This is a genomic window from Micromonospora sp. NPDC049274 (assembly GCF_040678875.1).
Classification (GTDB): domain Bacteria; phylum Actinomycetota; class Actinomycetes; order Mycobacteriales; family Micromonosporaceae; genus Micromonospora.
In genome coordinates this window covers 1-57671 of the sequence record NZ_JBFAQS010000023.1, presented here as the reverse complement: position 1 = coordinate 57671, position 57671 = coordinate 1, and the positions used below count along the sequence as shown (strand labels likewise).

The following is a 57671-nucleotide window of genomic DNA, read 5'->3' as shown; positions in this document are numbered from 1 at the left end:
GTCGACGGTCGGCGCACGCACGAGCGGCTTGTCGTGCACGAGCTGGCCCACCAGTGGTTCGGCAACAGCCTCACGGTGGCCGACTGGCGCCACATCTGGCTCAACGAGGGCTTCGCCACGTACGCCGAGTGGTTGTGGTCCGGCGTCTGCGGCGACCTGCCGACGGACGCCCTGGCCGCGCGGTGGTACGCGTGGGTCGCGGCTCGCCCGCGCGACGTCGTCGTCGCGGATCCCGGTGTCGACCGGATGTTCGACCCGCTCGTCTACAAGCGGGGCGCGCTCGCGGTGCACGCCCTGCGCAAGGGGGTCGGCGACGAGTCGTTCTTCGCGCTGCTGCGAGCCTGGGTCGCCGAGCACCCGCACGCGACGGTGACGACCGAGCAGTTCCGGCTGCACGCCCAGCGCTTCGCCCGCGAGCCCCTGGACGATCTGTTCGGTGCCTGGCTCGACAGCCCGACGCTGCCCCCGCTGCCTCGTTGACCCAGCCGAACGCGAATCGCCTCCCGATCGCGAATGCCGGTCCCGGAAGACCGACTCAGCCGTCTGCGGCTGGCCGGCAGTGCCGGGACCGGCACCTCGAAGGTCAGGGCCGGAGCCACCAGGGGCTGGTGTAGGCCACGGCGAAGTCGTTACACGGGTGACCGGCTGGGCCGGGGGTGCCGTTGGGCAGGGACGGGTCGGAGATCCGGAGCACCACCCAGTCGCCGTCGTCGATGTCGAGCGGCACGGTGAAGTCGCTGACCTGACCGTTGACGGTGTCGATGACGTCGACGACTGTCGGTGCCGAGGTGCCCGGGCGGAGGACCTGGATGCGCAGGGGCTTGCCGTCCCAGGTCGAGCCGCGGTCCAGGTCCAGCAGGAACCGGACGTCGCCGGAGGTCACGTTCAGCACCCCACCCATGCGTACGCCATTGGCAGTGGCGTCGACCCGCAGCCCCGAGACGCGTGTGGCGAAGGAACGGCGGGCGGCCATCGCCTCGAACACCGCGGCGCGGGTGTTCTCGGCGACCCACAGACCGCTGCGTCCCTTTCCCTCGTGGAAGCCCCAGGTGGTGCCGTGCTCGTCGGTGACGCCGGTCAGCGCCGGCCGCCAACCGGCGTTCAGGCAGGCCACCAGCGGTGACGTCACGCCGGACGACCAGCCCTCGAAGAGGAAGTCGTCGGTCCGGTTGAACATCTCCAGCCCCACGAGCTGATCGCGGGCGGCAGCGTTGAAGGAGAAGTTGTTGAACCGGCCCGCCTCCCGACCGGGGTGATTGAAGCTCGCCAGGCCGCCGGGCCGACCGGTGAGCCAGTTGTACAGGCTGCCGGGGCTGCCGGCCCGCAACAGGTCGGCGAAGTCGGACGTGTTCCAGACGTTTATGTGCCCCTGCAACGGGTGCGACCACTCGAACCCGCGGATCGCGGTGAACTGACCCGGGTCGTTGGCCGCGTTGGCCAGGTCACCGGTGGTCCGCCACTCGGACGAGCTGAGCCCGTCGATCGCGAAGAGCGTCGCGTGATCGGTGAGCGCGGCGACGTCCAGACCGGCCTCACGCATCGAGGCGAACGCTGCCTCGGCGCTGCCGTCGCCGTCCGACATGACCGTGTGGTTGTGCATGTCCGCATGGACCAACGTCGTGCCCTGGGTGATCCGTGATGACCGGCCGGCGCCGACCGTCGCGGTCGGGGCGCCGGCCATCGTCGTGTTGGCCGCCCGGGCCGCGCTTGGCAGCGCGGCCAGCATCAGCGTCCCGCCGGCACCGGCCAGAAGCGCCCGTCGGCCGAAGCCTGCGGGGACCTCAACCTGGCCGTACGGCAGGCCGTCGTCGGGTCCCTGGTCGTGATGGCAGTGGTGCGGGTGATGTCCAGTCATAGCCATATCCATGTTGGTGGATCTGGCCGAGACGTCACGACTATTCGTCGGTCAGGCAAACACTGCGGTACGCGTCATACCGCATCGGTCTGGCCCGGACAGGAATCCGGTCCCCGTTCGGTGGCGGCGAAACTGGTGCCGGCCGGTCGGGGCGACGGGCAGGGTTCACTCACCATCGCGCGGTGCCGGCGCGATCAGCCGCAACGGCGCGACATCGGCGAGTGGTTCAGCGTCGGGGCTGGGCGCGGTGCGGGGCAGCAGCGCGGCCAGACCGGCGCGTGTGGCCAGCACGATCAGCCGGTCGGTGCGGACCAGTGTCCGACGTTCCGGCAACGACCAGATGGTCTGTCCCGTCCGACCGGTCCGCACCGCGATCACCAACGCTGCGCCCGGCTGGTTGACGTCGTGGCAGTACCGTCCCTCGAGTTCGGACCCGGCGCCGACGGGCAACTCAGCCACCAGCAGTACCCGGCGGCCGACCGAGATGGTGTCGATGACCTGCTGGCCCATCATGGCGGCTGCGAACGCGGGCGCTGCCAAGGATGAGACGCTACGTGATTCGTCAATTCTCAGGATGCGCTGTGTGCGCTGCGCGAAGCCGTCGTCGAACAGCCGTAACACCACCCGCAATGGGGGCCTGGTTGCTGCCGACCGTGCTCGGCCCGCCTCGTGCGAGGACCGCCCGGACAGGGCGGTCTCCAGGTTTGTGACATCGTCGTCGGTCAACACGGCGAGCGCTCGGCAGGTGTGTACGGATGCGGCTCGCAGTGTCTCGGGGCGGGTCGCGTCGCCGACGATCACCGGCAGACCCAGCTCACGGGCGACACCGATGCCTCGGGCCGACTCGGAGCGGTCGACGGCGACCACGGAGATGCCGACGGAGTGCAGTTCTTCCAGGACCCTGGTGCCGATGTTGCCGAGTCCCACCAGTACGACGTGGTTGTCGATCGGCTCGATCATGCCGCCGGCGGCGACCGTCAGCCGGGCGCGCACCAGCGAGTCCACCACCAGGGCCGTGACTGTGGGAAGGAGCGCCACCCCGGTGGTCACCAGTACCAGTGCGGTCACCTTCTCGCTGAGCGGTGCGGCGGGGTCGACCTCGGCGGCTCCCATCGCCGTCAGCAGCGTCAGGTAGGCGGCCTGGGCGAGGTTCACGCCGCGGATGTACGCCAGCAGGACGCTGGCCGCCGCGAGTATCACGGCCGTGCCGACCAACGCCAGTCGCAGATTGCGGCTGAACACCAAGCCGAGGGCCCGAAGCAGGCGCGGCCTTCGACGCGGCGGGTCCATTCGAGGCCGCCCGTATGCGCGGACAAGTACCAGGTCTGCCGAATCCTGGTCCGCTGGAAGGACGACCGGCTCCGCGCCGGTCGTGTCGGCCAGGCCGCAAACCACGTCCGCCCCGGCCGGGTCGACGGCGCTGCGCATCGCGGTCCGCAGAAGCTCACCGTCGGGCAGCCGCAGGTACGTCGGCGTGGCGTCCCCGAGCGTGGCGGCAACGAACGCCGGTGCGGCAATCTCGGATCCGGAGAGTACGGCGCAGTCCCCGAGCATCGTGGCCACGCCCTCGCCGAGCACCGGGTTGAACAGTCTGACCACGAGCCGAACGTCGGGAGCCAGTTCCCTGGTGATCATGGCGGCATCCACGTTGGTCACGTCGTCGACACCGACGAAGGCCACGGCCGCAGCCTCCCGGACCCCAGCCTGATCGAGCACTTCCCCGGTCAGGCGACGGGCGAGGATAACCTCCGGTTGCCACTCCGCCACGCTGGAATCCGAAGCGAGGTCGGCGAAGTCGGGTACGTCGTGGTCACTCGACGACGGTAGGATCACGGTGACCGCGACACCGTAGCGGTCTGCCAGTTCAGTGACCAGACGGCGAGCGACCGCACCATCCCCACAGACAACAAACCGCTGTCGTGCCGGCTCTCGGGCGGAGCTCCGTCTAGTGTCTCCGGACACAGTCGCATGGTAATCGACGTGGCTCAGGGTGGCGTCGACACAACCGCCGGCAGACCGCACCGAGTTGCCACCGCGTCGCCTAACCTCAGCCCGGCATGCGACGCTCAAGCTCCGCGACCAACGGGCCACGCCGCGTGGCCCCGGCCACCACCGCCATAGCCGCAGAATCCCTGGCATGACAGGACGGCATCCCCCAACCCCACACCCCTTGCCCGGAGGAACGCAGACCATGGACCACGCATCTCAGCTCATCCAGGAGCGGAGTGCCCCGGCGGCCACGCTGGTGATCTTCGGTGCCTCCGGTGACCTGACCCGGCGTAAGCTGCTGCCCGCAGTCGAGAGCCTGGCTCGGCACGAGCGGCTCCCGGACCAGTTCGCGCTGGTCGGCGTCGCCCGCACGTCGATGACCGACGAGCAGTTCGCCGAGAGCGCCCTCGGCGAACGCACCCTCGCGAGCAAGCGCCAGCTCCAGGGCGGCGTGCGGTACGTAGCCGGCGGCTACGACGACCCGGAAACCTACAAGCGGCTCGTGGAGACCCTCGACGAGCTGGACGCACAGCGGGGCACGTCCGGCAACCGCCTCTTCTACCTGTCCACGCCGGCCGGGGCCTTCGAGCCGGTGATCAACGGGCTGGCCGCTGTCGGGCTCAACCGGCCGCGCGAAGGTTCCTTCTCCCGCCTGGTCATCGAGAAGCCGTACGGGCGCGACCTGGTGACGGCCCGCGAGCTCGACGGCGTCGTGCACAACGCGTTCGACGAGCACCAGGTCTTTCGGATCGATCACTATCTGGGCAAGGACACCGTTCAGAACGTGCTGGCGCTGCGCTTCGCGAACTCGATCTTCCAGCCCATCTGGGATCGCTCCTGGGTCGACCACGTGCAGATCACCGTCGCCGAGACCCTCGGCGTCGGCAGCCGCGGCGGCTTCTACGAGGACGCTGGCGCGATGCGGGACATCGTGCAGAACCACGTGCTCCAGGTCCTCGCACTGGCACTGATGGAGCCACCGGCCACATTCGAGGCTGAGGGCCTGCGCAACGAGAAGGTGAAGTTGCTGCAGGCGATCCGACTCCCCACCGACCGAGACATCGCCGAGGCCGCGGTCCGGGGGCAGTACACCCGGGGCGGCACCCGCGAGGAGCTGATGGCCGGCTACCGCGAGGAGGCCGGCGTCGACCCCCTGTCGCGGACCGAGACCTACGCCGCTATGCGGCTCAACGTGGACAACTGGCGCTGGGCCGGCGTGCCGTTCTACGTACGCACCGGCAAGCGTCTGCCGGCCCGGCTCACCGAGGTGGCACTGCAGTTCCAGCGGCCGCCGCACCTGCCGATCCCGACCGACCAGCTCACCGGCCTCGATGCTGACGCGCTGATCCTGCGGATCCAGCCGAACGAGGGCATCTCGCTGCGCTTCGGTGCCAAAGTGCCGGGCCACTCCTTCCGGGTCCGCACCGCCACCATGGAGTTCTCCTACGACCAGACGTTCGTCGAGGAGTCCCCCGAGGCGTACGAGCGTCTGCTCCTGGACGCGCTGATCGGCGACGCGTCGCTTTTCATCCGCAGTGACGAGGTGCAGCAGTGCTGGCGGATCGTCGACCCGATCATCGACAACTGGGAGAAGGACAAATCGCCGATCCCCACCTACGAGGCCGCCTCCTGGGGCCCGACCGACGCCGACCGGCTCATCGGTCGGCACGGCCGCAAGTGGCGAAATTCCGCGTGACCCTGCCACCACCATCTGGCGCATCCCGCGTCTCCCGGCATTTCCTTGAGCCCTTCGAAGACGGCCCTTCACCCGAGGTCGGCGGACGGTGGTGGCACCACGGCGGTCGCGGCGATCCTCGCCGCCGTCCTGGTCTCGGTGGGGATGGTCGCGACGTCCGCCCGGGCCGCGGACGCGTACACGCAGGTGTATGAGTTCAGCTATTCCGCGAACGAGGAACCCCTGATCGAGGAGGGGTTTAACGAGAGCTACGACGCCCAGTACCACGACAGCGTCCAGGGCTTCCTGTTGAGCACGACGACGACCTGTTCAAGCGGGGCGTTCTGTGCGAGGGCGACGTCAAGCAGCTCAGCGCGGAGGAACTGAGCGAGTGCCTGGTGCGCAAGGTGTACGACGTGTCGACGTCGAACGGCGCGCCGGACGACTTCAGGATCGAGCTGCGGCCAGGCGAGAACCGGGTCGCGGTGACGATCCACGACGACAAGCCCTCGTCGGCCAACGGGGAGGCGTGGGCGCAGTTCGGCTTGACGGCCGGCATCACCGTGGCGACGCTCCTGATCCGCAGCGTGTGCCTGAGCGGCGCCCTCAACCGGGCGGCACGCCCTTCCCGGTCCGCGCCGTCCACGCTGGGGCGTTGCCGGTACGGCCTCCATACCTGCTCGCGGATCGCCTCAGCGGTGACGTCGCCGCGCGGGATGCGGTTCTTGCCGTCGTCACGGATGGTCAACTGAATCCAGTCGTACCGTTCCACCTCACGCGGGCCAACCAGCTTGACCACCAGCAGCCCCGTGTCCGGCGTTCCCCTCGCGCCGGCGTCACTTCCAGCATGGACCGTATCTCCCGGTGCCTGCGCCGTTCCTCGGCGGCGGCCTGGTCGCAGCGTGCACCGGCAGCCGCCCTCCACCCCAGCCACGCCAGAACACCCGCACCGAACGCGATCACAGCAGAGGCAACAGACGCCCCGTCGCCCAATTCTTCGATCTTCACCGAGGCATGGCGCCGCCCTCACGACGCCCCACCTGCCGGCCGTCGGGTAGACGACAAGGCTGCGCAGCGCGACGGCGGCTGGCGCACAAGTCAGCTGCGACGTGATGTCCGCGCAGTCACCGATGGCAGCCCTCCGAACGCGAAAGACGGAGCGCCGGTCGCCGGGCGGCTGCGAATGACGCCGAGTTGGCCGCAGCTCCGACCGGCCGGCCGGGCTACTCCGTATACCTCGGCGTCCACCATCCACCACCGAAGAGGGGCTTCGATGGTGGACGTGGACGCGGCGTGGCGTCAGACGACGATGACTGTTTTGCCGAGCAGCTTGCCGTTGCTTGCATCCTGGTGGACGGTCGGCAGTTCCTCCAGCGGCCGGCGGTCGGCGATGTGCAGCTTGAGTACGCCGTTGTCGATGCGGGAGACGAGGTCGGCCAGGTGGGAGGCGTCGGGGCCGACCCACACGCCGGCCGTGCGTACCGAGCGTGCGTCGTCGGCCGGCACCGGGCCGGCGGAGCTGACGACGACGCCGCCGTCGGCCACGTAGGGGGTCAGCTTCGCGAGGTCCTCGGGAGCCAGGCGTACGTGGTTCACCACCACGTCGAAGGGACCACCGACAGGGGCCGGGCCTGCGTCGAGGTCCAGCGGGCCGACGACCTTCTCCGCACCGTAGCCGTTCAGGCGGTCGGCATGCTGGGGGCCGTCGACGGCGGTCACCTTAGCGCCGGCTTCGACGGCGAGCTGGACCACGATGCTTCCCACCGCTCCGCCTGCCCCGTTGACGAGAACGGTCTGGCCGGTCTTGATCCCGGCGAGCTCGACGGCTGCTTGGCGAGCGGCCAGCCCGGTCAGGGGTAGTGAGGCGGCGTCGGTCAGGGGGATGCTGCGGGGCGCGGCGGTCACCAGGTCGGCCGCCACGACCGCGTACTCGGCGGCTCCGCCGTGCTCATGCAGCGGGAACATGGCGATGATCGGGTCGCCGACCTGCAGTCCGCTGACTCCGTCGCCGAGCTCGGCAACGGTGCCCGCGACGTCGAGGCCGGGGGTGATCGGCAGCGCGGTGGGGATCATCTCAGCGAGGACACCCAGCCGGATGTGGTCGTCGACGGGGTTGAACGAGGTGGCCACCACCTTCACCAGCACTTGGCCGGCGCCGGGGACCGGACGCTCCACCTCCTCCTGGCGCAGGACTTCGGTGCTGCCGAACTCGTGGTAGCGAATAGCCTTCACTGCACTCTCCTCATGGTTTCGGGGTGTCGATCCGTGGCGAACGGGGGAATCTCCGGACGCCGCGACGCCGCCGCACTTGCCTGGGCAACTGTGCACGAGTGTGCTTGACTTGCCTAGGCAAGTCAAGGTGCGTGGCATCACAGAGACCGACCGGGTCAGTGCCTGCCTCTGAGCAGCGAAAGGCATCTGGGTGCCAGGGTTGCCCAGTCAAGTAAGCTGCGCTTATGACCGGCACCCCCCGATGGCTCGACGACGAGCAGCAGAAGCTGTGGCAGGACTTGCGCACCGTGGTCATCGCGCTGCCCACGCTGCTGGACCGCCAGTTGCAGCGGGACGAGGGCATCTCGAACTTCGAGTACAGCGTGATGGCTCGGCTGTCCATGACCGAGACGCACACGATGCGGCTCAGCGACCTGGCCGCGCAGTGCGACAGCACGCAACCACGGCTGTCCAAGCTGATGGTCCGTTTCGAGCAGCAGGGGTGGGTCACCCGATACCCTGACCCAGACAACGGCCGGTACACCCTCGCGACCCTGACTGACGCCGGACTGCATAAAGTCGAGGACAGCGCCCCAGCTCACGTCGAGCGGGTCAGGCAACTGGTGTTCGACCCACTCAGCGCTGCACAGCAACGCCACCTCGGCGCCGCGCTCTCCCGCATCGCCGCTCTGGCACGCGAGCAACTCGACGGCCGGTGAACGACGCCCACCGAACTGAGCTCGACACCTCAGCCCGGGTCCCAGGGCTCCGTGTTGGCAACGGCGATATGAGCGGTCGGCATGGCGGAACGGTATGCCGTGTTCGAAGCGGGCGCCCGCGCGGACCAGCGCGACGAGATGCGCGCGTTGACCGCGCGCCAGCGAGTCTGGGCGGCCTCGATCAGTTTGAACGCCATGGCCAGGCCGGCGGCCTTCGAGCCGTGCCCTTTGGTGACTTTGGTGCGGTGCAGGACACTCAAAGCCCTCGTCCCTGACCTTCGTCGGTGAGCACTTCGGGCGCGGAGACCACTTCGCCAACCGGCAGCCAGTTGCAAGGCTCGGGCAACAGACGGTTCCATACCGCCTTGACCTGTGCACACTCCCCTGCCAGGACACATAGAGCGTTGTCGGCTAACAGGCAGAACCGCGGAGCACTCCGCTGAAACAGGAGGCTGCACCGCATCTGACCTGTGGAAACGTGGAGCCGCAGGCAGGGGTGGGTGCTGTTGAGCGTCGCTCGTTGCCGTTGGACGCAGTTCCAGGCCCTTTACGGCACCCGGTGCTCCCCATCCGCTCCCCCGATCCGCAGTACGCACCGGCTTGCCGAATCCTTAGGGCTTCCGCACTCAGCGGGAGCCGGGATCGGTGGAGGAAGGCGTGCGGCGGGCCCTGACCGGTTTCGTAACCCAGTCGGTCCTGCTGACGCCCTAACCGGCAGCGGCGATGTACCGCCGCCGCCCGATCGGGGTCACCTTAGGCCGGGTGCGCCTCGGCCCACTCGCGCATGCTCCGGGGCGCGCGGCCCGTGATTCGCTCGATCGCGTCCGTGACCGGTGCCTCCTTGTTGACGTGCGCCTCCCAGGTGGCGAAGAGCAAATCCGCTGGCGCATGTGGGGCGATCTCCGCGCGGGCGGCGGCGGGATCGATCTCCTTGTAGCGCAGCTCCCGGCCGTGGGTTTTGCCGATCAGCTCAATCTGCTCTCGGTGCGTCAACGACTGTGGTCCAGTGACGTGGTACCGCTGCCCGCTGTGCCCGTCCTGCGTCAGCGCCACCACGGCAATCGCGGCGAGGTCTGCGGGGTGAATGGGCGAGCCGGCAGCGTCCGCGAAGGGACCGCGAACGACATCTCCGCCAGCGAGCTGGCCGGGGACGTCGAAGGCCCAATGCAGCGCGTCGGCAGAGTTGAGGTCCAGCCGCAGGAAGGTCCATTGCATGCCAGAGTCGATGATCGCCTGCTCGATCCCGTGGTGTAACACCGCGATGTCGTTAGGCTGCTGCTCGGCGTTGTCGTCGATCTCCGCCGTTGACTGGAACACAACCCGCTTGACGCCGGCGTTCTTCGCCGCCTCGATAAGTTCTGGCACCCCAGGCCCCATGGCAAGGACGAAAACCCCATCCACGTCCTTTACCGCAACCGCCAGACTTGCGGGATCATTCATGTCTCCCGCTACGACCTCGGCGCCTGCGGGGAGGTCGACCTGCTGGGGATGACGGGTCAGCGCCCGCACCGGCACGCCGATCAGTACCAACCGCTCGACAATGGACCGGCCCACCGGCGCAGTTGCCGCAGTTACTAAAATCATTGGTTGCTCCAGAAACAGTGTGGCGTGATGAAAGATCGAAAGTCGGCTGTCACATGGTTGGGCATCAAGCAGATTCATGACCCTCGCCGCGAGGACAGCAAATAGTCCGGTTCGGCGCCCCGGTGCTGCCTTCGTGTTGCCCATGCCACTGACTCTGGCAGCCCACTAGGAACATTAGGTTCCTACTGGCGTGGGAAACTTCCGGCATGTTGGAGACGTCGGCGCGGTTGCTCCGCCTGCTGTCCTTGCTGCAGACCCCGCGCAGGTGGAGCGGCACGGAACTGGCCGAGCGGCTGAGTGTGACAACGAGAACCGTTCGTAACGACGTGGAGCGCCTCCGTGCTCTCGGCTACCCAGTGCACGCCACCTTCGGCACTGACGGTGGCTACCGCCTCGCCGCCGGGGCCAATCTGCCGCCGCTGCTGCTCGAGGATGACGAAGCTGTCGCGATCGCCATCAGACTGCGCACCGCCACACCTTCCGTGGCCGGAATCGAGGAATCCTCCTCCCGCGCCCTGGCCAAACTCGAACAGGTACTGCCCACACGACTGCGTAACCGGATCAACGCTCTACAGAACTACAGCGTCGCTGTCTCTTCCGGCGCCGATGACAGCCAGGTGGCGGCCTCTACGCTCAGTGAGATCGCCGCAGCGTGCCGAGACCAGCAACGCCTGCGCTTCGACTACCGCTCCCACGACTCCGTCGAGTCCCGACGCGAGGCCGAGCCCTACCGCCTGGTCAATTGGGGTAGACGCTGGTACCTCGTCGGCTGGGACATCCAGCGTAAGGACTGGCGCACGTACCGGGTCGACCGCATGGCGCTGCGCCTACCGCACGGGCCTCGATTCCTCGCTCGCCCGCTGCCGGATGCGGACATCGGAACGTACGTGATGCGGGGCATCGGCAGCGCGGCGTGGCGACACCGGGCGACGATCATCGTTCACCTACCCGCCGATGTCGTCTTGGAGCGACTTCCACCCGCCGTAGGACCGGTGGAGGTGATAGACGACAACCGCTGCCAGGTGCGGACGGGGTCGGACAACCTCGAGCAGCTTGCTGTCTGGTTCGGACTGCTCGGCGCCGACTTCAAGGTCATCGAGCCGCCGGAGCTCATCGCTCACCTGAACATGCTCGCCAACCGGTACCGACGAGCCGCTGGCGGCACATGAGGCAACAGCCCGTGTGGCGAAGCGGATAGGAGCCGGAGCCGATCGACTGCCCGTGGTGCGCGGGCGGCCCGCCCCACAAGCTCCGGTTGGCTGGTTCGGGGCCGGTCGACGGCATCTTCTCGCTCTGGGTGGCCGAGCACGCTGATGGCACCGGGCGCGGGATCGTCATCCAGCACGGCCCCCATGAGGATGAGCCAGACACCGTGTGCTTTGAGCCCGCCCACAGCTTGGTGGAGGCTGGCCTCCGCGGGTGGGAACTGTCCGACGACGAGCTGGCCTTGCAGTTCACCGAGGATGCTGCCAGCAAGTTGGAGCTCCCCGACGTCGATGGTTGGCTGCGGTTCCGGCTCGCGGTGAAGCCGGCGGCGCGGCGTAAGCTGCGGGCCGGGCTGGAGAAGCTACTCCAGCTGTCCAGTTGACGGCCTTGCACGCCTATTGGTGCGTCCTTCGCGGCAGATGCGAGCGCCGAAATTCGCCAGTCGGCGGGTCCGCGGCATCTGGGTCTACGTTGGGCGTCAGTACCGCGTCTTGCCTCACGTCCAGCGAAACCGTGCAGCTGCACCGGCGGCGGACTCAGTGCTGGAGCAGGCCACCGACCGGGACGGGGACGACGTGGCCGGTCGGGGGAAGGGTCTGCGCGAGTGCCAGCCCGACGTCGACCAGCGACGATCGGCGCAGGCGGGCCACATCCGGTATTGAGGTCCAGACCGACTCGACGGTTTCGCCGTTCGGCTCGGGGCGCAGTGTGCCACCAGTAATGCGGACTCGGTAGAAGATGCCGATGTTCTGGTGCTTGATTCCCAGCCGCGCCTCGGTGGCGGGAATCACCCTCGAGTCCACGCCCAGCAAGCGTTCAACCAGCGCGTCGCAGCCGGTCTCTTCGGCGACCTCGCGGATCACCGCATCGAACGGATCCTCCGCGTGCTCCACCTTGCCCCCCGGAAGGGTCCAGTTGGTGTCGCCGGTCGGTGATACATAGCGGGCGAGCAGTACCCGCCCATCCTCGATGCACACGGCATAAGCCGCCAGCCGGAAACTCATCGGCACCTCCGGCCGGACCCTACGCCACCGTTGGGATCGTATCTGGTCCATGCGCAGGCGATCAGGTGCACGCTCATCGACACAACCGCGCGGTCGGCGGCAGATGCGGATGCTGGGCGCGGGCGCGGGCGCGACATACTTCCTCCATGGATAGAGCATGGAGGCTTCGTCCGGCGCTGTCCGCGGATGCGGAATGGCTTGCTGACCTCAAGGCGCGCGCCATGCGCCCAGACCTGGAACGCCTGGGACTGTGGGATATGGAGTGGGCTCGCCGCCGGTTCCTGGACACCTACGTTCCTGCCAACACCGACATCATTGAGGTCGACGAGAAGCCGGTGGGTGTCATCGCCGTGCGGCCCGAGGTCGATGCGCAGTGGATAGAGCACTTCTATCTTGATCCTGCGATTCAGGGTCAGGGCATAGGCGGTCAGGTACTCCGGCACGTCATGGACGCCCACCGTGACGTGAGGCCTTTCCGGCTTGCCATCGACCGGGGTAGCACGGCGCGCTGGCTCTACGAGCGAGTTGGCTTCGTTCACCTCTACGACGACAGCAACGGCGTGGATCAGATTTTCGGCGCTCCGGGAACCGCTGCCGCGCGAACGTGACGGTCAGATCCACCCCCTGTCACGTCGGAGGTTCGCCTTCCTCCCCAAGCAGTACGTGGCACAGCATCGGGCCATCGAGGACATGCCAGCAATGGATGACCCCGGCTTGCTAAGCCGACGCGAGCGGACCGACATCGGCGGATCCGGACGCCGCCGAGCGGGCGACAGACAGCCCCGTGTGTAATCAGTGCTTTCTGTGTGCTGGCGTAGGCTCGCCGCTGACTTGCGGACATCGATGGCTGCTGCTGGTAACGGTGGCGTACGTGGCTGTACAACCCGTACGCCGACAGCTCTTCCGGTGCCCGAAGAGGTCACCCGGCAAGAAGCCCTGCTCACCTGCGTCGGGACGGCCGGATTCGAACCGACGACCCCTTATTAGCATCCGAAGCCACCCGGACCTTGTCCCTGATTGCCAGAAGTGGGCGCCGTCAGCGCAGCGCGGGACTCCACCGCGCCCCACTCCCCCACATCGGGGGACGCCCCGTCATCAAGAAAAAGCCTGCGCCTACCCACCGCGACCCGCATACCGCAGGCAAGGGGTTCGCGTCGGTGGGTCGACACGGCCTATTGCCCTACCACCGATGACGCTTTCGCCGAACCGTCGTTCATGCCGAGCTCGGCGGGATAGCTGCCGAAGCTCTTCAGGTTGAACTTGCGTACAGCCACCGCCCAAGGGTTGTGCGTGGCCATGTAGACGAGGTGCTCGAAGTGTGACAGGTACGTCTCGCCGCGCTGGGCACGCTCGGCGAGGATGTAGGGCTCCAGGACGCGCCAGGCCTGCCGGGAGCGGTAGCTGACCGTACCCACGAGAAGCCTCGGATCGACCGCCGCAAAAGCCAGCATCTGGCCCAGACCGTTGTAGTACATAGATAGCCGGACCACATGGTGACGGGCCTCGGCCGGCAGGTCACTGACGCTGACATGGGGTGGCGGGTGTCGGACGGTCAGCTCATTGAGGACAAAGTCCTCGGCGCGTAGAAACTCGTCGCTGGATCGGTCTCGGGTCAGCAGCTCAATCGCGACGAGGGTCTGGTTGGCGGTCTGCGCCGAGCGCAGCTGGCGTAGCGCGAATACGACCGTCACGACAACCGCGATCGCAGATCCGCAGGCCGCGACGACATCCGCCAGGTCAGCTATCACAAGTCCTGAGGGTAGTAGGTTGAGGCGAGTGTCGATGGCTGGATCCCCGCGCTTCGGACTGGCGCGACCACGAGCCACATTTGTCGCTTGGAGCACCGTCACGGACGCGGTGCCCCATCAGCGGTATGTGCGGACGCTGTCGGTGCGCTCAGTGTTTTCCGGCGTAGTGGGAAAGCACCAGAGCCCTTCACGCAGATCACCTGCTGCGATCCCGGCAAGCCTGGGCCACGGCACAGCGGCGACCTGGCGGACATCGTCGACCTCATGCTCGCCACCGGCGCCCGCATCGGTGAGATCCTCGCCCTGCGAGGGGAGGACCTCGACCTCGCCGCCGAATGCCCCATCCTGACAATCTGCGGCACGCTCGTCTTCGTCAAAGGCCAGGGCTTCACCTGCCAACCCTGAACCAAGAGCGACGCCGGCTGGCGGACGGTCGTCCTGCCCCGGTTCGCCGTCGGCACGCTGCTGGCCCGCAGGCTCGAACCCGCCGACAACTCCACGACGCCGATTTTCGCCTCCCGACGCGGCACCTGGCTGTCACCCAACAACGTCCGCCGTCAGTGGCGTGAGGCCTGCGCCGACACCGACCTCACCTGGGTCACCCCCGCACCTTTCGCAAGCCCGTCGCCACCCCTCATCAGGAAGCCCTGACCAGCGGAAGGGCTGGTCAGGGCTTTTCGTCTGTCGGACCCAGACCGAACCCCGCCGGGTCTGATCGCCCCGCTCTCCTTGCCACCGTGCCGCGCCCGCCTCACGGCATGGGTGCCAACCGAACCTGTGGCAACCCTCCTGTCCGCAGTGCGCTGGCCGAACCTGCACCTCGACGCGGTCCACTTCGCCGTCCCCACCTTGTCCCCAGCGTGGCCCCCGACCGCTGGGTGGATCCGTCGCGGTCCTCCAGCCTGACGGCCGGATGTTCGAGTCTGAACTTTCTTGAACGTCTCGGTCCGTTTCCTGGCATCTCTAGTCCGGATGGCATATATATGGTTCGATGCGATCAGACGATGGCGTGCCACCTCTGGACACCGCAGGCCGGCGAGCCCGAGGCGTCGGCTGCCACACCTTGACCGGTTGACTGGAGATCTCATGACCAGCCCTCGATCCGCTCCGCCTCGGCAGACTCCGGGAGTAGCCTGCCCGCGCCGTGCCCGCGTCAGGCCCACCACGCTGAGCATGCTGTCGATCGCAGCGCTTGTCCTGACGTACGTGGTGGCCATGCCGGTCGCATCCACGCCAGTGGGCCTGACCATGGAGGCGGCCGCCGCCTACGTCAAACTGGGCAACCGGACCACCGGCAAGTTCATCGACGGCATGGGCCGGACCACCAACGGCGCCGCAGTCGGCCAGTACTCCTCGTCGTCCAGCGACAACCAGCAGTGGACGATCGATGCCGTCGGCGACTACGTGCAGATCAAGAATCGGGCCACCGGCCTGTACCTGGACGGGATGGGCCGCACGACGGGCGGATCCATCTGCGGCCAGTGGAGTGGCAGCGGCAGCACCAACCAGCAGTGGATCCGGGAGGACTCCGGCGGCTACACCAAGTTCAGGAACCGGGCCAACGGGCTGTACCTGGATGGCGGGGGCAGCACGTCCGACGGCGCCAACCTCGTCCAGTACGCGAACAGCGGCAGCACCAACCAGCAGTGGATCGTCACCGACGTGTCGACTCCGGGATCGGGCACGATCACGGTGGACGGCAACAACATCCGCGCCGGCAACGTCAACGGCCTGACGTTCAAGGGCTTCGGTGCGCTCAGCGCCAACAGCACCAGCGAGTTGCTGATGGATTACAAGGCCCAGAGCCCGACCGCGTACGCGCAGCTGCTGCGGGTCCTTTTCGGTGGGGAGAGTCCGGTCTTCACCAACGTGAAGATCGAGATGGGCAACGACCGCAACAACTCCACCGGACCGGACCCCTCGACCATGCGTTGGGAGTCCGAGACCCCCAACGTCAAGCGTGCGCAGGGCTTCCAACTCGCGGCCGACGCGAAGAAGGTCAACCCGAACGTCAAGGTGACCCTGCTGCGCTGGAACTCCCCCGGCTGGGTGAACAGCAACGACAAGGTCTACACCTGGTTCAAGAAGACCATCCTGAGCGCGTACCGGACCTACGGTTTCATGGTCGACTACGTCAATCCGGGTCTCAACGAGCGCGGGGCGGACCTGAACTGGACCAAGACCTATGCCAACCGGGTCAGGACCGACAGTGCCGACTTCGCCAACTCGACAGAGCAATCCCGGTACAACCAGCTCAAGGTCGTCATCTCCGACGAGGTCGGTGTCGGGTCGTTCGGCGGCAGCATGATCAGCGACGCCGGCCTGCGCGACGTGGTGGCTGCGGCCGGCTACCACTACAGCCCCGACGACGACAGCGCCGGCAACTTCAAGCGCCTGGCGATGGACTACGACAAGGAGATCTGGAACAGCGAAGCACAGGCGACCTTCGGCAATTCCGCCCTGCGCCCCAACAACAACATGCGGTCCCCGTCGGTGGTCGGAACCGGAATCGGCGGCACCAACAGTGCGCTGGAGATGGGAAACACCATCATCAAGGGATTCGTCAACTCGCGCCGGACCAACTTCATTTACCAACCGGCCATCGGGTCCTTCTACGAGGGTGGGCAGTACTCCTACAAGGAGGTCGTCAGCGCCCGTGATCCCTGGTCGGGCTGGCTGCACTACGACGCCGCCATCGACGTGCTGCGGCACTTCAGCTGGTTCGCCAAGACCGGCTGGGAGAACTCCAGCAACACGGCCGGTATCTGGCGCGCCGTCCCCGAATCCAGCTATACCGGAGCGACCGGGACGAACCCGGTGGTCGGACGCAACGGCACGCCCAGCTATCTCACGCTCGCCGCGCCCGACAGGCGCAACTTCTCCACGGTCTTCATGAACGACAGCGAGTACACCCAGTCGTACCGCCTCCAGCCGGTGAACATGGCCTACTCCGGCGCTCCGGCCCTACAACTGTGGGAAACCCGCGCGGCCGACCCCGGCCAGGCGTTCAACGCCAACTACCTGAAGCACCTCGGCAGCGTCACGGCCGATGACGGCGGGGTGTACTCCGTGACGGTCAGGCCGAACTCGGTCGTCACCGTGACGACGCTGGCCAACCACACCAAGCCCGAGTACCTGGAACCCCTGCCGGTGGAGGGCCAGCGCACCGTGCTGGACACCGACATCTCCGGCGACGTGCAGAGCACCAGCGACAACATCCTCTACGCCGACGGCTTCGACTACTCCGGCAAGACGGTCCCGGTGATCGGCAGTGGCGGCACCATCACGGGCACGGAGGACTTCATCACGTCGCGTGGCGGCGCCAGGAGCGTCATCCCGCGCTACGCCAGCGACCGCAACGGCGCCTTCGAGGCGTACCAGCCGGACGGATCGACCAATTACGTGCTGCGCCAGCAGTTGGACGGCCCGAGCCAGGGCCTGGGCGGTGCGTGGAACGGGGGGGACGCGGTCACCAGGATCGGTGACAGCCGGTGGCTCAACTACAAGGCCAGTGTCGACGTCTCCTTCGAGAACAGCAGCACCCAGAACGGCGCCAACTACGCCCGGCTGGGCATCCGCGAGCAGCACGGTGACAACGGTGCGCCGTACTCGGTGCGGTTCACCTTCGACGGGGGCTGGCAGTTGCTGGTCAACAACAGCGCGGTCGCCAGCGGCAATGTGGTCAGCGGCGCCGGCGGCGTGCGGATCGGTGGGTTCAACACCGCTCACAACGCGTGGCACAACATCGCGCTGAGGGGCGCCGGAAGCACGGTGACCGCCTACCTCGACGGCGTCACGCTGGCCACCTACACCGACCCAAATCCCAAGCTGTCCGGCCGGATCACGCTGGGCAGCGGCTACTACTTCACCCGGTTTGACAACCTCCGGGTGGAGACGGTCGACGGAAGCCCGCCGTACTACTCCGAGGTGCTGGACAACCTGGAGATGTCCGACCTGGCCAACCCGCCCGCCAGGAAGCTGGTGTACGGCGGGTCCTGGGCGCACGAAAACGGTAAGGGGATGTACAACGTTCAGCGGAGCCTGTCAACCAGCCAGGGAAGCGGCTCGACGCTGACCTACACGTTCGCCGGCACCGGACTGGACATCATCGGGCCGAACAACGGCTCGGCCGTCCTGCAGGTCAGGGTGGACGGTACGGTGGTCAACTCCGCAGCGAGCACGCTCGCCTCTCCCGAGTTCTATCAGACGTACGCCCTGCGCAACCTCGGCGCCGGCACGCACACCGTGGAGATCATGGTGCGCAGCGGCAGTCTCGTCGTGGATGCCGTCGGGGTTGTCCGGCCGTGATGCCGGTCGCGCCGGACGGCCAACAGGGCTCATCCTGCACAGGCCGTCTGCACTGCGTCGCTATGGGGCGATATTGCACGTAGACGTCAAGAAGCTCGGAAACATCCCCGACGGCGGCGGCTGGCGCTACGTCGGCCGAGCCGAAGGCAAGAAGAACCGCAACGCCACCGCGGGCAAGCCGCGCAGCAAGCACTACAACCCGATGATCGGCACTGCATTCGTGCATACCGTCATCGACGACCACAGCCGCGTCGCCTACGCCGAAATCCACGACGACGCAGAGCGGTCACCTGGTTCCACGACCGCGGCGTCGTCACCCAACGAGTGCTCTCCGACAACGGCAGCTGCTACCGCAGCCACGCCTGGCGAGACGCCTGCACCCAACTCGACATCACCGCAAAACGCACCCGCCCCTACCGCCCGCAAACCAACGGCAAAATCGAACGCTTCCACCGCACCATGGCCCAGGGCTGGGCATTCAAACGGATGTACTCCAGCGAGTCAGCCCGCCGAAACGCACTGCCCGCCTGGCTACACGAGTACAACCACCACAGGTCCCACACCGCGATCGGCAAACGCCCACCCATCAGCGCTTAACCAACCTCCCTGGGCAGTACACCTAGGGCATCCCCGCTGCTGGCGTGCCCGTGCTGGCTCTGTGGCGGCCGCTCACGGATCCGGCAGGACCGGGCGCAGTGGTCGCGCACCGAGTTGGGACAGCCCGGCCTCGGTCGTATCCGTGAGCAGCCGCCGGTATCGCTGCGGATCGCCGGCGGCGATACTTCTGGCCTCGTCGACCTCCGCCGCCAGCTCAGGCGGGTAGTCCTCGGGGTTGAGCGTGAATCGCATCGCCAGATCCGCTCGCGCGCGCACGTCGTCGGTGGCGAGGAAGGCGGTCAGGCAGGCGATGCGGAAGGCTCGGCACAGGTCGGCCATTTCGTCCCACTCCGCCTGGCTGGCTGCGGTTGGCCGTCGGTTGTCGAGGTCCGCGCGTGTGGGGTAGACGAGGGTGGGCTGCGCCCAGTACCAGCCGCGCGCCGCGCCGGCCTGCTGCGCCGGACTGCCCGAGCGCGCGTACGACAGCAGGCCGGCCAACACGGCGCTACGCCCGATCGCGGTCACGAGCGGTGCGACGAGTTGGCGGTTGCAGCTCGAATCCTCGTCGGCCACGATCGTCGCCAGCACCTGCTCCGAGAGCGCGGCCGCCCGATCCGGCCGACGCCTAAGCACTCGCGCGACCTGCATACGTTTCGCCGCGATCAACTCGAATCGCTCGTGGTCGGGTGCCAGCGGCCCGGGAAACTCACACGACCAGTCGGGGCAAAGCTGCTGGATCAGCCCGTCCAGCAGGTCTTGCACGTCCTCGCTCACGCTTCGACTCCCAGAGACCCGGACGACATCAGCGTTCGAACCCTACCGCCACCGTTCGCGCCTCTCCGCCACACCGGGAGACCGCAAAGTACTTCCGGACGATCGCAGGCGGAAACGTCCGGACCTATCTTGCGAGCCGCTGGCCACCATGGTCGTCATCCGCAAACCTCCAACCGGACGCCGACACGTGCCTGAGGACTTGTCATCAAAGGCAAGTCTGCCGCCTGCTGAAGCGTCACCTCCAGCGCCACCGTGAACGCCGGGTCCCGGGCGGTGACCTGATCCAGCACTTAACGCCGATAACCCCGCAGCGAGCTCAGGCTTGGCCCCGCCCACATGCGGTCAATCGTTCAGCTGCTGCGGAATGCGCTACTCATCCGTCTGGAACGGCGAACCGATTACCGCTCAAGCGGGCGATAACTTCGCGATGTTCCGCGCGCTCGATGGTGGAGCGGTCGACGCGGGGACACCAACTGGCCACAGCGCTCATTCGGACTTGCTCACAGGCCAGCTCATAGGCCTTGGTACGTCCGATACCCAAGATCGCCGCGGCGGTCTCCACATCGGTGGTGACACCGAGATCCCGTACCTCGTCGATCGCCCAAGCATGCCCCTGCACACGGCCCGGCGTGTGTTCGTCGCTTGTGGTGGTTGCATCGTCGGCGCCCTCCCCTGAGGTCGTACGGACGCCGGTATCGACGTCAACCTCACGATGCACTCAGCCGGTTGCGCGGTGCGTTGCCACTGCAAAGCACCGCGACAGGTATCGGCATCAGCCACAGCATCCAGTGGCGGCTAAGCCCTGCCGACAGCAGGGAAGCCGGTTTGCCACCGGGGAGGAAAGACCGGGGCAAGCAGGCAGTACGACCAAGCGTGAGCGGGCGTTTCCAGCACAGCTACGGCCTGGGCGACCAGCTTGCGGCGTCGCCGAGCACCGCCTCCATTAGCTCCGCAGCCTTCCGTTCCCTCTCCGGCAACACATGGGTGTAGATCTCCCGCGTCGTACGACTGTCGGCGTGACCAAGCCGCCGCTGCATCACGTGCTCGGGAACGCCAGCGCCAGCACCGGCGGTAGCGGAGGTGTGCCGCGCATCGTGGAGCGAGATCATCGGAACGTCGGCGTCAGCGCACGCCTTCGCCCACTGGCCAGTGAAGTACTTCGGGTAGTACGGCTCCCCGTCCTCCCGGCAGAACAGGTATCCGCCGTCGTGGTACAGAACTCCGGCGTCGCCCTTCTCGACCGTCTGGCGCGTCCGGTGAGCGTCCAGCTCCGCTACCAGGGCTGGCCCGAGCGCTACCGCCCGCTTGCTCTTGCCCTTGGGTGACTTCTCGACCACGCCGTTGCTGGTCGTGGTGCGCTGTCAGTGCAGCAGCAACACACCCCGGTCGAGATCCACACGCGGCCACTTGGACCGGCCAACTCTGCACGGCGGGGGCCGACGACGATCGCCAGCACCCAGGCGGCACGGAGCCGGTGGACGGCGTGGTACTTGAGGAACTTCGCTGACGGCGCGGGCGTCCAGACGCCCTTGCGTCCCATCGTCTCCCGCTCGACCTGCCGAGGTTGCCGCACACCATCGACGTTGACCCCAAGGTCGCTCAACGCCTTCATCATGACCCGGTGCACGATCCGGACGGTGGTCGACGACAGCGGGCCGCCGTTCTTGCCCCCACTCTTCAGCAGCTTCTTGTACAGCTCGTGGATCGCTCGATTGTCGAGAGCGTAGAGCTGCCGCGTGCCGATGTGCGGCACCACGTAGCAGCGCATGATGTCCCGGTAGTTGCTGAGCGTCGTCTCCTGGGCATCCAGCTCGCGCTCGTTGAGCCAGCTCTCCAGTTCGGCGGCGACGCTGCCGTCAGCCCTGAGGTCGGCGCCGCCGAAGGCCGCGCGCGTCCTCTTCCGCCTTCTGCGCGGCGGCCTGATTGGGGAACCCCTGCCGCTTGTGCTGGCGGCGCCGCCCGTTCGCGTCGGGCGGAAGGTCGATGATGAAGAATCAGCGGGTCTGGCCGTTGGCGAGGCGGTAGTTGTAGACAGCCATGCGGCTGCACTCCCGCAGTAACGGGATCGAGGGATGCAACCCACGTTAAGCGATCTCCGTTACCGCCAGCGTTACCGCAAGTTCACTCATGATCTTCTATATCCGCTGGTGAATACCAGTCGGGACGGCCGGATTCGAACCGACGACCCCTTGACTCCCAGGCAACCGACACGATCTCGTGAGCTGGCATCGGACGAACGCTGAGCAGTGAATACCGTCCGACATCATCCCCGCACGTCCGTGTGTGTCCGTCGCGGTCGTCACCCAGTTAGTCACTCAGTCCGCGCTCCCCATGCACAAAGCCAGGTCCCAATGCAGCACCATGGACGTCATGGATCAGGAGACTGCGCGCCAGCGGTGGCACCAGGAGCACGTGGCATCCTGGCTCCAGCTCATCGCCACTCTCCGGAGTGAGGGCTGGGAGGCGCATCTGACGTGCGCGGCAGCTCCAGTGCAGGTGGAAGGCTCTCTGCCGAACGGTGAGCGCTTCTACTTCCGCGCCCGCCACAGCGAAGTGTCGCTGGGCATCGGAGGCCACGACCCCGCCGACATCCCCGAGTGGGAAGAGACCGAATCGCGCACGGAAGCCAGCTGGCTACCAGCAGCCGAGGGCGAGACCACCATCAGACGGCTTGCTTTCCGGTACGCACAACAGAGCAATCCGACTCAGTGAGCACCGTCAGTTTGGAAGGTGCCTTGATTGTTGTTCAAGGTCACCAGTAGGCGGTCACGAGGGGAATTACAGTGACCCTACGTGACGTTTTCGATGTCTTGTGCGAGGCTGGCACCGTTCTTGACCCTTGCGTCGGGCACGGACCGGGCACGGCCACAAATCGCGCGCTGTTGCCATCCCGTCTGCCGCCGGCCCGCCCTCCTGGGGAGCGGGCTGCCGCCCGATCCGCCACCTCAAGGCGGCCTTGACGCACGTTTAGACGCTGGCGGGTCGGGTGGTGGTCTGGCGTAGTCACTCAGTAGTCACCCAGGTACGACAAAGGGGCCGTCTCGATCTTCCGAGATGGCCCCTTACCTCTGTCGGGACGGCCGGATTCGAACCGACGACCCCTTGACCCCCAGTCAAGTGCGCTACCAAGCTGCGCCACGTCCCGCCCCCGCGCGGTTTCCCCCGCAGCAGCCGGTACAGCTTAGCGCAGCACCTGTCGGTCATCCGCACAGGCCCCACCCGGGTTGTGGGAGCCGCGAACCACCGCACACCGCCTACAGCGTCCTAGGAGGGTGGGGTGGAAAAATGCCGGACGGGCGCGATGGCCCATCCGGCATTTCGACGATCAGAACAGGTCAGCCGTGCGCCTTGCCGCGGCCGCCGGGGCCGAGCTTCTTGCGGGGGCGTACGGAGATCTCGATGGGGCTGCCCTCGTACCCGAATTCCTCGCGGAGCTTGCGCTCGACGAAGCGCTGGTAGCCGGCGTCCAGCGGGCCGGTGGTGAAGAGCACGAACCGCGGCGGCGCCACACCGGCCTGCGTGGCGAACAGGATGCGCGGCGCGCGACCGCCGCGCACCGGGTGCGGGGTGGCCTGCACCAGCGCGGTCAGCCACTGGTTGAGGTGCGCGGTCGGCACCCGGGTCTCCCAGCTGGCGAGGGCCTTGTTCAGGGCCGGGGCCAGCTTGTCCACCGCGCGGCCGGTCATCGCCGACAGGTTCAGCCGGATCGCCCAGGGGATGCGGCGCAGCTCCCGGTCGATCTCCTTGTCCAGGTAGTACCGGCGGTCGGCGTCGACCAGGTCCCACTTGTTGAACGCGATGACGAGCGCCCGGCCCGCCTCGGTCACCATCGTCAGGATCCGCTGGTCCTGTTCGCTGATCGGCTCGCTGGCGTCCAGCAGGACCACGGCCACCTCGGCGGCCTCGATCGCGCCGGCGGTCCGCAGGCTGGCGTAGTACTCGGTGCCGCTGGCCTTGCCGACCCGCTTGCGCAGGCCGGCCGTGTCGACAAGCTGCCAGGTCTGGCCGCCGATCTCGACGAGGCTGTCCACCGGGTCCACAGTGGTGCCGGCGACCGAGTCGACGACTGCCCGCTCCTCGCCGGAGAACCGGTTGAGGAGGCTGGACTTGCCCACGTTCGGCCGACCGACAAGCGCCACCCGGCGCGGACCACGCGGCCTGTTCTCCACGATCGCCGGGGCCTCCGGCAGCGCGGCGAGGATGGCGTCCAGCAGGTCACCGGAGCCACGACCGTGCAGCGCGGACAACGGGAACGGCTCGCCGAGGCCGAGCGACCACAGCGAGGTGGCCTCCATCTCGATGGCGGTGTTGTCGGCCTTGTTCGCCACCAGGATCACCGGCTTGGCGCTGCGCCGCAGCATCTTCACCGCGGCCTCGTCCACGTCGGTGGAGCCCACCATCGCGTCGACCACGAAGAGGACCACGTCGGCGGTGACCACCGCCGTCTCGGCCTGCGCCGCGATGGCCGCCGCCCGGTCCTTCGCGTCCGGTTCCCAACCGCCGGTGTCCACGACAGTGAACGACCGGCCGTTCCACTGCGCGTCGTACGGCACCCGGTCCCGGGTCACACCGGGGACGTCCTCGACGACCGCCTGCCGGCGGCCGATGATGCGGTTGACAAGTGTGGACTTGCCCACGTTGGGGCGGCCCACCACGGCCACCACCGGCTGCGGGCCGGTCGGCTCCTCAAGGATGACGTCGGGCTCGCGCAGCTCGACCCATCCCGCCCCCTCGCTCATGCCACTCCTCCGCTTCGCTCCGGACTGTCATGAGACACGACCGCGCTACTCATGCCACTCCCCGCTCGGTGAGCAGGTCACGCAGCCGGGCGACGACCTCGTCGATGCCCAGCTCGGTGGTGTCCAGCACGACGGCGTCCGGCGCCTGGGCCAGCGGGTTGACCTTGCGGGTCGAGTCGAGCCGGTCCCGGCGGGCCAGGTCGGCGGCGGTGGCCGCCACGTCGGCGGCGTCCTCGGCGCTGCGCCGGGCGGCACGGGCCGCCTCGGAGGCGGTGAGAAAGACCTTCAGGTCGGCGTCCGGCGCCACGACCGAACCGATGTCGCGGCCCTCGACCACGATCCGACCGGCGTTGGCGATCATCTCGCGCTGCCGGGCGACCAGCAGCTCACGGACCGCCGGCACGGCGGCGACGGCCGAGACCGCCCCGGTCACCTCGGCGCCGCGGATCTCCGCGTCCACGCCCACGCCGTCGACGCTCACGGCGTACCCCTGCGGGTGGGTGCCGATGTGCAGCTTGACCTCGCCGGCGACCTTCGCCACCGACGCGGTGTCGGTGAGGTCCACGCCGGAGCGCAGCACAGCCCACGTGACCGCCCGGTACATCGCCCCGGTGTCCAGGTAGCGCGCACCGATGCCGACGGCGAGCCGCCGTGACACGGTGGACTTACCCGAACCGGACGGCCCGTCCACAGCGACCACACATCGCCCGGCCCGTACGTTTTCCTCCACCGTGTCCTCCTCAGCCCGTACCTCACGGATCGCCCGGTGCTCTGGCGCCGCAAGCGGTTTGTCAATCGTCGTCAATCATGCCCGGGGTCCGTGGCGGACCCACGCGCGACGCCGCCCGAGGCGACCCACGCCACCTCCGGCGGCCGCGTAACCGGCCGTCGCGAGCCTACCGGCAGCCGTACCCCGAACTCGGGGGTCAGTCACCCACCGCGTGGAACAGGGCGGCGACCTCCGCGTTGGTCAGCCGCCGGATCCGCCCGGTGCGCAGTTCACCCAGCCGGATCGGCCCGATCGCGGTACGCACCAGCCGGGTTACCGGGTGCCCGACCTCCTCCATCAGCCGTCGGACGATGTGCTTGCGCCCCTCGTGCAGGCTCAGCTCCACCTGGGCGGATTTACCCAGCGTGTCCACCACCTTGAACGAGTCGACCTTGACCGGCCCGTCCTCCAGCTCGACACCGGCCAGTAGGCGCTTGCTCAGGTTGCGCGGGATCGGCCCGACCACCTCGGCGAGGTAGGTCTTGAGCACCTCGTACGAGGGGTGCATGAGCTTGTGCGCGAGGGTGCCGTCGTTGGTGAGCAGCAGCAGGCCCTCGCTGTCCGCGTCGAGCCGCCCGACGTGGTAGACCCGCTGCTCCACCCGGTTGCCGATGAACTCGGCCAGCTCGTTGCGGCCCTTGTCGTCCGCCATGGAGGTGACCACGCCGCGCGGCTTGTTCATCGCCACGTAGACCAGGCGGATGTCGACCTGCAGGCGCTCCCCGTCCACGTGGATCACGGAGGTGGCAGGGTCGACCTTGTCGCCGAGCTTGGCGACACGCCCGTCCACCGTCACACGGCGCCGGAAGATCAGGTCCTCGCAGGCACGCCGGGAACCCACGCCGGCGGCGGCGAGCACCTTCTGCAGGCGCTCCGCCCCCTCGTAGACGGGGGCGTCGGACTTCGGGGAACGGTTATCGGGTCGCATCAGCAAGCTCTTCTACGTCGTCGGGCAGGAAGGGTGCGAGGGGTGGCAGCTCGTCGACGGTGTTCAGCCCGAGCTTCTCCAGGAACAGCGTGGTCGTCCGGTAGAGAAACGCCCCGCTGTCCGGTTCGGCGCCGCACTCCTCGACGAGGCCGCGAGTGACAAGCGTACGGATGACGCCGTCGCAGTTGACACCCCGGATGGCCGAGATCCGCGACCGGGTCACCGGCTGCTTGTACGCGACCACGGCCAGAGTCTCCAACGCCGCCTGGGTCAGCCGCACGGACTGCCCGTCCAGGACGAACCGCTCGACGTACGTAGCGTATTCCGGCCGGGTGTACAACCGCCAACCGCCCGCGGCCCGGCGCAGCTCGAACCCGTGCCCGGCGGCCGTGTAGCCGGCGGCGATCTCGTCGAGCATCGGCCCGATCCGCTCGGCCGGCTGCTCCAGCACCTGGGCCAGGACCAGCTCACTGACAGGCTCGTCGACGACGAGCAGGATCGCCTCCAGCGCGCCGCGCAGCTCGGCGTCGGGCAGCTCCGGCGCGGGCTCCGGCACAACCGTCACCCGCCGCCGCCCCACACCTTCCCGCCGAGGTACGTCCCCAGCCCGCGACTCCCCCACCCCAGCCCCAGCCCCAGCCCCAGCCCCAGCCCCAGCCCCAGCCCCAGCAGACGGGATCACCTCACCGGCCTCGTCAAGCTCACCGGACTCAAGCGATTCGACCGACTCCTCAGAGATCTTGGACGATTCCGGCCCCTGGAGGGGCAGTTCGCTACCAAGATCTCTGGGAGCTGACGGTGGGACGGCGACGGGCGAGAGTGTCGGCCGGTCGGTCTTCAGTTCCTCGGCGGCCTCGTCGACCTCGGGAGCCTCGGGAGTCGTGGCGGTGGGGGCTGGCGGGCGGGGGCGGTTCCACGGGGGGACCCAGGCGGCAGCCTGGTCGGCCAGGGAGTCCTCGCGTTCCTCATCACTCATCCCGCTCACCCTCCGTCGTTCCCGTCCCGCCCGGCCCTCGGGCCTCCCCCGCCGATTCCGGTCGGACCACCATCAACTCCGGCCTGTCCGACACCGGCTCCGGCCTGTCCGACACCGGCTCCGGCCTGTCCGACACCGGCTCCGGCCCGACCACCGCCGGCTCCGAGCCGTCCGACTCCGACCCCGGGACCGACACCTGCTCGGGGTCGGCGGGGGTGCCGGCGTACTCGTCGACGTGCAGGTCGGTCTCGCCGTCGACCGGGCCGGTCCAGCGCACGGTCAGCTCCTCCAGGGCCTGCTCCTGCACGAAGGCCACCAGACCCTCCCGGTACAGCTCCAGCAGCGCCAGGAACCGCGCCACCACCTCCAGGGTGGCCTCGCAGTCCGCGCACAGCAGGGAGAACGTCGCCGTGCCGGCCCGGCGCAGCCGGGTGGCGAGGATCGCCGCGTGTTCGCGGACGCTGACCCGGACCATGTGCACGTGGGCGATGGACACCTCCGGCACGGGCTTCGGCGTCATCGCCCGCACGGCCAGCTTCAGCAGCCGTTGCGGGCCGATGCCGAGCACGAGGTCGGGCAGCGCCTCGGCGTAGCGGGGTTCCAGGCTGACCGCCCGGGGATACCGCCGACCGCCGACCGCCTCCAGCTCGGCGATGTGCGTCGCCGCCTCCTTGTACGCCTTGTACTGCAGCAGCCGGGCGAAGAGCAGGTCCCGGGCCTCCAGCAGGGCCAGGTCCGCCTCGTCCTCCACCTCGGCGGAGGGCAGCAGCCGGGCCGCCTTCAGGTCGAGCAGGGTCGCGGCGATGAGCAGGAATTCGCTGGCCTCGTCGAGGTCCCAGTTGTCGCCCATGGCGCGGATGTAGGCGATGAACTCGTCGGTGACCGTGTGCAGGGCCACCTCGGTGACGTCGAGCTTGTGCTTGCCGATCAGTTGCAGCAGCAGGTCGAACGGGCCGGTGAAGTTGGCCAGCCGCACCGTGAAGCCGGACGTCTCGGCGGCGGGCGCGGCGTCGGTGAGCGCGGCGTCGGTCGTCAGCACGCCGTCGACCTCCGCGGCCAGCTCGGCGGCCACCGTCGGGGCGGCGACCTCGTGCGGGCCGGCCGGCGGGTCGAGGGGTGGCGCGGTCACCGGACGACCGTAGTCCACGAGGCGGGCACCTGGCGTTCCGGCTACCGCTCCGACTGGGCGGCGATCACCTCGCGGGCCAGCTGACGGTAGTTGCGCGCCCCGGAGGACGCCGGGTCCATCGTCGTGATCGGCGCACCGGCCACGGTGGACTCGGGGAACTTCACCGTCTTGGTGATGACCGTCTGGTAGACCTTGTCGCCGAACGCCTCGACCACCCGCTGGAGGACCTGGCGGCAGTGCGTGGTGCGGCTGTCGTACATGGTGGCGAGGATGCCCTCGAGCTCCAGGTCGAAGTTGAGCCGCTCACGGACCTTGTCGATGGTGTCCAGCAGCAGCGCGACACCGCGCAGGCTGAAGAACTCGCATTCGAGCGGGATGAGCACGCCGTGCGCGACGGTCAACGCGTTGATCGCCAGCAGGCCCAGTGAGGGCTGGCAGTCGATCAGGATGTAGTCGTACTCCTTGCGGACCGTGCGCAGGACCCGGGCCAGGGCCATCTCCCGGGCGACCTCGTTGACGAGCTGGATCTCGGCGGCGGAGAGGTCGATGTTTGCCGGCAGCAGGTGCAGCCCCGCCACGTCGGTCTTGATGACGACGTCCTCGGCGATGATGTCGTCCTGCATGAGCAGGTTGTAGATGGACAGGTCGAGGTTGTGCGGGTTGACCCCCAGGCCCACCGAGAGCGCGCCCTGCGGGTCGAAGTCGACGAGCAGCACCTTGCGGCCGTACTCGGCGAGCGCCGCGCCCAGGTTGATGGTGGTGGTGGTCTTGCCGACGCCACCCTTCTGGTTGGCCATCGCGATGATGCGCGCCGGACCGTGCCGATCGGTGGGCATCGGCTCGGGGATCGGCTTGCGCATGGTGTAGGCCGCCGGATCCGCCGGACCCAGGTCCGCGCCGAGCGTGGCCTGCTGCTCGCGGAGCTCCGACGTCCAGGTCTCGGCACGGTCACCGTTGCCAGCCATGTCCTCGTTGCCCCCTCCCGACGACCCACCCGGCGTCGGAGCCGTCCGACGTCCTTCGCGGCGCCGCTGCGCACCCCGGTCATGTCGCCCCAGGAGGTCCGCGCCGATGCCGACTGTACGCCACCGACCAGCAGGGCGTTCGGCACCGGCCCGGCGTGTCGGAGTCGGCGGCCGCCGGGGTTCAGCCGAGGGCGCGCGGGTGGGCGGTCGCGTACACCTCGCGCAGCCGCTCCACGGTGACGAGGGTGTAGACCTGGGTGGTGGTCACCGAGGCGTGGCCGAGCAGTTCCTGCACGACCCGCACGTCGGCGCCGCCGTCGAGCAGGTGGGTGGCGTACGAGTGGCGCAGGGTGTGCGGGGAGACCGCCGCGGCGCCCTCGATCGGCAGGCCGGCCCGCCCGGCGGCGCGGCGCAGGATGGCCCAGGCGCCCTGCCGGGACAGCGCTCCGCCGCGCGCGTTGAGGAACACCGCGGGGGTGCCCCTGCCGCCGGCGGCCAGCCCGGGGCGGGCCCGGACCAGGTAGGCGCGGACGGCGTCGACTGCGTACCCGCCGATCGGCACCAGCCGCATCCGACCGCCCTTGCCGCGCAGCAGGACGGTGCCCTCGTCGGTGTCGAGGTCGTCGATCGCGGCGCCGATCGCCTCGGAGATCCGCGCGCCGGTGCCGTACAGGAACTCCAGCAGCGCCCGGTCGCGCAGCGCGAGTGGCGCGTCCTCGCCGGTCGCGGTGATCGGGCCGGCGGTCTCCAGGAGCCGGACCACGTCGTCGACTCCCAGCGCGCGGGGCAGCCGGCGCGGCGGGGTGGGCGGGCGGACGTCGCGGCTGGGGTCGGCGCCGGCCAGCCCCTCGCGCAGCGCGAAGCGGTGCAGGCCGCGGACCGCGCTGGCCGCGCGGGCCGCGGAGGACACGGCGAGGGGTGGATGGTCGTCGTCGCCGGCGCGCAGTCGGGCCAGGTGCGATTCGACGACGCCGGCGCCGACCGACGCGAGGTCGGCGACGCCGGCGTCGGCCAGGGTCGTGAGATAACGATCCAGATCCCGGCGGTACGAGGCGAGGGTGTTCGCGGACAGGCCGCGCTCGACTGTCAGGTGGTCGAGGTAGCCGCGGACGGCACGGCGCAGGGCCGGCGCGGGCTCCGCGCCCACGCCGGCCTGCTGCGCGACCCCGCTCAGACCGCCACCCCGCTTCAGGCCAGGACGTCGGCCAGCGGGAGCACGCTCATGCCGTGCGCTTCGGCGACCGGGCCGTAGGTGACCTGGCCGTCGTGGGTGTTCAGGCCCAGGGCGAGGGCCGGGTCGCGGCGCAGCGCCTCGCGCCAGCCGTGGTTGGCCAGCTCCAGGGCGTACGGCAGGGTGACGTTGGTCAGCGCGTAGGTGCTGGTGTTCGGCACCGCGCCGGGCATGTTCGCCACGCAGTAGAAGATCGACTCGTGCACCTTGTAGACCGGGTCGGCGTGCGTGGTGGGGCGCGAGTCCTCGAAGCAGCCGCCCTGGTCGATGGCGATGTCGACGAGCACGCTGCCCGGCTTCATCCGGGAGACCAGCTCGTTGGAGATGAGCGTCGGGGCCTTCGCGCCGGGCACCAGCACCGCGCCGATGACCAGGTCGGCGTCGAGCACGGCCCGCTCGACCTCGTACGCGTTCGAGGCGATGGTCTGCAGGTGCCCCCGGTAGATGGCGTCGGCCTGGCGCAGCCGGGCGACGTTCTTGTCCAGCAGCAGCACCTCGGACTGCAGGCCCAGCGCGATGGCGGCGGCGTTCATGCCGGAGACGCCGGCGCCGATGACCACTGTCTTCGCCGCGTACACGCCGGAGACGCCGCCGGGCAGCACGCCACGCCCACCGCCGGTACGCATCATGTAGAAGGCGCCGACCTGCGGGGCGAGCCGGCCGGCCACCTCGGACATCGGGGCGAGCAGCGGCAACGACCGGTCGGGCAGCTCGACGGTCTCGTACGCGATGCCTGTCACCTTGCGGTCGACAAGCGCGTCCGTGCACTCCTTCGAGGCGGCCAGGTGCAGGTAGGTGAAGAGCACCTGCCCCTCGCGCATCCGGTGGTACTCCTCGGCGATCGGCTCCTTGACCTTGAGCACCAGCTCGGCGGTGTCCCACACCTCGTCGGCGGTGGCCAGGATCGTGGCGCCCGCCGCGGCGAACTCCTCGTCGGTGATGCTGGAGCCGACGCCGGCGCCGGACTCGACGAAGACCTGGTGGCCGCTGCGGGTGAACTCGTTGACGCCCGCCGGCGTGATCGCCACGCGGTACTCGTGGTTCTTGACCTCGCGTGGGATTCCGACCTTCACGATGCAGACACCTCTCTTCGGGGCTGAGTTCCCCCGACTGCGCGGTGCCACGACGGCTCCGTTGCCGCCGCGGTCCACCGGTTCCCCCCGACTGCTCGGTGCCACGACGGCCCCATTGCCGCCGCGGTCCACCGGTCCCGCCGGCGGCAGTCTAGGCGCGCCCGGCCCCGTCGGGAGCCAGCACAGTGGCATCCGGTGCCCGGGTGACCTGACGGAGTGTCAGGGCGCCGAACGGGCCGGCGGTGCGACGTCACCTCAGCCGTCAGGACAGTGTTCGCCCATTATCGTCCCATCTGCCGTGTGGCGGTACGGACAGCGGGCGAGTGGATCACTAGTGTGTCCGCCCATGACCACTCCTCCTTACCAGCAGCCCGGGTACGCCCCGGGTTACTCCGACAAGAGCAAGGTCGTCGCGGGCATCCTCGGCATCCTGCTCGGCACCTTCGGGGCCGGTCGGTTCTACACCGGACACACCAAGATCGCCGTTCTCCAACTCGTCGTGAGCATCGTGACCTGCGGTGTTGGCGCGCTCTGGGGCGTCATCGACGGCATTCTGATCCTGGTCAACGGCGGCACGGACGCGCAGGGCCGGACGCTGCGCGACTGATAGACCAGACACGGCGAAGGGGCCCCGCGGTTGACCGCGGGGCCCCTTTCGTCCGTACACCCTGCCGATGCTGGACCGGTTGCGGCGCTCAGCGCGGCAGCGGCGCGTCCGCCCGGCGCAGCTGCGTGAAACCGGAGTCCCGGGCGCGGGCGGCGGCGAGCAGACCGGCCACCGCGGACGCGTTGGTGATCTCACCGGCCAGGACCATGTCGACCGCCTCGTCCAGGGCCATCCGGACGATCTGCAGGTCGGCCTCCTCGTCGCGGCGCTCGTGGCGCTCCGCCGCCGGCACGTCGGCCAGGTCCCGGGCCAGGTAGACCCGGACCAGCTCGTTGGTGAACCCCGGCGAGCTGTGCAGGTCGACGAGCGCGTCGATCCGCCCGGCCGTGAGGTCGGCCTCCTCGGCCAACTCCCGCAACGCGGCCGCGGGCAACTCCTCACCGGAGACGTCCATCAGCCCGGCCGGCAGCTCCCACAGGTGCCGGCCGACCGGGTGCCGGTACTGCCGGATCAGCACCACCTGGCCGGCGTCGTCGAGGGCCACCACGGCCACCGCCCCGACGTGCCGGACGAGGTCACGCTGCGCGGTCCCACCGCCCGGCATGGTCACCTCCTCGGTGACCACGTCGAAGATCCGACCCCGGTAGCGCTCCTCGCGGGAGCGCACCTCGTAGCGGTGCTCGACCGCGCTGGTGTGGCCGCTCGCTCGCTCGCTCGGGTCGCTCACGACGCGGACGTCGCCTTCGTGGCGGCGCCGTTGCGGGCGGCCTTGCGCGTCGACGGGGCCTCCGACGCGGCCTCCAGGTCGACAGGCAGCTGGTCGGCCTGCGAGTACGTCACGGCGGCCTTGACGAACGACGCGAACAGCGGGTGCGGGCGGGTGGGGCGGCTCTTCAGCTCCGGATGCGCCTGGGTGGCCACGAAGAACGGGTGCAGATCCCGGTCCAGTTCGATGAACTCGACCAGCCGGCCGTCCGGGGAGGTGCCGGAGATGTGCAGGCCCGCCTTGGTCAGCGCGTCCCGGTAGGCGTTGTTGACCTCGTAGCGGTGCCGGTGCCGCTCGCTGATGTCGGTGCTGCCGTACGCCTCGGCGACGATCGAGCCCTCGGTCAACGTCGCCGGGTACGCCCCGAGCCGCATGGTGCCGCCCAGGTCGCCCTTGCCGGCGACGATGTCCTCCTGGTCGGCCATCGTGGCGATGACCGGGTGCGCGGCCTGCTCGTCGAACTCCAGCGAGTTGGCGCCGTCCAGGCCGGCCAGGTGCCGGGCCACCTCGATCGTCATGCACTGCAGACCGAGGCAGAGGCCGAGCAGGGGGATGCCGTTCTCCCGGGCGTACCGGGCCGTGCCGATCTTGCCCTCGATGCCCCGGACCCCGAACCCGCCCGGGATGAGGATGCCGTCCACGCCGGCCAGGGCCGCCGCGGCGCCGGCCGGGGTGACGCACTCGTCGCTGGGCACCCAGCGCAGCTGCACCCGCGCCCGGTGACCGAAACCAGCCGCCCGGATCGCCTCGCTCACCGACAGGTACGCGTCCGGCAGGTCGACGTACTTGCCGACCACGGCGACGGTGACCGTGTGCCGAGGGCGGTGCACCCGCTCCAACAGGTCGTCCCAGCTCGCCCAGTCCACGTCCCGGAAGGAGAGGTTGAGCCGGCGCACCACGTACGCGTCGAGCCCCTCGCGGTGCAGCACCTTCGGGATGTCGTAGATGCTCGGGGCGTCCGGGGCTGCGACGACCGCCTCGGTGTCCACGTCGCAGTACAGCGACAGCTTCTCCTTGAGCTTCACCGGGATCTCCCGGTCGCAGCGCAGCACGATGGCGTCCGGCTGGATGCCGATGTTGCGCAGCTGCGCCACGGAGTGCTGGGTCGGCTTGGTCTTCAGCTCGCCCGACGGCGCCAGGTACGGCACCAGCGACACGTGCAGGTAGAAGCAGTTGTCCCGGCCCAGGTCGTGGCGGACCTGGCGGATCGCCTCCAGGAACGGCAGCGACTCGATGTCGCCGACGGTGCCACCGACCTCGGTGATCACCACGTCGGGCAGGACGCCGTCGTCGTCCGGATCGGCCATCGCCAGGATCCGCGACTTGATCTCGTTGGTGATGTGCGGGATGACCTGGACGGTGTCGCCCAAGTACTCCCCCCGGCGCTCCTTGGCGATCACGTCGGAGTAGATCTGGCCGGTGGTGACGTTCGCCTTGCCGGACAGCGCCCGGTCCAGGAAACGCTCGTAGTGCCCGACGTCGAGGTCGGTCTCGGCGCCGTCCTCGGTGACGAAGACCTCGCCGTGCTGGAACGGGTTCATCGTCCCGGGGTCGACGTTGAGGTAGGGGTCGAGCTTCTGCATCACCACGCGCAGGCCGCGCGCGGTCAACAGATTGCCGAGGCTGGAGGCGGTGAGGCCCTTACCCAGCGAGGAGGCGACGCCCCCGGTGACGAAAATGTGCCTGGTCGTCCGTGCTGATGGGGCCAAGGCCTGCTCCCGTGTCGTCTGTCGCGGTCATGCAGACCGCCGTGCTCGATCAGCAAAGTGATCACGCGATCCACGGGATTCCACGGTAACACCTCCCTGGCGGGTACTCGCAGGCCGCACCCCGGGCGGGACAGCGCCCGGCCACCGGGTCCACGCCCGGCGGTCAGGAGGCGGCAACCTCGGTCGATGGTCGAGTGACCGGCGCGGCCGGTGTGTCCGCCGGGCGGCGCTGCGCCGGCGCGGGAGGCGTACCGGCCGCCGCGCCCGCCGCCGGGCGCTCCGGAGGCGGCTGCGCGGGCCCGTCGGCCACCGCAGGGACCGCGGGCGCGTCGTCGGGGGCCGGGGGAAGCACTACCGCTGGTGGAGGCGCGGTGGGTGGAGCGCCGATCGGCCGGGGATGACCCGCCCCCAGCGGCCCACCACCACCGGTCGGGCCGTCACCCCCGCCGGCCGGGCCGTCGCCCCCGGAGCCCGAGTCGTCGTCGGCCTCGTTCTCCCGGACACGGCCCGTGCCCGGCCGGGTCCGGTCGGCGGCGTGCCCGAGGACCCGCAGCGACGCCAACGTGGCCATCGGCACCACCAGGGCGGCAGCCGCGCCCGCCACGTCCAGTGCCGCGCCGTCGAGCACGCCACCGAGCACCGCCGCGACCGCCGTGCCGCCCAGCGCGGCCCGCACCGCCGGGTAGATGCCGAACAGCCGCATCAGCCCGCCCCACGACTGCAGCAGGACGAACCACACCAGCAGCCCACCGGCCAGCGCCAGCACCGTCAACGGGCTGTTCACCAACGTCTCGAAGTTCGCCGTGCTGGACCGGTGCACGGTGAACCCGCCGGTGCCGTCGCCCACCGCGGACAGGAACCGGCCCAGGCTCCCCCGCTCGGCCGCCGGCCGGCGCAGGTCCACCACTGCGAAGCCGATGCCGACGGCCAGGGCGGCCATGGTCGCCCAGGCCAGTCGGGTGATGGTCAGCCAGCCACCGGCGCTGATGGCAGCGGCCACGCTCAGCCCGGCGGTCAACGCGATCGCGCCGACCGGGTCCGCGCCCAGGTACGGGCTGCCGACCACCACCACTGCCAGACCACCCACGGCGACCATCACGGCGGGCCGCCAGCGGCGGTGCACCCGCTGGGCGAACCACCCGCCGGTCACCAGCGCGCCGGCGATGAACACCCCCAACCCGACAGTGCTCAGCCCGGCGTACCGGCCACCCTGCAACGCCGAGTAGCCGATGACGCTGTTGAGCTGGAGGCTCGACCCGGTGAGCACGTCCAGCCCGACGGCCAGGGTCGTGAGGCCTGCCACCGCGCCGAACGGACCGAGGGTGCTCGCGTACCCGGGGGCGAACCGGACCGCCGCGGTGCCCCCCGCGACCAGCAGCACGGTGACACCGGCGAAGATCCACCCGGGGTGCTCGCCCCGCCACCAGGGAACGGCGTCGGCGAGCAGCGCGGCCGGGACCGTCAACGCGGCCGCCACCAGCAGCAACTCCGCCACCGCCACGACGCGGGCGGAGACCGGGGACGGGCCGGTCGGGCCTGCGTGCGGTCGGGCTCGGCGTAGCAACGGCAGTACCGCCAGGGCCAGCAGCACCTGCAGCCCGGCGAGCAGGGCGAAGAACCTGCCGGAGACGGCCCGCTGGGCGGCCGCCTCCCGGTCGGCATTCGCCGGCGCTTTAGTCGCCTCCATCAGGTCGGCCGGCCGGCCGCCGGTGCTGACCGCCGGCCGGCCGAGGAACAGCCGCTCGGGCATCGGCCGGCCCAGCGCGGCCAGCGCCGTCGGCGCGAGGTCGACAAGTTGCAGGTAACCGTCGCGGCCGGTGCTGGCCGAGGTGAGCCAACCCCGCTCCCAGCCGGGCCCGTCGGCGACCGCCACGTGCAGCCGCGACGGCTGCTCGGTGTCGGAGATCCCGGCGACCAGCACCAACGACCGCTGCGGCCGGGCGGCCAGCACCCGGGCCAACTGGGCGTCGGCCGCCCGCGCCTGCACGGCACGTTCCGCCGGGTCGGTCCCCTCGACCGTGCCGAGGTCGACGATGCTCAGCACGCACGAGCCGAGCAGCTGGCGCGGATCGGCGGGCAGACCCGCGGCGTACCTGTCGACCCGGCCGAACGGGCGGGCGGCGGCCACGGCGGCGCCCGGACCCACGGCGACCGAGCAGCGCACCGACTCCGACAGCGACCCGGGCATGGTGCCCCAGGGCAGCCGCTGCTGGTTGTACTGGACCACGCTCTCCTGGTCGGGCAGGTTCGCGCCGATCCCGTCCGGTTGCTCCACGGCCACGCCGGCCGGCGGGCAGCCACCGGCAGGCCGGGTGCCGTTCCACGCGGCGAAGCTGCCCGCGCCGAGGGTCAACCACCCGTCCACCGGGCAGGTGGGCCGGTGCGCGGACCGCACCGACAGGGAGCCGATCGAGCCGTCCTGGGCCATCCGCCACAACGTCGGGGTGCTCTGCTGGTCGACGTCCTCCCAGCGCAGCCCGGCGATCCCGACCAGCACCACGAAGTCGGCGGTGCGCTGCGGGGTGCCCTGGGGTGGCCGGGCGGCCAGCGCGGTGACGCCCAATACCACCACGAGCACTGTCAACAGGGCGGGAGCGAGTCGACGCAGCATCACCGGTGTCCCGTCATCGGCGCGTCGGACCCGGGAGCCGCCGGACCGATCGGTCGGGCGGCCAGCTCGGCGTAGAGGGCCGCCAGCACTGTCACCGTGTCCGTCTCGGTGGGCCACGTCGCCGCCCGCTCGGCGCCGCGCCGACCCAGCTCGGCCCGGGCCGCCGGGTCGTCCAGCAGCGCGCGCACCACCGCGTCGACCGCGTCCACGTCGCCGGCGGGGATCAGCGCGGCGGCGTCGCCGACCAGCTCCGGCAGGCCACCCACCGCGGTCGCCACCAGCGGCACGCCGGCCCGCATCGCCTCCTGGGCGAACAACTGCCGTGCCTCCCAGTCGCTGGTGACCACCGCCAGGTCGGCGCCGGCGAGCAGGTCGGCCACGTCGGTGCGGTGCCCCAGCAGGGTCACCGGTGCGCGGGCCGCGGAGGTCCGCGCGGCCAACGGCAGGTACGCCGGGCCACTCCCGGCGATCACCACGACCGGCGGTGGGGTACGCGTACGCCAGCGGGCCGCCGCGTCGATCAGCACGTCGTAGCGCTTCTGTGGGTGCAGCCGCCCCACCGAGACGAGCAACGGCTGCTCCGGTCGTACACCGAACTCGGCGCGGACGGCGGCGCGGCGTCGACGCGGCGCGGGCAGCGCCGGGGCGGCGACCGGGGCGAGTCGGGCGTCGACGGCGCCCAGCGCGGCGGCCCGCTCGACCAGGTCGGTGGACGCGCCGAGAGCCACTCGGGCGCCCCGGGCGACCACTCGCTCGACGAGTCGCGAGACGCCGCCGCGCAGGCCGCCCGCGAGGACCGCGTTGTGCCAGGTCACGACCACCGGGGCGGACGGACGGGCCAGCACGGCGACGAGACCGGCGCGCAGACCGTGCGCGTGCACCACGTCGACAGGCGCGGCGGCGAGCGCCCGCCGCAGGGCGAGCACCGCCCGCGCGTCGGCCGGGGTCGGGCTGGCCGGGATCTCCACCGGCTGGAAACGCGCGCCGACACCCGTGAAATCGAACTGCTCCTGCGTGGACGCCGGCCCGCAGACCAGCACCGTGGCACCGGACGCGACGAGCCCGCGCGCCACCGAGCGGACATGCTGGCCGACCCCGCCGGTGCTGGACGCCAGCAGCAGCGCCACGGAACCTCGCCAACCACTGGTTTCCGTCATTCCGGCCACCGCCGGTTCCCGTTGACAACGCTCACCGAACCGCCGTCTCCTTCCCGTCGCCCCGCTCCGGGGGGACCGCGCCCGGCGTCGACGTGCCGGACCGGCCCCGCGGCCCTCGCCGGCCGAGGCGGCGTACCACCCCGGTCAGTAGCGGCCGTACGTCCCGCCGGTCGACGAACCAGACCACGACGAGGAACACGACACCGACCAGAACCCCGGACAGCATGCCCTGACCGAGTGCCGCAAGCGTCGTCGGGGTGCCGCCGTCCAGCCTGTCGAGCCAGCGACTCAGGCCCAGCCCGGCGAGCGCGGCGAGCAGCCCGGCGAGGCCACCGGCCGCAGCGGCGCGCGCCGCGCCGGCCAGTGCCGGTCGGCCGGCGCTGCGCAGCACCGCCGTGACCAGTAACACGCCGAGCACCACCATGCCCACCGAGTTGGCGGACGTCACGGCGAGCACGCGGTCGCCCAGCGGCAGGAGCGCACGGAGCACCAGGACGACGGGCGGCACCACCAGGAAGCCGATGGCGGTCGCGGCCGTCGCCGCCCGGGTCTCGCCCCGGGCGTAGAGGGCCCGGGTGAGGATCGCGAAGAGGCCGTAGCCGACCAGGCCCGGCGCGTACCCGATGATCGCGGCGGCGGCCGTCGGCGCGGTGGATGCCGGGAAGAAGAAGTGCCCGACCGGGCCGGCCGTCCCGATCAGCGCGGCCGCGCCGAGACAACTGAACAGCAGCACTCCCCGCACGGCCGGGGCCAGGGTCGCCCGGTAGCCGTCCTCGTCGCCGGCCGACCGCGCCGCCGCGAGGGTCGGATAGGCCGCGACGGCCAGCGGCACCGCCAGCACCGCCCACGGCAGCAGGTAGACGGTCTGCGCCAGGTTGTAGACGCTGGGGTTGGTCGCCGCACCGTACGTGACCTGGCTCAGGCTGACGATCAGGGCGATCTGCTGGGTGGTGACGGTGACCGCGCCTGCCACCGCCAACCCGCCGACGCGGGCCCGCGCGTCGGTGGTGAAGCCGAATCCGGGGCGCAGCCCGAGGCGCAACCGGCCGACCGGAATCAGCAGCGACAACGACAGCACCACCACACCGAGGGTGGTGCCGCCGGAGAGCAGCAACTCGCCGCCTCGGCTCACCTCGCCGACGGTGGCGTACCGGCCCTCGGTCGCGCCGAACACGAGGTAGACGACGATGACGGTGAGGCTGGACAGCAACGGCGCGAGCACCGGCCAGGCGAAGCGCCGGTGCGCCTGGAGCACCCCGGTGAGCACGATGCCGATTCCGTACAGCGGCAGTTGCGGCGCGAAGACCCGCAGCATGCGTACTCCGCTCTGCTGCTGGGCGGCGGTCAACCCGTCGCCGAGCAGTCCGATCACCGGTCCGGCGGCGAACACCACGAGCAGGGCGAGCGGGACCAGCAGGGCCAGCGTCCAGGTCAGCAGCGCCCCGGTGGTCCGGGCGACGGCCGTCCGGTCGTCCGCCGCGACCGCGCCGGCCAGCAGCGGTACGACGAGGCTGGCCAGCGCTCCCCCGGCGACGATCTCGAAGATGAAGTTCGGCACCGCGTTGGCCACCACGTAGGTGCCGCCGAGGTCGGTGTGGCCCAGGCCCACGGTGAACACGGCGGTACGGCCGAAGCCGGCGAGCCGGCTGAGCACGGTGAGGACGGCGATGAGCGCGGCTGCCCCGGCCAGCCGGCCGGCGCCGGCGAGGGGTGCCGGTCTGGTCACGTCAGTCGGCGCGTCGGCCCAGCGCGTCGAGCTGCCGCAGGCCCGGGGTCCGCTGGATCACCGCCGTGAAGCTGATCTTCTCGCTGGCGGCGGTCAGCCCGGTGAGCACGGCGAGCAGACCGGCCCGGCCGAGAGGGCCGCTGCGGGCAGCGAGGGCGACGCCGAGCAGGGCGCCGAGCGCGTTCGCGCCGCTGTCGCCGAGCATCACGTCCTCGGACAGGTCGTCGCGGAGCAGGCCCGCCGCGGCGCCGACCGCGCCGGCGGCGATCCCGCCGTGCGGGCCGCCGGCCAGCGGCGCGCCCAGCAGCAGCCCGGACTTGATGGCCCGGCCGGGCCGCAGGTCGAGCAGGTTGAGCAGGTTGGCGGTGCCGGCGATCACCCCGGCGCCGAGCAGCACGTCGACACCCCGACCGAGTGCGCCGTGGCGCTGGCGGCGCGGGTGCGCGGCGACCCGGGGGTCGGCGGCGAGCAGCGCGGCCGCGCCCAGCCCGGCCGCGCCCACCCCGATGACCTTGACCAGCCCGGCGGTGACCCGACCCTCTCGCAGCGCGGCGAGGTGCCCGGCGAAGCCCTTGGCCGTCTTCTGCTCCGGGCGGGCCCCGACCACGTCGTCGTAGAGCCCGACACCGCCGGCGCCCAGGCCCGCGACCAGGGCAGCGCCACCGGAGGCGGCACTGGTGGCGCCGAACACGCCCGCGGCTGTCGCGCCGGCGGCGAGCGCCGGCCCGGCGGCGAGCGTCACCGTACGGCCCCGGAAGTTGGTGCGCTCCAGCGCCGGCCCCACCGGGGCGGTCCGCACCTCGCGCAGCGCGTAGCGGGCGGCGGCCGCGCCGGCGCCGGCGATCAGCAGCCGGCCCAGCATCCTCACGCCGTCACCTCGCTCGGGCGCAGGGTCGCGTCGGTTCCGGACACGGGGGTACGTCGTTCGCTCACTGGGGCAGTCTAGGCAACAGGCCGGAGGCGGCGTTGTCACCGACGCCGTACTGGCCGGCCTTCTTCTCGGTGAGCTGCTGTGCCAGGGCGAGGCTGCTGACGAACTGACCCTGCACGGTGTTGGCGTTGTCGACCGTGGAGATGGTCTGGGACAGCACCGGGTCGCCGCGGACCACCGACACCACATTGCCGCCGACGGAGCCGTTGCCGCTCACCACGATCGACCCGGTCCGGTCGAACTGTTCGGCGATCTTGACGACCGACTCGTCCCGCTTCTCGGAGTCCTTGTCGACGTACGGCTGCCCGCTGACGACGACGACCGCCTCGGCCGACCCGGTGACCTTGTTGTCGTCGGTGGTGAGGTAGCCCGCGTTGTTGTAAGCGGCGAGCACCGCCCGTCGGTCGGCGTCGCTGACCGGCGCGACGCCCTGCGGCCGGTCCAGCAGGACGCTTGCCAGCAGCGCGCTGGAGGTCTCGACGCCGTGCCCGTTGCCGGGCAGGCCGGTGGTCTGCGCGGTCGGGCGGGCGGCGGTGACGGCCAGCTCCAGCAGGTTGGAGTTGTTGTCCGGGTTGATGAACTTGTCCTGCAGGTCGACCCGGCCGGTGATGGTGGCGCCGGCCTGCTGGATCTTCTTGAGCACGCCCTCGGTGTGGTCGCGCCCGTTGGGCAGGCTGAGCACCACCACCCGGCGACCGGTCAGGGTGCCGGGGAGAACGACCTGGGACACCTGCTCGGCGAACTCCTCCTCCAGCCCGAGCTGCTTCTCCATGCTGTTGACCTGCTGCCGCAACTGCTGGTTGTCCTTGCGCAGTCCGGTGACCTGCTCCTTGAGCGAGTCGGCGACCGGACCGTTGAGGGCGGCCGTGCCGACCACCAGGCCGATCGCCAGAGCCAGGAAGACCGCGGTGAGGGACACCACGTGGTAGCGAAAGTTGATCACGCTTGCAGCCTCTTGATCGGTCGGGAACTAGAACAGCCGGTACAGCTGGAACACGAAATTGTCCCACCACTCGGCGACCACGCCCAGGTACGCCTTCCCGACGGTGGAGACCGCCACCGCGGAGGCCATCGCCGCGATCGCCGAGAGCAGCAGCAACAACAACGACGAGCCGGAGATGCTCTGCCGGTAGAGCCGGCTCACACCCTTGGCGTCGACCAGCTTGCCCCCGACCTTCAACCGGGTCAGGAACGTCGAGGCCATCCCACCGCGCCCCTTGTCCAGGAATTCGACGAGCGTGGCGTGGGTGCCGACCGCGACGAGGAGGGACGCGCCCTTCTCGTCGGCCAGCAGCATCGCCAGGTCCTCGCTTGTCGCCGCGGCCGGGAAGGTGATGGCCGGGACGCCGAGGCCGTTGACGCGGGGCAGGCCGGGCGCCCGCCCGTCCGGGTAGGCGTGCACGATCACCTCGGCGCCGCAGCGCAGCACGTCGTCGGTGACCGAATCCATGTCCCCGATGATCATGTCGGGGGTGTAGCCGGCCTCGACCAGCGCGTCCGCGCCGCCGTCCACGCCGATCAGGACCGGCTTGAACTCCCGGATGTACGGGCGCAGCACGTCCAGGTCGGCCTTGTAGTCGTAGCCGCGCACCACGATCAGGCAGTGCCGACCCTGGATCTGGGTCTGGATGTCCGGGACGCCCACGCCGTCGAGCAGCAGGTCGCGTTCCTGGCGCAGGTAGTCCATCGTGTTGGCGGCGAACGCCTCCAACTGCACCGACAGCCCCTCCCGGGCGTCGGACATCGCCTTGGCGACCGACTCGGCGTCCTGCAGGATGCCGTGCGCCACCGGCTCCTCGCCGGCGAACACGGTGTTGCCATCGATCCGCACCTGGTCGCCCTCGCGGATCCGCTCGAAGACGCCCTCCCCGAGATCGTCCAGGAGCGGGATGCCGGCGGCGATCAGCACCTCCGGCCCGAGGTTGGGGTAGCGGCCGGAGACCGACGGCTTGGCGTTGAGGACCGCCGCGACACCGACAGCGACCAACGAGTCGGCCGCCACCCGGTCCAGGTCGACGTGGTCGATGACCGCGATGTCACCGGGGCGTAGCCGACCGACCAGGCGTTTTGTCCGACGATCAAGGCGCGCGGTGCCGAGGACTCTGCCCGGCTCCGCGTTTCGGTTCCGGCGCAACGTGGGTAGACGCATCGTGACCATCCTGGCATGTGAGGCAGGCAAATCTGTCGCGACATGCCTGAGCAGGGCCGCCTATCCAGGGAAGCACACCCCGGCACAAGCCGGTGTGCTTGCGCTCACAATACGCGGCGTCACAACCGCCTTTCCTTGGCGGCGACGGCCAGAAGCTCCTCGGCATGAGCGATACCCAGATCCGAATCGGGCAAACCGGCCAGCATCCGGGCCAGTTCCCGGGCGCGCTCGGTGTCCTCCACGACCCGCACCCCGCTGGTGGTCACCGCGCCGCCGGTGTCCTTCGCCACCACCAGATGCCGGTCGGCGAACGCGGCCACCTGCGGCAGGTGGGTGACGACCAACACCTGGTGGCTGCGGGCCAGCCGGGCCAGCCGACGGCCGATCTCCACCGCGGCCTGACCGCCGACGCCCGCGTCCACCTCGTCGAAGACAAGCGTGGGCGGACCGCCCGAGCCGGCGAAGACCACCTCGATGGCGAGCATCACCCGGGACAGCTCACCGCCGGAGGCGCCGCGCTGCAACGGCAACGACGGCGCGCCCGGGTGGGCCAGCAACCGCAGCTCCACCTCGTCGCCGCCGTCCGCCGCGACACCCGCCTCGACGCCGTTGACCGTCAGCGTCGGCTCGGCCCGCCCGGCCGGTCGGGGCAGCACCGCCACCTCGATCCGGGCGTGCGGCATGGCCAGACCGGCCAACTCCACGGTGACCTGGTCGGCGAAGCGGACCGCCGCCTCCTGCCGGGACACCGACACCCGGGAGGCCAGGTCGGCCACCTCACCCGCCAGCCGCTGCCCCTCACGGTCCAGCTCGTCGAGCAGGTCGTCGGACGTGTCCAGGTCGGACAGTCGGGTGCGGGCCCGGTCGGCCCAGGCGATCACCCCGTCGACGTCGTCGGCGTACTTGCGGGTCAACGCCCGCAGCGCGGCCCGCCGCTCGTAGACGTGCTGCAACCGGGCCGGATCCGCGTCGAGGGTCGCCAGGTACGCCGACAGCTCCGCGGAGACGTCGGTCACCAGCGTGGCCGCCTCCTCCAGGCGGGCCGCCAGCTCGCCCAACGCCGGGTCGGTGCCGGACTGCGCCTCCAGGGTGCGTCGGGCCGTGCCGAGCAGCGCCGTCGCGTCCGGTGTCTCGTCGGCCGCCTCCGCGCCGCCGGCCACGCACTGCTGGGCCACCTGAGCGGCCGTCCGCAGACCCTCGGCGTGCTCCAGCCGCTGCGCCTCGGTCTTCAGCTCGTCGTCCTCGCCGGGCTGCGGGTCGACGCGGGTGATCTCGTCGAGGCCCAGCCGCAGCAGGTCTGCCTCCTGGTTGCGCTCGCGGGCGTTGCGCCGCCGGTCGGCCAGGTCGTCGACCACCCGCCGCCACCCGGTGTACGCCTCACGCAGCGCGTCGAGCAGCTTCTCGTGCGCCGGCCCGGCGAACCGGTCCAGAGCGGCCCGCTGCTCGGCCGGGCGCAGCAGCCGCAACTGGTCGGACTGGCCGTGCACGGCCACCGCCTGCTCGCCGACCTCGCCCAGCATCGACACGGGCATGCTCCGGCCGCCGACGTGGGCCCGGGAGCGGCCCTCCACCGTCACCGTGCGGCTCAGCAGCAGCGAGCCGTCCTCGTCGGGCTCGCCACCGGCGTCGCTGATCCGGGCGTGCACCGCGTCGGCGACCCGGCCGGAGAGCCGCAGACGCCCCTCGACCACGGCCCGGCCCGGTTGGGCACGGACCCGCCCGGCGTCGGCCCGGCCGCCGAAGAGCAGGCCGAGGCCGGTCACCACCATCGTCTTGCCGGCACCGGTCTCGCCGGTGATGACGTTCATCCCGCCGGTCAACGGCAGCGTGGTGTCCTCGATGACGCCGAGTCCGGTGATGCGCAGCTCTTCCAGCACAGCACCCGACAGTAGACGCGAGGGCCGACAGTTGACCAGCCGACGGGCCCCACGACCCGGGCCCCGATGCGGCCCGCACCCCGCCGACGTACAGTCTTGCCCCGTGTTGGACGTGATCGGCCTGACCCCCGCCGAGGAGGAGCTCTACCGCTGCCTGCTCCAGCTCACCACGGCCCGGGTGGACGAGCTGGTCCACCGGCTGCACCGGCCCCGGGCGCAGGTCGTCCAGCAGGTCGAGGCGTTGCGGGCCAAGGGTCTGGTGCAGCCCACCGACAGCGACCCGGACGCCCCGCTGCGCCCCCGAGCACCGGACGTCGCCCTGGGCGCGACGCTGCTGCGCCACCAGGAGGATCTGGAGGCGGCCCGGCGCCGGGTCACCCAGCTGGCCGAGGAGTACCGCGCCGGGCTGCGCCGCCACCACGTGGACCACCTGGTCGAGGTGATCCGGGGCGGCCGGGTGCTGCGCGACCGGCTGCGTGACCTGCAGAACTCGGCCCGCAGCGAGGTGCTCTGGTTCTGCCGGGCCAACCCGCTGGCCATGGCCGGCCCGGAGAACGTCGAGGAGTTCGACGCGCTGGCGCGCGGGGTGACCTACCGGGCCATCTACGAGCGGGACCTGCTGCTGGAGCCGGGCGCCCTCGCGGACCTGGCCAAGGGGGTCGCCGCCGGTGAGCAGGCCCGTGTGCTGGACCGGCTGCCGGTCCGACTGGCCATCGTGGACGCCCGCACCGCGATCTGCCCGCTGGTGCCCGACCGCGACGGCGGCGAGCCGAGCGCCGCCGTGATCGGCCGCAGCCAACTGCTCGACGCGCTGCTCGCCCTCTTCGAGAGCCACTGGCGGGTGGCCACCCGGCTGCGGCTCGACGACCCGCTCGCCGTCGCGACGATGGAGAGCCGGCGCGACGAGGCCGAGGACCGTCCGGTCGACGGCTACCAGCCCGACGCCGACGAGGCCCGGCTGCTGTCGTTGTTCGTGGCGGGCGTACCGGACAAGTCCATCGCCTCCCAGCTCGGGGTGAGCCGCCGGACGGTGCAGCGCCGCCTCGCCGATCTGATGGACGCCGCTGGCGTGGACACCCGACCCGGGCTGGCGTTCCAGGTCGCCCGGCGCGGCTGGCTCTGAAACGTGGCGGGGCCCGCCGTCGGCGCGACGGCGGGCCCCACTGGTCACGCCCCGGTCAACGCAGCCCGTACGCCCGCAGCACCGTCTGGTCGACGGAGTTCCCGGCCCGGTCGGTGGCGTGCACCCGCAGCGACACGGTGCCGTGCCCGGCCGGGACGGTCGCGGTCCAGCGGGTTCCCGACCCTCTGGTCGGCGCGGCCCGCCAGGTGATCCCCTCGTCGAAGGAGACCTCCACCCGCAGGCTGGTGCCCGTCGGCGCGGCGACTCCCCTCGGCTGGCGCAGGGTCAGGCCCAGCTGGTGCGGCCGGTGGCCGGGGACGGCGCCGAGCAGGTCGGCCGGCACCCGGTAGTCCACCTGCAACAGCGACAGCGGCACCGCCGCGTCACCCGCCGGCCGGGCCGAGGTGAACTGCCACGCCGTGTCGGTACGGGTGGCGTAGCGCCACTGGTCCGAGGCCCGCCGGGTCGTCACGTCGAGGCGGTAGCGGGCCGCTCCGGCGGTGGTCGGCACCGGCGCCCAGCCGTCGGACAGGTCGGCGATCAGCTGCCCGTCGCGGCTGAGGCGAGCCTCGACGGTGTCCGACTCCTCGCTGTTGCCCGCCACGCTGTAGTGCCCGTCGGCGTCGACGAACTCGGGCACCCGCACGTCCAGGCTGTCGCCCGTACGCGTGGGCACCGGCGCCCCGCTGGCCGGCACGGCCGGACGGACCACCGGGGCGTGCCAGGTCTCGGCCTCCCGGTCGTCGGCGGCGTACCGTCGGGGCGCCTGGGTCAGCCCACCTGTCAACTGCCCCCACTGCATGTACATCTCCTTGTGCAGCACCCGGTGCTGCCACCAGGAGTCCCCGGCGCTGACGAACTCCTGCCGGGTGGTCCCGTTGCGGACCAGGCGCTGGTCGTCGTTCCAGGAGTACTCCTGCCATGGACGCCAACCGAACCGCTCCTCGGTGGCCCAGCCCGCGCCCGTGTCGCCGTAGCTGGCGGTCACCTCGGCGGTGTTCCGGGCGGTCACCGTGTGCACGATCCGCTCCGGCACCCGGCCCTTCGACACCTGCCACACGTCGTACAGGTAGGGGCTGTCCACGGTCAGCGTCAGGTCCAGCGTCGCCCGGCCCCTGCGCGCCGCCGCGATCAGCCGCTGCCCGTCGTCGTACGCGACGACCAGCGCCGGGATCGGCAGCCGCTCCCCGGCCGGCCGCCAGACCGTCCACGCGCTCTGGTCCTGCGGCCGGACGATCAGCACCACGGCGGCGCCGGCTGCCGCCGCGGCGGCCACCTGCTCGTCCTCGCTCCGGTTCGGGTCGGCGGCGAGCAGCGCGGCAGCGCCCCGCGCCCGCGCCAACTCGGCCGGGGTGCCGGCGCCGGCCCAGACCAGCGGCAGCTTCCGCCGACCGGTCGGCGCCGGCGACGTGCCCAGCAGATTGATGTCCGACGGACCGGAAACCCCGCTGATCGTCGCGTCCACCATCGGCGCGACGAGCTGCCAACGCGAGGCGAACTCGAACTCACCCTGACGCACCGGGCGCGTCGGCGTGACGTTGACCTGCTGGACGGTGCTGTACGCCATCACGCCGTGGTCGATCTGTCGGCCGTTGCCGAGCACCCGGTGCACGTAGTAGCTGAGCGTGGCCCGCTGCTCGCTGGGCTTCGGCGTCTCGATCCGCACCGGCGTGCCCTTGCGGGCGTCGAGCACCACTGTCAGATCCCGGTCGACTGTCAGCTCCGGCTCGACGGCCTCGGTCAGCTGCTCGTCGAGGGGGGCGCCGTGCTCGATCAGCGCGGTCAGCAGGTACGTGCCCTCCTCGACCTGCAGGGTGCCCTCGCCCGGCCACCAGCCCCAGAAGTCCGACTCGGGCTGCTCGCCGTAGAGGGTGAGCCCCGGCGAGAGGGTCAGTTGACCCTGCCGGTCCAGAACCTTCACGGTGACCTGGTGCAGCGGGCCGCTGACGGTGAGCCCCACCGGCGTGCGGACGGCGACACCGTCCGCGCCGGTCGCGACCAGCCAGCCGCCGTGCGGGCCCCGGGCCAGCTTCGCCGGGTCGGCGCGCAGCGGCACGGCCACGCTGCCGCCCGCCGGCACGGTCACCTCGCCGGACCCGACGGTCACGCCGTCGGTCTCGGCCGCGCCGCTGTCCAGGTTGCGCAGCTCCAGGGCCAGCCGCAGGGTCTGCGTGCCGGACGTGTCGTTGGTGTACGTCACGCTCCGCTGCACCGCCGCGCCGCCCGTGGTGACCCGGCCGAAGTCGGCGGTGGCCGACGCGTACACCCGCTGGGTGAGCGCCCGCGCCACGTCGACCCGACCGCCGCCCTGCTCGAAGACGGTAAGCGCCGGGTTCGCCTTCGTGGTGCTGACCAGCGCGTCCTTCAGCCTCCCGGCGGACCAGTCCGGGTGGTCCTGCGCGAGGATCGCCGCCGCGCCCGCCACGTGCGGGGTGGCCATCGAGGTTCCGGAAGCGGCCGTGTAGGCGTCGCCCACCGGCGTACCCATTGTGGTGCCGGCGGCCCGCGCGGCGATGATGCCGACGCCCGGCGCGGTGATCTCGGGCTTCAGGCCGTTGTCGCCCAGGCGCGGCCCGCGGCTGGAGAACTCCGCCAGGTTGTCGTCGCGGTCCACCGCGCCCACGGTGAGCGCCGCGGCGGCCGCGCCTGGCGAGCCGACGGTACGCGCCGCGCCCGCGTTGCCGGCGGCGACCACGAAGAGCGCGCCGGTCTCGGCGGTCAGGTCGTTAACGGCCTGGCTCATCGGGTCGGTGCCGTCGGTCGGGTCGCCGCCGAGGCTCATGCTGACCACCTTCGCGCCGGAGTGGGCGGCCCACTCCATGCCGGCGATGATGGCCGAGTCGTAGCCGGAGCCGTTGTCGTCGAGCACCTTGCCGACAAGCAGTCGCGCGCCGGGTGCGACGCCCTTGCGCAGCCCCGCCGACGCGGCGCCGCTGCCCGCGATGGTGGCCGCGACGTGCGTGCCGTGGCCGTGGCCGTCCCGGGCGCTGCCGCTGCCGGAGAAGTCCCGCGCCTCGGCGATCCGCCCGGCCAGGTCCGGGTGGGTGGCGTCGACGCCGGTGTCGAGCACGGCCACCTTCACGCCGCTGCCGTCGCGGCCGGCCGCCCAGGCCGTCGGGGCGCCGATCTGCGGGACGCTGTGCTCCAGCGTCGGACGCACCCGCCCGTCCAGCCAGACGTGGGCGACACCGCCGCCCAGGCGGGGCGCGGCGGCCGTGGCGCGGGCCGTCGGCGCGCCGGCGAGGGTGCTCCACAGGCCACCCACGTCGGCCTTGCCGACCCGCAGCGCGGCGCCGTTGATGCTCGGCAGGGGGCGGGCGTCGGTGACGCCGCCGAGCGGCCGGACCCGGCCGGCGGCCGGCTCCTGGTAGCGCACGATCAGCGGCAGCGCGCCCTGGGCGGCGTCGCCGTACCCGTCCGCGGCCAACTCCTGCACGTCGAACAGGTTGGCGTCGAGGACACCGCTGGAGACGTAGGGCAGGGCGTCGCTGGGCAGCACCCGCAGCCCGCCGTCGACCTCCAGGGTTTGGAAGATGACCCGCTCCCGCCCGGGTCCCGGACGTACGGTGGCAGCGACCCGGCCCGGCGCGGCCGGCGCCAGCTCGACCTGGTCGCCGGTGATGAGGGTGATGCGGACGGGCGCGGCGCCCGGGGCGGACGCGCCCAGGCTCGGGCCGGTGGGCCGGACGGGCGGCTCGGCGGACGCCGGTGCGGCGAGGCCGACCACCAGCGCGCCGACCGCGCCGGCGCTGAGCCAGCGGGGGGACCAGTGCATGCGTTGCGCTCCTCTACTCCGATGGGCCCGCCATCCGTAGATGAGGACCGATCGGAGTCTGCGACGCAGCACACAACCAGGTCACTAGCGTTCAGCCGCCGCAGCGGCGACATGTCGTCAGGTGGACAACCGCCGGACACCGACGGTGTGCGCCACGGTCACCGGCGGCTGCCCCGCCAGCCGTGCACCGGCAGACCGAACTTGGCGACCAGCCGGTCGGTGAACGGACGGGCGCGCAGCCGGACGATGCGCACCGGCAGGGCGCCCCGACGCACCGTCACCCGGGCGCCCGGCGGCAGGTCGTAGACCCGCCGGCCGTCGCAGGCGAGCACGGCGAGGGTGGTGAACGGGTCGACGGTGATGACGAACGTCGACGTGGGCGCGGTGACCAGAGGGCGGCTGAACAACGCGTGCGCGCTGATCGGCACCAGCAGCAGGGCCTCCACCTCCGGCCAGACCACCGGACCGCCTCCGGAGAACGCGTACGCGGTGGAGCCGGTGGGGGTGGCGCAGACCACGCCGTCGCAGCCGTAGCGGGACAGCGGGCGGCCGTCCACGTCGACGAGGAGTTCGAGCATCTGCGCCCGCTCCCCCTTCTCGACGCTGATCTCGTTGAGCGCCCAGGACTCGATGGTCGGGCCGCCGTCGAACTCGGCCGTGACGTCGAGCGTGAGCCGCTCGTGCACCGTGTAGTTGCGCTCGACGACGTCCCGGACCGCGGTGTCCAGGTCGTTGATCTCCGCCTCGGCGAGGAAGCCCACCTTGCCGAGGTTGATGCCGAGCAGCGGCGCCTTCGCCGGGCGGGCCAGCTCGGCCGCGCGCAGGAAGGTGCCGTCCCCGCCGAGCGCGAAGACGATCTCGGCGCCCTCGGCGGCCTCCGGGCCGGCGACCGGAACCGTCCCGGGCAGGTCGAGGTCGTCGGCCTCCTCGGCGACCACCCGCACCTCGAAGTCCGCGGCGATGAGGTCGGCGGCGACCGACCGGGCGTGCTCGGTGCTGCGTCGACGGCCCGTGTGGGTCACCAGCAGCGCCGTGCGGCTCATCGGACCGGCCGCCCGTCCGCCATCGGACGGCACACCGTCATCGCCGCCGCACCGGCACGACCGTGTGCCGTCGTGCGCCGCTCGCTGTTCGCGTTCACCCTGCGACCTCCTCCGCCGCCACGCCCGGCACGTCGCCGGCCGTCGTCGGACCGTCCGGCCCGGCCTCCACCACGGCCCGCACCCGCTGCGGGTCGGCCGGTGGTGCGCCCCGGCGCAACCATACGAAGAACTCGACGTTGCCGCTGGGCCCGGGCAGCGGGCTGGCGGCCACGTCGGCCAACCCGAGGCCGAGCTGAGCCGCCGCGCCGGCCACGTCGAGCACCGCCTCGGCGCGCAGCGCCGGGTCGCGGACCACCCCGCCGGCGCCGACCCGCTGCTTGCCCACCTCGAACTGCGGCTTCACCATCAGCGCCAGGTCACCGTCGTCGCGGGTGCAGCCGGCCAGGGCCGGCAGCACCAACCGCAACGAGATGAACGACAGGTCGGCCACCGTCAGATCGACAGGTCCGCCGATCGCGTCCGCGACGAGGGTACGGACGTTTGTGCGTTCCAGGACGCGGACGCGCTCGTCGGTGCGCAGCGACCAGGCGAGCTGCCCGTAGCCGACGTCCACGGCCACCACCTCGGCGGCGTCGGCGCGCAGCAGCACGTCGGTGAAGCCCCCGGTCGACGCGCCGGCGTCCAGGCAGCGCCGCCCGGCGACGCGCAGCCCCCCGGGCCCGAACGCGGCCAGCGCCCCGGCGAGTTTGTGCCCGCCCCGGGAGACGTACTCCTCGGTCGGGTCCGCGCCGGTGACCAGCAGCGGATCGGCGGGGTCGACCATCGCGGCGGCCTTACGCGCGGGCACTCCGCGCAGCTGGACCCGGCCGGCCTCGACCAGCGCGGCGGCCTGCTCACGGGAGCGGGCCAGCCCGCGGCGGACGAGTTCGGCGTCCAGCCGGTTGCGACGTGCCATGGGTGGTTCTCCGGATCTGTCCGACCTGGTCGTCCTGCTCAGGTCTGGTCGATGGTGGCGAGCGTCTCGCGCAGCGTCTCGTAGGCCGCCTCGTACTGTGCGATCTGGTCGGCCGGGGCGAGCGTCGCCGCGTTGTCCATGGCCCGCACGGCCGCGTCCACCGCGGGGTGGCGGGCCGTGTCGTCGCCGACGTCCTCGGGCGGCGGGCCGGGGCGGGCACCCACAGGTGGGTCCGGTCGGGCGGCGAACGACCCGGCCTGCGGCGACCCGGGCCGCAAGCCTCCGGGCGGACCGGGGCGGATGCCGGGCGGCGGGCCCGGACGGGCGGCGTCGCTCACGAGTCACCGTCCGGGCGGCGCTTGCGGACCGCCTTCTTGGCCGGCATCGCCGCCGGTGTCGGAATGTCGTCGTGGGCCGAGGGAGCCGCCGACGTCGAGGTCTCGTCCCTGACCGGCACGGCCTCGGGCGTCGGGGTGTCGGCCGTGACCGGCACGGCGGCCGGCGCCGGGGTGTCGTCAGCGGTCCGGCTGATCGTCGCCGGCGGCTTCTTCACGATGGCCTTCTTCGCGACGGCCTTCTTCGCGACGGCCTTCTTCGCGACCGGAGCGGAGACCGGGGCGTTCGACGGCACGAGGCCGGTGCCGGGCTGTGCGGCGCGGGTCGGGTCGGGCTGCGGTGTCGGCTCGCCGGGCCGTTCGGCAGCCGGCTCGCCCGTCGGCGCCGTGCGCGGCTCGGCGGCGCGCGCCTCGCGTAGTTGCCGTTCCAGGTCGCGCACGCGTCGCGTCAGCTCGGCCACCTCGTCGGCGGTGGCGAGACCGACCGCGCCGAGGGCCCGGTCGACCTCGAAGCGGACCAGCTTGGTCAGCGACTCCCGGTTGGCGGCGCCGGTGGTGACCAGCTCCTCGCCGAGGGCCTGGAGCTGGGCGGCTGTCGCGCCGCCGGAGCCGACGAGGCGACGCACCGCGTCCTGGGCCTTCTTCCGGGGCGCCTCCGCCAGGCCCATGGCCAGTTCGAGGTAGGCGCGCCACGCGTCCTGCATGCCTGAGTCCTTCCATCCGGCGCCGGTCTGCAGGTGTCACGCTACCGGGCACCGCCGACTGTCCTGTGCGGTACGGTGCCGGGGACGGCGTGGCGATCGGCGAGGGGGAGATGTGGCCAGCGTGGACGAGTGCCGGCAGGCGTTGCAGGAGCTGGCCGCCCGGTTGGACCGCAACGCCGAGACGGTCCGCGAACGGATCGACCTGGAACGGACGTTGGCCTGCCGGATCACCGACCTGGACACGGCGTTCCACGGGCGGATCAGCGGTGGACGGCTGGTCGAGCTGACCGACGGTGACGACCCGAAGGCCAAGATCGCGTTGAGCACGTCCAGCGACGATCTGCTCGCCCTGGTCCGTGGTGACCTGGACGTCACCAGGGCTGTCACGTCCCGTCGGGTGTCGATCAAGGCCAACCCGTTCGACCTGATGAAGCTGCGCAAGCTGCTCTGACGAGCGCGCCCGACGGCGTCACCCGTCGGCGGCCAGCCCGAAGCTCTCCAGCGCGGCAGCCGCGTCCGGGCCCGCCGGGCGGATCACGGGCGGCGCCGAAGTCGCCCAGGCCGCCGCGCAGAGCGCCGCGAGAGCGTCCAGCGGCCGACCCGCGCCGGCCAGTTCCAGCGTCCCCGCACGGTCCGTGACGGACCAGCCGCCGGCGTCCGCCGAGCCGGGGACCCGCACGGCCGCCGCCGGGTCGAAGAGCCCCGCCAGGTCCCGCGCGACGTACGTGGGCCGCCGTCGTGGCTCGGCCGAGAGCAGCTCGGGTACGTCGCTGACGCCGGTGAGCACGAGCAGGCTGTCCAGCCCCGCTCGGCGGGCGCCCTCGATGTCGGTGTCCAGCCGGTCCCCGACGACCAGGACCTGGCCGCCGTCGCCGCGCCGGGCGGCGGTCTCGAACAGCGCCGACTCCGGCTTGCCGACCACCAGGTCCGGGTCCCGTTCCAACGCGGTCCGCAGCACCGCGACCAGTGACCCGTTGCCCGGCAGCGGGCCCCGGGGGCTGGGCAGCGTCCGGTCGGTGTTGGTGGCGACCCAGATCGCCCCCGCCCGTACCGCGACGGACGCCTCGGCCAGCTCGGCCCAGCCGACCTGCGGACCGTAGCCCTGCACCACAGCGGCCGGCTTCTCGTCGGCGCGGCTGACCGGGGTCAGCCCGACCGCGCGCAGCTCGGCGCGCAGCGCCTCCGCGCCGACCACCAGCACCGGCGCGCCGGCCGGCAGCCGGTCCCGCAGCAGCTCCGCCGACGCGGCGGCGGAGGTGAGAACCTCCTCCGGCCGCGCCGGCACGCCCATCCCGGTCAGCAGGTCGGCGACGTCGCTGGAACGGCGTGAGGCGTTGTTGGTGGCGTACGCCACCGACCGCCCCTCGGCATGCAGCCGGGCCACCGCGTCGACCGCGCCGGGAATCGGCCGGTCGATCAGGTAGATCACCCCGTCCAGGTCGAAGACCACCAGGGTGTACCCGTCGATCAGCCGCTTCCCGGCGCCCCCGCTCATCGCTGCGTCGACTCCGACTCGTCACCCCGGGTGGGGGCGGTCCCGCCGCCGTCGACCGTGCCGCCGCTCAGCGTGTCGCCGCTCAGCGTGTCGTCCGCGCGGCTGTCGTCGCTGGCGGGCGTGGTCGGGTCGGTGGCGGTTGCCGAGGAGGTGCCGCTCTCGTCAGCGTGGCGGTCCTCGTCCTCGCCGTCGACGTCCTCGCCGTCGCCCGAGCGGCCGGCGACGCCGTCCTCCTCGTCGTCGTCGAAGTCCTCGTCGTCGTCCTCGTCGTCGTCGCCGCGGTCGTCCTCGCCCTCGTCGTCCTCCGCGTCGTCGTCCTCGTCGTCGTCGAAGTCCTCGTCCTCGTCGTCGAGACCGTCGGCCTCGGCGTGGACGTCGCGGTCGGACGTGTCGGAGTCGTCGACGTCGTCGCCTGCGGTGAGATCGGTGTCGGGCTGGGCCGGCACCGAGCCGGGCGCACCCGGACCCGCGGCGATCTCCTCGGCCTCGTCCTCGTCATCTCCCTCGATGACGACGCCGTCGAGTTCCAGCAGCCGCTCCGCGGCGTCGGTCTCGCCCTCGGTGTCCACGTCGGCGGCGCGGGAGAACCACTCGCGGGCCTCCTCGCGTCGGCCCACCGCGAGCAGCGCGTCGGCGTACGCGTACCGCAGTCGCGCCGTCCACGGCACCGTCGCCTCGCTGGTGAGGTCCGGCACCTGGAGCATCGCGACAGCGGCGTCCTTCTGGCCGAGGTCACCCCGTGCCCCGGCCGCGACGATCAGCAACTCGATCGCGACGGCCTGGTCCAGCTTCGCCTGGTCGGCGCCGCGGAACAGGTCGATGGCCCGCTCCGGCCGGCCCAGGGCGCGCTCGCAGTCGGCGAGCACGGCCAGGTGACTCTGCAGGCCGGTCATCCGGTGGTACGTCCGCAGCTCGGCGATCGCCGTCTGCCACTCCCCCGCGTGGTACGCGGCCAGGCCTACCGCCTCACGGACCGCGGAGATGCGCGACGCGAGCCGTCGGGCGGCCAGCGCGTGCGCCAACGCCTCGGCCGGGTCCTCGTCGATCAGCTGACCGGTGGCGACCAGGTGCCGCGCCACCGTCTCGGCGACCGGCTTGTTCAGCGAGAGCAGCTCGGCACGGACGTCCTTGTCGAGGTCGGTCGCGACGATGTCGTCCGGCAACACGGGGGCCAGACTGCGTCCGCCCTCGGACGACTCGGAGCCCGGGCCACGGTCGTCGCGCCGGAAGTCCCCCTCACGACGTGGCCGCTCGTCGGCGCGGAACCCACCGTCGCGGTCCCCTCCGCTGCGGAAGCCGCCCTCACGGGACGCACCGCCCTCGCGACGGTCACCGCCCCGGAAGCCACCCTCGCGGTCGCCGCCACGGAAGCCACCCTCGCGGGGCGGGCCGGAACGACCACGGTCACCGCCACCCTGGTAACCACCCTCACGGCGGTCACCACCACGGAAACCACCCTCACGCGGTGCGCGGGAGCCGTCCCGCTCGCCGCCCCGGAAGCCACCTTCACGGCGGTCGCCACCGCGGAAGCCACCTTCGCGGTCGCCGCCACGGAAGCCACCCTCGCGGGGCGGGCCGGAACGACCACGGTCACCGCCACCCTGGTAACCACCCTCACGGCGGTCACCGCCGCGGAAGCCACCTTCGCGGTCGCCGCCACGGAAGCCACCCTCGCGCGGCGCGCCAGAGCGCGAACCGTCGCGGTCGCCGCCCCGGAAGCCACCCTCACGCGGCGCGCCAGAGCGCGAACCGTCGCGGTCGCCGCCCCGGAAGCCACCCTCACGCGGAGCACCGGAACGCGAACCGTCACGGTCGCCGCCCCGGAAGCCGCCTTCACGGCGGTCGCCGCCACGGAAGCCACCCTCGCGGTCGCCGCCACGGAAGCCACCCTCGCGCGGAGCGCCAGAGCGCGGGCCATCACGGAAACCGCCCTCACGGGGCGGGCCGGAACGACCACGGTCACCGCCACCCTGGTAACCACCCTCACGACGGTCACCACCACGGAAACCGCCCTCGCGGTCGCCGCCACGGAAGCCACCCTCACGCGGAGCGCCAGAGCGCGAGCCATCACGGTCGCCGCCACGGAAGCCGCCACCCTCGCGGCGTTCGCCACCGCGGAAACCGCCCTCGCGGTCGCCGCCACGGAAGCCACCCTCACGCGGCGCACCAGTGCGCGAGCCATCGCGGTCGCCACCACGGAAGCCACCCTCGCGGTCGCCACCGCGGAAGCCACCCTCGCGGCGGTCGCCGCCACGGAAGCCACCCTCGCGGGGCGGGCCGGAACGACCACGGTCACCGCCACCCTGGTAACCACCCTCACGACGGTCACCACCACGGAAACCACCCTCGCGGTCGCCGCCACGGAAGCCACCCTCACGCGGAGCGCCAGAGCGCGAACCATCACGGTCGCCGCCACGGAAGCCGCCACCCTCGCGACGGTCACCGCCACGGAAGCCACCTTCGCGGTCGCCGCCACGGAAGCCACCCTCACGCGGAGCGCCAGAGCGCGAACCATCACGGTCGCCGCCACGGAAGCCGCCACCCTCGCGACGGTCACCGCCACGGAAGCCACCTTCGCGGTCGCCGCCACGGAAGCCACCCTCGCGAGGCGGGCCGGAACGACCACGGTCACCGCCACCCTGGTAACCACCCTCACGACGGTCACCACCACGGAAACCGCCCTCGCGGTCGCCACCACGGAAGCCACCCTCACGCGGAGCGCCAGAACGGGAACCGTCGCGGTCGCCACCACGGAAGCCGCCCTCACGGTCGCCGCCACGGAAGCCACCCTCACGCGGCGCGCCGGAACGGGAGCCGTCGCGGTCGCCACCACGGAAGCCGCCACCCTCGCGACGGTCACCACCGCGGAAGCCGCCCTCACGCGGCGCACCGGAACGGGAGCCATCGCGGTCGCCGCCACGGGAACCACCATCACGACCGCCGGCGTATCCGCCTCGGGCGCCGCCGGCGTTGTCCCGATCTCCCCGGTACGGGGGCCGGTCGTCGCGGCGCGCACCACGGTCGCGGCCACCCGGGCCGTCGGTGCGGTCTTCGTAACGACGGGGACGATCTCCGCCCTGCGGTCCTGAACTCACAGGTACATCCTTCCTGATTGCGCCACCAATGGCGCTACGCAGTCGAGGGCCGACCCGGATGGGGCGGCCCTCGACTGGAAGATTGTCCGGCGGTGTCCTACTCTCCCACACCCTCACGAGTGCAGTACCATCG

General features: G+C 71.2%; 47 protein-coding genes, 1 tRNA gene and 4 pseudogenes (1 of these 52 running past the window's edge). 16 read left to right on the top strand and 36 right to left on the bottom strand.

Annotation, left to right across the window (positions count from 1 at the left end; all coding sequences use genetic code 11):
* Positions 1 to 480 carry the 3' end of a M1 family metallopeptidase gene (locus tag AB0K10_RS30190; protein ID WP_363689139.1) on the top strand. 861 nt of this gene lie to the left of the window's left edge, so the window shows 480 of its 1341 coding nt (coding positions 862-1341); its start codon lies off the left edge, out of view; the stop codon is at positions 478 to 480.
* Between the two features lie 103 nt (positions 481 to 583).
* On the opposite strand, the gene AB0K10_RS30185 is transcribed toward AB0K10_RS30190, so the two are convergent.
* On the bottom strand, positions 584 to 1855 hold the full coding sequence (locus AB0K10_RS30185; protein ID WP_363689137.1) for a CehA/McbA family metallohydrolase: 1272 nt from the start codon (positions 1853 to 1855) through the stop codon (positions 584 to 586).
* Positions 1856 to 2020: 165 nt separating this feature from the next.
* A complete protein-coding gene (locus AB0K10_RS30180; protein ID WP_363689135.1) occupies positions 2021 to 4048 on the bottom strand; it encodes an NAD-binding protein in 2028 nt (675 codons plus the stop codon).
* Between AB0K10_RS30180 and zwf the strand changes: the two genes are divergently transcribed.
* The 3 genes from zwf to AB0K10_RS30165 are packed head-to-tail and all read left to right on the top strand — an operon-like array spanning position 4047 to position 6271.
* Positions 4047 to 5540 carry a glucose-6-phosphate dehydrogenase gene (gene zwf / locus AB0K10_RS30175; protein ID WP_363689133.1) on the top strand — a complete coding sequence of 498 codons (1494 nt, stop codon included), beginning with the start codon at positions 4047 to 4049 and terminating at the stop codon, positions 5538 to 5540. The genes AB0K10_RS30180 and zwf overlap by 2 nt on opposite strands.
* A gap of 45 nt (positions 5541 to 5585) precedes the next feature.
* Positions 5586 to 5906 (top strand): hypothetical protein, encoded by a 321-nt coding sequence (locus tag AB0K10_RS30170; protein ID WP_363689131.1) that lies wholly within the window; start codon positions 5586 to 5588, stop codon positions 5904 to 5906.
* A gap of 11 nt (positions 5907 to 5917) precedes the next feature.
* The gene (locus AB0K10_RS30165; protein ID WP_363689129.1) at positions 5918 to 6271 is read left to right on the top strand and encodes a hypothetical protein; all 354 of its coding nucleotides are present in this window, start codon (positions 5918 to 5920) and stop codon (positions 6269 to 6271) included.
* Positions 6272 to 6818: 547 nt separating this feature from the next.
* Here the strand turns inward: AB0K10_RS30165 and AB0K10_RS30160 are convergent.
* On the bottom strand, positions 6819 to 7751 hold the full coding sequence (locus AB0K10_RS30160; RefSeq protein WP_363689127.1) for an NADP-dependent oxidoreductase: 933 nt from the start codon (positions 7749 to 7751) through the stop codon (positions 6819 to 6821).
* Positions 7752 to 7975: 224 nt separating this feature from the next.
* Between AB0K10_RS30160 and AB0K10_RS30155 the strand changes: the two genes are divergently transcribed.
* Positions 7976 to 8449 (top strand): MarR family transcriptional regulator, encoded by a 474-nt coding sequence (locus AB0K10_RS30155; RefSeq protein ID WP_363689125.1) that lies wholly within the window; start codon positions 7976 to 7978, stop codon positions 8447 to 8449.
* Between the two features lie 105 nt (positions 8450 to 8554).
* On the opposite strand, the pseudogene AB0K10_RS30150 reads toward AB0K10_RS30155, so the two are convergent.
* Positions 8555 to 8694 (bottom strand): annotated as a pseudogene (locus tag AB0K10_RS30150) (IS256 family transposase); the annotation flags it as partial.
* Between the two features lie 508 nt (positions 8695 to 9202).
* Complete coding sequence (locus AB0K10_RS30145; protein ID WP_363689123.1) at positions 9203 to 10177, bottom strand: NAD(P)H-binding protein; 975 nt, start codon at positions 10175 to 10177, stop codon at positions 9203 to 9205.
* A gap of 62 nt (positions 10178 to 10239) precedes the next feature.
* Here AB0K10_RS30145 and AB0K10_RS30140 point away from each other — a divergent pair, with 62 nt between their 5' ends.
* Positions 10240 to 11202 (top strand): YafY family protein, encoded by a 963-nt coding sequence (locus AB0K10_RS30140; RefSeq protein WP_363689121.1) that lies wholly within the window; start codon positions 10240 to 10242, stop codon positions 11200 to 11202.
* A gap of 128 nt (positions 11203 to 11330) precedes the next feature.
* On the top strand, positions 11331 to 11621 hold the full coding sequence (locus tag AB0K10_RS30135) for a hypothetical protein (RefSeq protein WP_363689119.1): 291 nt from the start codon (positions 11331 to 11333) through the stop codon (positions 11619 to 11621).
* 154 nt (positions 11622 to 11775) lie between these two features.
* On the opposite strand, the gene AB0K10_RS30130 is transcribed toward AB0K10_RS30135, so the two are convergent.
* Positions 11776 to 12243: an NUDIX hydrolase gene (locus AB0K10_RS30130; RefSeq protein WP_363689117.1), complete on the bottom strand. Its 468-nt coding sequence runs from the start codon at positions 12241 to 12243 to the stop codon at positions 11776 to 11778.
* 146 nt (positions 12244 to 12389) lie between these two features.
* Here AB0K10_RS30130 and AB0K10_RS30125 point away from each other — a divergent pair, with 146 nt between their 5' ends.
* Positions 12390 to 12851 carry a GNAT family N-acetyltransferase gene (locus AB0K10_RS30125; protein ID WP_363689115.1) on the top strand — a complete coding sequence of 154 codons (462 nt, stop codon included), beginning with the start codon at positions 12390 to 12392 and terminating at the stop codon, positions 12849 to 12851.
* Between the two features lie 564 nt (positions 12852 to 13415).
* Here the strand turns inward: AB0K10_RS30125 and AB0K10_RS30120 are convergent.
* Positions 13416 to 13991, bottom strand: coding sequence for a hypothetical protein (locus AB0K10_RS30120; protein WP_363689113.1), 576 nt, complete (start codon positions 13989 to 13991; stop codon positions 13416 to 13418).
* Positions 13992 to 14201: 210 nt separating this feature from the next.
* Here AB0K10_RS30120 and AB0K10_RS30115 point away from each other — a divergent pair.
* The 3 genes and pseudogenes from AB0K10_RS30115 to AB0K10_RS30105 all read left to right on the top strand — a co-directional run.
* Positions 14202 to 14597 (top strand): annotated as a pseudogene (locus AB0K10_RS30115) (tyrosine-type recombinase/integrase); the annotation flags it as partial.
* A gap of 567 nt (positions 14598 to 15164) precedes the next feature.
* Positions 15165 to 18299, top strand: a complete 3135-nt coding sequence (locus AB0K10_RS30110) for an RICIN domain-containing protein (RefSeq protein ID WP_363689111.1) — start codon at positions 15165 to 15167, stop codon at positions 18297 to 18299.
* Positions 18300 to 18357: 58 nt separating this feature from the next.
* A pseudogene (locus AB0K10_RS30105) lies at positions 18358 to 18922 on the top strand (integrase core domain-containing protein); the annotation flags it as partial.
* A gap of 46 nt (positions 18923 to 18968) precedes the next feature.
* Here AB0K10_RS30105 and AB0K10_RS30100 read toward each other — a convergent pair.
* The 4 genes from AB0K10_RS30100 to AB0K10_RS30085 form a co-directional block, all read right to left on the bottom strand.
* A complete protein-coding gene (locus AB0K10_RS30100; RefSeq protein WP_363689109.1) occupies positions 18969 to 19670 on the bottom strand; it encodes a hypothetical protein in 702 nt (233 codons plus the stop codon).
* A 373-nt stretch (positions 19671 to 20043) separates the two neighbouring features.
* Positions 20044 to 20388 carry a hypothetical protein gene (locus tag AB0K10_RS30095; protein ID WP_363689107.1) on the bottom strand — a complete coding sequence of 115 codons (345 nt, stop codon included), beginning with the start codon at positions 20386 to 20388 and terminating at the stop codon, positions 20044 to 20046.
* A gap of 178 nt (positions 20389 to 20566) precedes the next feature.
* Entirely contained in the window at positions 20567 to 21007 is a 441-nt protein-coding gene (locus AB0K10_RS30090) for a tyrosine-type recombinase/integrase (RefSeq protein WP_363689105.1), read from the bottom strand.
* Positions 20965 to 21753 carry a hypothetical protein gene (locus AB0K10_RS30085; protein WP_363689103.1) on the bottom strand — a complete coding sequence of 263 codons (789 nt, stop codon included), beginning with the start codon at positions 21751 to 21753 and terminating at the stop codon, positions 20965 to 20967. The genes AB0K10_RS30090 and AB0K10_RS30085 overlap by 43 nt, the downstream gene beginning before the upstream one ends.
* A 287-nt stretch (positions 21754 to 22040) precedes the next feature.
* On the opposite strand from AB0K10_RS30085, the gene AB0K10_RS30080 reads away from it, so the two are divergent.
* Positions 22041 to 22382 (top strand): hypothetical protein, encoded by a 342-nt coding sequence (locus AB0K10_RS30080; RefSeq protein WP_363689101.1) that lies wholly within the window; start codon positions 22041 to 22043, stop codon positions 22380 to 22382.
* Between the two features lie 359 nt (positions 22383 to 22741).
* Here the strand turns inward: AB0K10_RS30080 and AB0K10_RS30075 are convergent.
* From AB0K10_RS30075 to ald, 9 genes are all read right to left on the bottom strand, one after another.
* A tRNA-Pro gene (locus AB0K10_RS30075) sits at positions 22742 to 22815 on the bottom strand.
* A 190-nt stretch (positions 22816 to 23005) separates the two neighbouring features.
* Positions 23006 to 24409: a ribosome biogenesis GTPase Der gene (gene der / locus AB0K10_RS30070; RefSeq protein WP_363689099.1), complete on the bottom strand. Its 1404-nt coding sequence runs from the start codon at positions 24407 to 24409 to the stop codon at positions 23006 to 23008.
* Between the two features lie 49 nt (positions 24410 to 24458).
* Positions 24459 to 25139 (bottom strand): (d)CMP kinase, encoded by a 681-nt coding sequence (gene cmk / locus AB0K10_RS30065; protein WP_363689097.1) that lies wholly within the window; start codon positions 25137 to 25139, stop codon positions 24459 to 24461.
* 196 nt (positions 25140 to 25335) lie between these two features.
* Entirely contained in the window at positions 25336 to 26106 is a 771-nt protein-coding gene (locus AB0K10_RS30060; RefSeq protein ID WP_358105347.1) for a pseudouridine synthase, read from the bottom strand.
* A complete protein-coding gene (gene scpB, locus AB0K10_RS30055; RefSeq protein ID WP_363689095.1) occupies positions 26093 to 27082 on the bottom strand; it encodes an SMC-Scp complex subunit ScpB in 990 nt (329 codons plus the stop codon). Before scpB ends, AB0K10_RS30060 begins: the two co-directional genes overlap by 14 nt.
* Positions 27075 to 28211, bottom strand: a complete 1137-nt coding sequence (locus AB0K10_RS30050) for a segregation/condensation protein A (RefSeq protein ID WP_363689093.1) — start codon at positions 28209 to 28211, stop codon at positions 27075 to 27077. The genes scpB and AB0K10_RS30050 overlap by 8 nt, the downstream gene beginning before the upstream one ends.
* 41 nt (positions 28212 to 28252) lie before the next feature.
* Positions 28253 to 29176: an AAA family ATPase gene (locus AB0K10_RS30045; RefSeq protein ID WP_030487987.1), complete on the bottom strand. Its 924-nt coding sequence runs from the start codon at positions 29174 to 29176 to the stop codon at positions 28253 to 28255.
* A gap of 181 nt (positions 29177 to 29357) precedes the next feature.
* Positions 29358 to 30323, bottom strand: a complete 966-nt coding sequence (locus AB0K10_RS30040) for a site-specific tyrosine recombinase XerD (protein ID WP_363689091.1) — start codon at positions 30321 to 30323, stop codon at positions 29358 to 29360.
* A 41-nt stretch (positions 30324 to 30364) separates the two neighbouring features.
* Complete coding sequence (ald, locus tag AB0K10_RS30035) at positions 30365 to 31480, bottom strand: alanine dehydrogenase (RefSeq protein WP_363689089.1); 1116 nt, start codon at positions 31478 to 31480, stop codon at positions 30365 to 30367.
* Positions 31481 to 31750: 270 nt separating this feature from the next.
* Between ald and AB0K10_RS30030 the strand changes: the two are divergent.
* Positions 31751 to 32087 (top strand): annotated as a pseudogene (locus tag AB0K10_RS30030) (TM2 domain-containing protein).
* A gap of 88 nt (positions 32088 to 32175) precedes the next feature.
* Here the strand turns inward: AB0K10_RS30030 and AB0K10_RS30025 are convergent.
* From AB0K10_RS30025 to recN, 9 genes are all read right to left on the bottom strand, one after another.
* On the bottom strand, positions 32176 to 32814 hold the full coding sequence (locus AB0K10_RS30025) for an NUDIX hydrolase (RefSeq protein WP_363689087.1): 639 nt from the start codon (positions 32812 to 32814) through the stop codon (positions 32176 to 32178).
* Positions 32811 to 34562, bottom strand: a complete 1752-nt coding sequence (locus tag AB0K10_RS30020; RefSeq protein WP_363689085.1) for a CTP synthase — start codon at positions 34560 to 34562, stop codon at positions 32811 to 32813. The genes AB0K10_RS30025 and AB0K10_RS30020 overlap by 4 nt, the downstream gene beginning before the upstream one ends.
* 163 nt (positions 34563 to 34725) lie before the next feature.
* On the bottom strand, positions 34726 to 37173 hold the full coding sequence (locus tag AB0K10_RS30015; RefSeq protein ID WP_363689083.1) for a hypothetical protein: 2448 nt from the start codon (positions 37171 to 37173) through the stop codon (positions 34726 to 34728).
* Positions 37173 to 38330 carry a glycosyltransferase family 4 protein gene (locus tag AB0K10_RS30010; RefSeq protein ID WP_363689081.1) on the bottom strand — a complete coding sequence of 386 codons (1158 nt, stop codon included), beginning with the start codon at positions 38328 to 38330 and terminating at the stop codon, positions 37173 to 37175. Before AB0K10_RS30010 ends, AB0K10_RS30015 begins: the two co-directional genes overlap by 1 nt.
* Positions 38331 to 38361: 31 nt before the next feature.
* On the bottom strand, positions 38362 to 40056 hold the full coding sequence (locus AB0K10_RS30005) for a lipid II flippase MurJ (protein WP_363689079.1): 1695 nt from the start codon (positions 40054 to 40056) through the stop codon (positions 38362 to 38364).
* Between the two features lies 1 nt (position 40057).
* Positions 40058 to 40924 carry a hypothetical protein gene (locus AB0K10_RS30000; protein ID WP_363689077.1) on the bottom strand — a complete coding sequence of 289 codons (867 nt, stop codon included), beginning with the start codon at positions 40922 to 40924 and terminating at the stop codon, positions 40058 to 40060.
* Between the two features lie 61 nt (positions 40925 to 40985).
* On the bottom strand, positions 40986 to 41930 hold the full coding sequence (locus tag AB0K10_RS29995) for a copper transporter (protein ID WP_363689075.1): 945 nt from the start codon (positions 41928 to 41930) through the stop codon (positions 40986 to 40988).
* Between the two features lie 27 nt (positions 41931 to 41957).
* The gene (gene steA, locus AB0K10_RS29990) at positions 41958 to 43136 is read right to left on the bottom strand and encodes a putative cytokinetic ring protein SteA (RefSeq protein WP_363689073.1); all 1179 of its coding nucleotides are present in this window, start codon (positions 43134 to 43136) and stop codon (positions 41958 to 41960) included.
* Between the two features lie 119 nt (positions 43137 to 43255).
* Positions 43256 to 45013, bottom strand: a complete 1758-nt coding sequence (gene recN / locus AB0K10_RS29985; protein ID WP_363689071.1) for a DNA repair protein RecN — start codon at positions 45011 to 45013, stop codon at positions 43256 to 43258.
* Positions 45014 to 45116: 103 nt separating this feature from the next.
* Between recN and AB0K10_RS29980 the strand changes: the two genes are divergently transcribed.
* Entirely contained in the window at positions 45117 to 46136 is a 1020-nt protein-coding gene (locus AB0K10_RS29980) for a helix-turn-helix domain-containing protein (protein WP_363689069.1), read from the top strand.
* A gap of 55 nt (positions 46137 to 46191) precedes the next feature.
* Here the strand turns inward: AB0K10_RS29980 and AB0K10_RS29975 are convergent, their stop codons facing one another.
* The 5 genes from AB0K10_RS29975 to AB0K10_RS29955 all read right to left on the bottom strand — a co-directional run bounded on the left by AB0K10_RS29975 (position 46192) and on the right by AB0K10_RS29955 (position 52948).
* Positions 46192 to 49911, bottom strand: coding sequence for a S8 family serine peptidase (locus AB0K10_RS29975; protein WP_363689067.1), 3720 nt, complete (start codon positions 49909 to 49911; stop codon positions 46192 to 46194).
* Positions 49912 to 50069: 158 nt separating this feature from the next.
* Positions 50070 to 50954, bottom strand: a complete 885-nt coding sequence (locus AB0K10_RS29970; protein ID WP_363689065.1) for an NAD kinase — start codon at positions 50952 to 50954, stop codon at positions 50070 to 50072.
* A 94-nt stretch (positions 50955 to 51048) separates the two neighbouring features.
* Positions 51049 to 51909, bottom strand: coding sequence for a TlyA family RNA methyltransferase (locus AB0K10_RS29965; RefSeq protein ID WP_363689063.1), 861 nt, complete (start codon positions 51907 to 51909; stop codon positions 51049 to 51051).
* A 38-nt stretch (positions 51910 to 51947) separates the two neighbouring features.
* Entirely contained in the window at positions 51948 to 52247 is a 300-nt protein-coding gene (locus AB0K10_RS29960; RefSeq protein ID WP_363689061.1) for a hypothetical protein, read from the bottom strand.
* Complete coding sequence (locus AB0K10_RS29955; RefSeq protein ID WP_363689059.1) at positions 52244 to 52948, bottom strand: hypothetical protein; 705 nt, start codon at positions 52946 to 52948, stop codon at positions 52244 to 52246. The genes AB0K10_RS29960 and AB0K10_RS29955 overlap by 4 nt, the downstream gene beginning before the upstream one ends.
* Before the next feature lie 112 nt (positions 52949 to 53060).
* Between AB0K10_RS29955 and AB0K10_RS29950 the strand changes: the two genes are divergently transcribed.
* Positions 53061 to 53399 (top strand): SCP2 sterol-binding domain-containing protein, encoded by a 339-nt coding sequence (locus AB0K10_RS29950; protein WP_363689057.1) that lies wholly within the window; start codon positions 53061 to 53063, stop codon positions 53397 to 53399.
* Positions 53400 to 53417: 18 nt separating this feature from the next.
* Here the strand turns inward: AB0K10_RS29950 and AB0K10_RS29945 are convergent, their stop codons facing one another.
* Both AB0K10_RS29945 and AB0K10_RS29940 read right to left on the bottom strand, forming a co-directional pair.
* Positions 53418 to 54443 (bottom strand): HAD-IIA family hydrolase, encoded by a 1026-nt coding sequence (locus tag AB0K10_RS29945; protein ID WP_363689055.1) that lies wholly within the window; start codon positions 54441 to 54443, stop codon positions 53418 to 53420.
* Complete coding sequence (locus AB0K10_RS29940) at positions 54440 to 55522, bottom strand: hypothetical protein (RefSeq protein WP_363689178.1); 1083 nt, start codon at positions 55520 to 55522, stop codon at positions 54440 to 54442. Before AB0K10_RS29940 ends, AB0K10_RS29945 begins: the two co-directional genes overlap by 4 nt.
* Here AB0K10_RS29940 and AB0K10_RS29935 point away from each other — a divergent pair.
* Positions 55511 to 57532, top strand: a complete 2022-nt coding sequence (locus tag AB0K10_RS29935) for a hypothetical protein (RefSeq protein WP_363689053.1) — start codon at positions 55511 to 55513, stop codon at positions 57530 to 57532. The genes AB0K10_RS29940 and AB0K10_RS29935 overlap by 12 nt on opposite strands.
* The last annotated feature ends 139 nt before the right edge of the window (positions 57533 to 57671 follow it).

Coding starts and splice junctions, on each gene's coding strand:
- AB0K10_RS29955 (WP_363689059.1), bottom strand. CDS start 52,948: ATGCAGGACGCGTGGCGCGCCTACCTCGAACTGGCCATGGGCCTGGCG.
- AB0K10_RS29975 (WP_363689067.1), bottom strand. CDS start 49,911: ATGCACTGGTCCCCCCGCTGGCTCAGCGCCGGCGCGGTCGGCGCGCTG.
- AB0K10_RS30125 (WP_363689115.1), top strand. CDS start 12,390: ATGGATAGAGCATGGAGGCTTCGTCCGGCGCTGTCCGCGGATGCGGAA.
- AB0K10_RS29965 (WP_363689063.1), bottom strand. CDS start 51,909: ATGGCACGTCGCAACCGGCTGGACGCCGAACTCGTCCGCCGCGGGCTG.
- AB0K10_RS30185 (WP_363689137.1), bottom strand. CDS start 1,855: ATGACTGGACATCACCCGCACCACTGCCATCACGACCAGGGACCCGAC.
- AB0K10_RS30015 (WP_363689083.1), bottom strand. CDS start 37,173: ATGCTGCGTCGACTCGCTCCCGCCCTGTTGACAGTGCTCGTGGTGGTA.
- AB0K10_RS30110 (WP_363689111.1), top strand. CDS start 15,165: ATGCTGTCGATCGCAGCGCTTGTCCTGACGTACGTGGTGGCCATGCCG.
- AB0K10_RS30130 (WP_363689117.1), bottom strand. CDS start 12,243: ATGAGTTTCCGGCTGGCGGCTTATGCCGTGTGCATCGAGGATGGGCGG.
- AB0K10_RS30080 (WP_363689101.1), top strand. CDS start 22,041: ATGGATCAGGAGACTGCGCGCCAGCGGTGGCACCAGGAGCACGTGGCA.
- zwf (WP_363689133.1), top strand. CDS start 4,047: ATGGACCACGCATCTCAGCTCATCCAGGAGCGGAGTGCCCCGGCGGCC.
- AB0K10_RS30180 (WP_363689135.1), bottom strand. CDS start 4,048: ATGGTCTGCGTTCCTCCGGGCAAGGGGTGTGGGGTTGGGGGATGCCGT.
- AB0K10_RS30010 (WP_363689081.1), bottom strand. CDS start 38,330: ATGACGGAAACCAGTGGTTGGCGAGGTTCCGTGGCGCTGCTGCTGGCG.
- scpB (WP_363689095.1), bottom strand. CDS start 27,082: ATGAGTGATGAGGAACGCGAGGACTCCCTGGCCGACCAGGCTGCCGCC.
- AB0K10_RS30045 (WP_030487987.1), bottom strand. CDS start 29,176: ATGGCTGGCAACGGTGACCGTGCCGAGACCTGGACGTCGGAGCTCCGC.
- AB0K10_RS30145 (WP_363689123.1), bottom strand. CDS start 10,177: ATGGGCAACACGAAGGCAGCACCGGGGCGCCGAACCGGACTATTTGCT.
- der (WP_363689099.1), bottom strand. CDS start 24,409: ATGAGCGAGGGGGCGGGATGGGTCGAGCTGCGCGAGCCCGACGTCATC.
- steA (WP_363689073.1), bottom strand. CDS start 43,136: ATGCGTCTACCCACGTTGCGCCGGAACCGAAACGCGGAGCCGGGCAGA.
- AB0K10_RS29970 (WP_363689065.1), bottom strand. CDS start 50,954: ATGAGCCGCACGGCGCTGCTGGTGACCCACACGGGCCGTCGACGCAGC.
- AB0K10_RS30140 (WP_363689121.1), top strand. CDS start 10,240: ATGTTGGAGACGTCGGCGCGGTTGCTCCGCCTGCTGTCCTTGCTGCAG.
- AB0K10_RS29945 (WP_363689055.1), bottom strand. CDS start 54,443: ATGAGCGGGGGCGCCGGGAAGCGGCTGATCGACGGGTACACCCTGGTG.
- AB0K10_RS30060 (WP_358105347.1), bottom strand. CDS start 26,106: ATGCGACCCGATAACCGTTCCCCGAAGTCCGACGCCCCCGTCTACGAG.
- AB0K10_RS30155 (WP_363689125.1), top strand. CDS start 7,976: ATGACCGGCACCCCCCGATGGCTCGACGACGAGCAGCAGAAGCTGTGG.